Below are 56,271 nucleotides of genomic sequence, written 5' to 3'. Positions count from 1 at the left end.
AAGTGGCAGCCTGTCGCCGCAGGCCGCGCCGGGGAGGGCGCGGCCCGGGCCCGGTTCAATGCATCTCCTGAACCTGGACGATGCGTTCGGTGATTCCTTCGAGGCGGCGGGACAGCTGGTCCTCGTCCTCCGGCGCGATCTGGCCCTTGCGTTGGGCAAGCCGCAGGGCCGCTTGCGCCTCCTCCAGGCAATCGAGCGTGTGACGCACGTAGTCGTGTTGGGCCATGCCCCCATCCTCCTCTGCCGTTCTGCAACCAAAGCGAAACAGACCGGTACGGATGGGGTTCCACCTTCAGGCGGGGCCTATCCCGGCCGGACAGATCGGGTCAGAAATCCAGATCGGGTCAGAAATCCAGGTCGGCGTAATGGCGGGGCGGCGGGCAGCCGGGGATGCTGTCGGTCAGCAGGCCGCGGAAGCTGGGGCGCGACTTGATGCGGGCGTACCAGTCCTTGGCTTCCGGCACCTTATCCCACGGTACGTTGTCCACGTAATCGACGCAGGACAGCGCCGCCGCCGCCGCGATGTCGGCCACCGTGAAGCTGGAGCCGGCCAGCCACGGGCGCCGTTCCGACAGGAAGGCGATGTATTCCATATGGTACTGGATGTTCGCCAGACCGGCGCGGATCGCCGGGGCGTAGGGGTGGCCCTGGCCGGACAACCGCTTGATCAGCTTCTCGCCGACCAGATTCTCGGTCACCTCGCGGTCGAAGGTCCGGGTGAACCAGTCGACGATCCGGCGCACCTCGGCGCGGGCCGCCACCTCCCGCGGCATCAGGGCCACGTCGGGGTAGGCCTCCTCCAGATACTCCAGCACAGGCAGCCCGCCGGCCACGACGGTTCCGTCCTCCTCCACCAGCACCGGCGGCTCGCCGGCGGGGTTCAGCATCAGGAAATCCTCGCGCCGTTCCCACGGCTTCTCGATGACCGTGTCGAAGGGAAGACCCTTCTCGGCCAGCATCACCCGCGCGACGCGGGACAAGGGATGGAGGGGGTGGTGATGGAGTGTCCGCATGCCGGGCCGGACTGTAGCGTATGGGGAGCGTGGAAAACAGTCTGCGCTTTGGCCTGTGATGCCGCTCCTTCGGCTTATGGATTAACCGTGCCGGGAGGGTGTCAAAGGGCGGATTTGCGGTAGACCACCAGGGGTTCCGCATCCCCTCCGGTTTCGGCGGCGGGAACCGGGGTCCAGCCGTTGTGCTCGTAGAAGGCGCGGGCCGCCGCGTTGCGTGAGGCGCAGGCCAATTCCGCCGAGCCGCGCAGCAGGGTCAGCGCCTCGCGCAGCAGGGCGCTGCCGATGCCCCGCCCGCGCCACAGCGGGTCGATGAACAGGGTGTGGATGAAGCGCTCGCTGGCATCGACGGAGACGAAGCCGACGACCAGCCGGGGCGTCGCCCAGGCGCCCGCTCCGGCACCGTCCAGTTCGGCCACCAGCACCTCTTCCCCGTCCACGCAGTCGTAATAGTCGTCCAGGCCGAACCGGTCCTCGGGTTGCCAGGAAAAGGCGGCGCGGCGCCCGTGCAGGAAGATGTCGGCGCAGCGCGGCCCGTCGGCCGTCGTGGCGAAGCGAATGTTGATGCGCAAGCCGTCCTCTGCCGGCATGACGCCCTCCCGTGTGGTTGCGGATGCCCCCAGGCGGTCCTAACAACCCATTCCGCACCAGATTATTCCCAACCAGATTATTCCAAGAACCGGTGCCATGAAAAGGACGCCCGTGCGGCGGCGGGCGTGAAAAACGGCGGCCCGGTTACCCCGGACCGCCGTTCGCGTATGCACAATCGACCTGAGACTTAGTGCTTGGGTCTTACTCCGCCGAGATGGCCTTCGGCAGATGGACCGGAACTTCCAGGCGGTTGAGCATTTCCTTCGGAACGACTTGCCAGAACTTGGTCACCTCACGCGCCCAATCGTTGAGGATCTCGGCGGCGAAGCGGCTCTGCGTCTCCGTCACATGCTCTTCGATCAGGTGCTTGAGCTGGCTCTCGTAATGGCCGACCTCGATGCGCTGGAAGATCACGCTCTCGTCGTTGATGTACAGCGGCAGGCTGTCGTCCAGGTCGTAGACATAGGCCATGCCGCCCGTCATGCCGGCGGCGAAGTTGTCGCCGACGCGGCCGAGGATGACCGCCGTGCCGCCCGTCATGTATTCGCAGCCGTTGGAGCCGCAGCCTTCGACCACCACGGTGGCGCCGGAGTTGCGGACGGCGAACCGCTCGCCGGCCTGGCCCGCGGCGAACAGCTTGCCCGCCGTAGCACCATAGAGAACCGTGTTGCCGATGATCGTGTTCTTGTTGGTCTCCAGCGGGCTGGAGGTCGTCGGGCGGACGACGATGGTGCCGCCCGACAGGCCCTTGCCGACATAGTCGTTGGCGTCGCCCATGACCTCCAGCTTGATGCCCTGCACCGCGAAGGCGCCGAGCGACTGGCCGGCGGTGCCGCGCAGACGGATGGTGATGTGGCCGGGCTGCAGCCCGAACATCCCGAACTTGCGGGTCACCATCGAGGACAGCCGCGTGCCGATGGCGCGCTGCGTGTTGCGGGCGTTGTAGGCGAGCTGCATCTTCTCGCCCTCCTCGAACAGCGGACGGGCGTCGGCGACGATGCGGGCGTCCAGCGTGTCCGGCACCTCGTTGCGGCCCTGCAGCGTGCAGTAGCGGGCGTTCTCGCCGGGATCGACCTGGGCCAGCAGCGGGTTCAGGTCGAGATCGTCGAGATGCTCGGCGCCGCGGCTGACCTGATGGAGCAGGTCGGTGCGGCCGATCACCTCGTTCAGCGAGCGGAAGCCCAGGCCGGCCAGGATCTCACGGACCTCTTCCGCCAGGAAGGTGAAGAGGTTGACGACCTTCTCCGGCGTGCCGACGAACTTCTGGCGCAGCTTGTCGTCCTGCACGCAGACGCCGACCGGGCAGGTGTTGCTGTGGCACTGGCGGACCATGATGCAGCCCATGGCGATCAGGCTGGCCGTGCCGATGCCGAACTCCTCCGCGCCCAGCATGGCGGCGATCACGATGTCGCGGCCCGTCTTCAGGCCGCCGTCGGTGCGCAGCCGCACGCGGTGGCGCAGGCGGTTCAGCGTCAGGACCTGATGGACCTCCGACAGGCCCATCTCCCAGGGCAGGCCGGCGAACTTGATCGAGGTCTGCGGGCTGGCGCCCGTGCCGCCGCTGTTGCCGGAGATCAGGATGATGTCGGCGTTGGCCTTGGCGACGCCCGCGGCAATCGTTCCGATGCCGGAACGGCTGACCAGCTTCACCGTCACTTTCGCATCCGGATTGATCTGCTTCAGGTCATAGATGAGCTGGGCGAGATCCTCGATCGAGTAGATGTCGTGGTGCGGCGGCGGGCTGATGAGCATCACGCCCGGCGTCGAGTGACGCAGCCGCGCGATCATCTCGGTCACCTTGAAGCCGGGGAGCTGGCCGCCCTCGCCGGGCTTGGCGCCCTGGGCGACCTTGATCTCCAGCTCGCGGCACTGGTTCAGGTACTCGGCGGTGACGCCGAAGCGGCCCGAGGCCACCTGCTTGATGGCGCTGTTCCAGTTGTCGCCGTTCTTGTCCGGACGGAAGCGCGCCGGGTCCTCGCCGCCCTCGCCGCTGTCGGACTTGGCGCCGATGCGGTTCATGGCGACGTTCAGCGTGCCGTGGGCCTCGGGCGACAGGGCGCCCATGGACATGCCGGGGGTGATGAAGCGCTTGCGGATCGCGGTGATGCTCTCCACCTCGTCCACCGGCACCGGGGCCTTGGTGGAGCGCAGCTCCAGCAGGTCGCGGAGCTGCATCGGCGGACGCTTGTTCACCTGCTCGCTGTACTTCTTGAAGGTGGTGTAGCTGTCGTTGGTCACCGCCTGCTGCAGCGTGTGGATCACGCCGCCTTCCCAGCCGTGGCGGTCGCCCGACTTGCGGAAGCGGTAGAAGCCGCCGACCGGCAGGGCCACGACCTCCTCGTTGTAGGCGGTGGCGTGCTGCTCCAGCACCTTCTTCTGGATGCCGTTCAGGCCGATGCCGGAGATGCGGCTGACCATCGCCGGGAAATGCTCGGCGACCAGCGCGCGCGACAGGCCGATGGCCTCGAAGTTGCCGCCGCCGCGGTAGCTGCTGATGACCGAGATGCCCATCTTGGACATGATCTTCAGCAGGCCGTCGTCGATGGCCTTCTTGTAGTTGGCCATGCCCTTTTCCAGCGGCATGGAACCGAACAGGCCGCGGCGGTGACGCTCGGCGATGGCCTCCTGGGCGAGGTAGGCGTTGACCGTGGTGGCGCCGACGCCGATCAGAACGGCGAAGTAGTGGGTGTCCAGCCCCTCCGCCGTGCGCACGTTCAGCGAGGTGAAGGTGCGCAGGTTGGAGCGGATCAGGTGCGTGTGCACCGCACCGGTGGCGAGGATCGCCGGGATGGCGGCGCGCGCCGGGCCCATCGCCTCGTCGGTCAGGATGACGTGGGTGGCGCCGCCGCGAACGGCGTCCTCCGTCTCCTGGCGGATGCGGCGCAGCGCGTCGCGCAGGGCCTCCGGACCGCCGTCGACCGGGAAGGTCGCGTCGATCTCGGCCGCCGTGTCGCCCATGTAGTCGCGCATGGCGCGGAACTCGGCGGTCGTCAGGACCGGCGATTCGAGCTGCAGCAGGCGGGTCTGCGTCTCGTCCTCGTCCAGGATGTTGCCGAGGTTGCCGAGCCGCGTCTTCAGGCTCATCACCCGGCGCTCACGGAGCGAGTCGATGGGCGGGTTGGTGACCTGCGAGAAGTTCTGGCGGAAGAAGTGGTGCAGGCCGCGGTACTTGTCGGACAGCACGGCGATGGGGCTGTCATCGCCCATCGAGCCGATGGCCTCCTTCCCGTCCTCCACCATCGGATGCAGGATCAGCTCCATGTCTTCCATGGTCAGGCCGAAGGCCTGCTGGCGGCGGCGCAGCTCGGCCTTGTCCATGTCCGACGGCTCGCCCTTCAGCGAGGCGGTCTTGACCAGCTCGTCCAGGTGGGTGGTGTTCTGCACCCACTTGTCCCACGGCTTCAGCGTGGCGAGATGGTCCTTCAGCTCGCGGTCGCGGTAGAGCTTGCCGGACTGGAGGTCGACGGCGATCATCTCGCCCGGGCCGAGGCGGCCCTTCTCGATGACCTGGGTCTCGTCGATCTTCACCATGCCCGTCTCGGACCCGCCGATGATCAGGCCGTCGGTGGTGATCGTGTAGCGCATCGGGCGCAGGCCGTTGCGGTCCATGCCGCCGACGACCCAGCGGCCGTCGGTCATGGCCAGCGCGGCCGGGCCGTCCCACGGCTCCATGACGGAGTTGCAGTACTGGATCAGCGCCTTGTGGTTGTCCGGCGTGGTCTGCGAGCTGGTCAGCGCCTGCGGCACCAGCATCATCTTGACCATCGGGGCCGTGCGGCCGGCGCGGACCATCACCTCGAACACGGTGTCGAGCGAGCCGGAGTCCGACAGGCCGACGCCGATCACCGGCTTCAGGTCCTGCATGTGGGTGCCGAAGGCCGGATGCTCCATCCGGGTCTCGTGCGCCTTCATCCAGTTGACGTTGCCCTTGACCGTGTTGATCTCGCCGTTGTGGGCGAGCATGCGGAAGGGCTGGGCCAGCGGCCAGGTCGGGAAGGTGTTGGTCGAATAGCGCTGGTGGTAGATGGCGAAGTCGGACTCGAACCGCTCGTCCAGCAGGTCCGGGTAGAAGGTGGTCAGCTGCTCCGCCAGGAACATGCCCTTGTAGATGATCGAGCGGGCGGACAGCGAGCAGATGTAGAAGTCGTTGATCTGCTCACCCTTCACCGCCTTCTCGATGCGGCGACGGATGATGTAGAGGTCCAGCTCGAACTGCTCGTCGGACACGCCCTTGTTGTTGCCGACGATGATCTGCTCGATCTCCGGACGGGTGGCGTTGGCCTTCTCGCCGATGATGTCGACGTTGATCGGCACCTGGCGCCAGCCATAGATGTAGTAGCCGAAGGCCAGGATCTCGGTCTCGACGATGCAGCGGCAGGCTTCCTGCGCGTCCAGGCTGATGCGCGGCAGGAAGACCTGGCCGACGGCCAGCTTGTTGTCCGGCGCGCGGTGGCCGATGACCTTCACATGGTCCTTGAAGAACTTCTGCGGCACGGCGACGTGGATGCCGGCACCGTCGCCCGTCTTGCCGTCGGCGTCCACGGCGCCGCGGTGCCAGACGGCCTTCAGCGCCTCGATGCCTTTCTCGACCACCGAGCGGCGGGGCTTGCCGTCGATCGCGGCGATGAAGCCGACGCCGCAGGCGTCGTGCTCATCCTCCGGGTTGTAGGCGTTGGCAGTGGTCAGCGCCGCGGCGTTGGCGCGGAAGTCGGCGACGAACTGCTCACCCTGGTTCAACTCGGTGGTCATCGGTGGACCCTTTCAATCAGTCTGTTCGGAAAGGGGACTTCGCCCCTTCACCCCCGCCAAGGGCCGAAATGGACCCCTGGAACCCGCGGAATTATGGATTGCTTGGCTTATTCAGCCCGCTGTCCGGCGGCGGCTTATTCAGCCGCCACGGCAACCGGTGCCTCGGCCTTCGCCTTGGCGTAGGCGTGGATGCCCTCGGCCGCGTCGCGGCCGTCGCGGATGGCCCACACCACCAGCGAGGCGCCGCGCACGATATCACCGGCGGCGAAGACTCCGTCCATGTTGGTCATCTTGGTGCGATGATCGACCAGCAGCGTGCCCCAGCGGGTCACCTTCAGTTCCGGCTCGTCGAAGGCGTTCGGCAGGTCCTCGGGCTCGAAGCCGAGCGCCTTGATGACCAGATCAGCCTGGACGGTGAACTCCGACCCCTCGATCACCTGCGGGGTCTGGCGGCCGGTGGCGTCGGCGACACCCAGATGGATGCGCACGGCGCGCACGCCGGTCACCACCGTATCGCCGGTGAAGCCTTCGGGGGCGGCCTGCCAGATGAACTCCACGCCCTCTTCCTCGGCGTGGGCGACCTCGCGCTGCGAGCCCGGCATGTTCTTGCGGTCGCGGCGGTACAGACACTTGACCGACGTGGCGCCCTGGCGGATGGCCGTGCGCACGCAGTCCATGGCGGTGTCGCCGCCGCCCAGCACCACCACATGCTTGCCCGCGGCGTTCAGGGAGCCGTTCTCGTACGCCTCCACCGTGTCGCCCAGGCTGACCTTGTTGGAGGTGGTCAGATAGTCCAACGCCGCCACGATGTTGCCCAGGCCCGAGCCCGGCGCCTTGATGTCGCGCGCCTTGTAGACGCCCGTGGCGACCAGCACGGCGACGTGCTTGCGGCGCAGCTCCGGCAGGGAGGCGTCGCGGCCGACCTCGAAGTTCGGGTGGTAGATCACCCCGGCGTCGGCCAGCAGCTTCACGCGGCGCTCGACCACCGACTTCTCCAGCTTGAAGCCGGGGATGCCGTAGACCAGCAGGCCGCCCATGCGGTCGTAGCGGTCGTAGACGTGCACCTCGTAGCCCTTGGCGCGCAGTTCCTCGGCGGCGGCGAGGCCGGCGGGACCGGCGCCGATGACGCCGACCGACAGGCCCAGCTCGCGCGACGGCGTGCGCGGCTTCACCCAGCCCTGATCCCAGGCGGTGTCGTTGATGTACTTCTCCACCGACCCGATGGTGACGGCGCCGTGGGTGGACTGCTCGATGACGCAGTTGCCTTCGCACAGGCGGTCCTGCGGGCAGATGCGGCCGCAGATCTCCGGGAAGTTGTTGGTGGCCTGGGAGACCTCGTACGCCTCCTCCAGCCGGCCTTCGGAGGTCAGCTTCAACCAGTCGGGGATGTTGTTGGAGACCGGGCAGTGCACCTGGCAGAAGGGAACGCCGCACTGCGAGCAGCGGTTGGCCTGCTCGTTGGCGCGCTCGTCGGAGAAGCGGGCGTAGATCTCGGCGAAATCCTGGCGGCGCTCCGCGGCCGGGCGTTTGTCGGGCATCCGCTGCGCGGTGTGCACGAAGCCCAACATCCTCTGGTTCGCCATAACGCCTGCTCCTTCTTCCCGTGTCCCGTGCATGGGGACGGCGCCGGCGGCCGGGCGACCCTTTTTGTGCCGGTGGGGCATGGCGAGGGGCGTGGCCGCAGTGAAAACGAAAGCCCGCGGTCACGCGGTCTGAACGTCATATACCGCAAGAGAAGGCGTCGCGCGAGCATATTTTCGCCGTTAGGGCAGCATGGCTGACCAAACTGTGACTCGGTGTCGCGGATGCCTCCGGGAAGAGCCGGAGTGCCTGAAAAACAAGCAAGAATATTAGGTCCGATCCGGGACTATAGCCCAATTCGGGGTATCGCCCCATGGGTCGTCGCCTTCGCCATGTTGCGCTGCTATAAGCCGGGCATTGCCCCCTGCAATCTTGTCAGAGGCCCCGCGCCGCATGTTGATCGACCAATATCTGGACGCCGCTCTGCTCGGCCTGATCGAAGGGCTGACCGAATTTCTGCCGGTTTCGTCCACCGGCCACCTGATCATTTTCGACACCCTGCTGGGCTTCGAAGGCCCGCCGGGCAAGGTGTTCGAGGTGGTGATCCAGCTCGGTGCGATCCTGGCGATCTGCACGGTCTATTTCGCCCGGCTGTGGAAGGTGGTCACCGGATTGAAGGACGATCCGGGCGCCCGCCACTTCGCGATGGCGGTGATCCTGGCCTTCCTGCCGGCGATGGTGCTGGGGGCGGCGCTGCACGGCGTCATCAAGGCGGTGCTGTTCAACCCGACGGTGGTCAGCATCGCGCTGATCCTGGGCGGCGTGGCGATCCTGATGGCGGAGCGGCTGGTGCCCGCCCCGCGCTACCACCAGATCGAACGCTTTCCGGCGCCGCTCGCGCTGAAGATCGGCTTGTGCCAGTGCCTGGCGCTGGTGCCAGGCGTGTCGCGCTCGGGTGCTACGATCCTCGGCTCGCTGCTGATGGGGGTGGACCGGCGGACCGCCGCGGAATTCTCCTTCTTCCTGGCGATCCCGACCATGGCCGGCGCCACGGTCTACGATCTCTACAAGAACTGGAGCCTGATGAACGTCGACTCCGCGCTGCTGATCGGGGTCGGCTTCGTCACCGCCTTCATCGCGGCGGCGCTGGTGGTCAAGGTGCTGGTGGACTTCGTCGGGCGCTACGGCTTCGCGCCCTTCGCCTGGTACCGCATCGCCATCGGGTCGGGGATGCTGGCGTTTCTTTACCTGTAAGCAGCGGGCCTCCCGCGCGCCTCAGCCCCGTTGGGCGACGGCGCGCGAGGAGGCCGCGGCGATGACCAGAGCCAGTGCGGCGACCAGGGCGAAGGAAAAGCCCACCGTGCTGGCCTCCGCCACGAAGCCGAGCAGGGCCGGACCGGTCAGCACGCCGGCGTAACCGAGGGTCGCGACCGCCGCGATGGCCTGACCGGCTTCCCCCTCCGCCTTGGCGCCGGCGGCGCTGAACAGCACCGGCACCACATTCGACAGGCCGAGCCCGGTCAGCCCGAACCCGGCGACCGCCACCACCGGCCCGCCGCCGGTCAGCGCAACCGCCAGCCCGGCGAAGGCCAACACAGCTCCCGCCCGGACCAGCACCGGCCCGCCGAACCGCTGGCGCAGCCGGTCGCCGCAGAAGCGGCCCACCGCCATAGCGCCGGAAAAGACGGCGAAGCCCAGCGCCGCGATCGACGCTGCACCCCCCAGATCCTCGCGCAGATAGACGGCGCTCCAGTCCAGGATCGCGCCCTCGCTCATAAAAGCGAGGAAGGTCAGCGCCCCCAGCAGCAGCGTGCCGCGGTCGGGCAAGGCGAGGCCCGACGGTTCCGCCTGCTGATCGGCGCTTCCGGGCAGAAAGCGGCGGTGCAGCGCAAAGAACAGGAGCAGCAGCGCCGCGGCGAGGATGGAGGCTTGGACCGGGGGCGGCAGGACTTGCAGTAGCAGGCCGCCCACCCCGGCGCCGAACAGGCCGCCCAGGCTCCACATGCCGTGCAGCGACGACATGATGGGCCGCCCGAGATGGCGTTCCACCAAGGCGCCGTGGGCGTTCATCGCCACGTCCATGGTGCCGCCTGCCGCCCCGAACAGGAACAGCACCGCGCACAGCGACAGCAGGTCCGGCATCAGCGCCGGCAGCGGCAGGATCAGGGCGAAGAACAGGGCGGTGATCCGGATCACCGGCGCGCTGCCGACGCGGCCGAGCAGCGGGCCGCTGCCGACCATCGCGGTCAGCGCCCCGGCGGCGAGGCAGAGCAGGGCGACGCCGAGCACGCCGGGGCTAAGGTCCAGGTGGTCCTTGATCGCCGGGATCTGGGTGGCCCAGACGCCGAAGACGGAGCCGTTGACGAAGAAGGCCGTCAGGGAGGCCAGCCGGGCGCCTGGGGCGCGGTCGGCGAATTCCCGTATGGTGAAATCCTGCGTTGCCGTCTGCATGACTCCCCGCGCCCCTTCCGTCAATCCGATGAGGGGGCCAGATGCGGCAGGCAGGCGCGGGAATCAAGGCCGCGCGCCGCAGGGCACCCTTGCGCGGCTCTTCCGTACGGGATGGCAAGCCCGCGAAACGGCGAAAGCCCCGGCGGCGGGCCGGGGCTTTCCTTGTCGATGGCGCGGGGCCGTGACGGTCAGTGCGCGCCGGAATGATTTCCAGCGTCGCGCGGCGTCGTGTTGGAGCGGCCGCCGACGATGAAGCGCGACAGGTAGGTCGGCAGGACCACCTCGCAGCTCGACAGGTTGGCGATGCCCAACTCCTTGAAGCCCGGCGCGCCGGCGGCGGCGACGTTGTCGGTCCGCAGCATCTCCACCTGATCGCGGGTCAGCGGCGGGGCGACGATCGGCGGGACCTTCTCCAGCAGGCCACCCAGCGTCTCCGCCACGCTCCAGGGAACCGGGACGAGGAAGCGCTTGCGGCGGATCTCCCGCAGCATGAGCTGCATCAGCTCCTTGAAGCTGTAGACGCGCGGCCCGCCCAGCTCGAAGGTCCGGCCGGCGGCCGAATCCAGCGTCACGGCGGCGGCGATGGCGTCGGCCAGATCACCGACATAGACCGGCTGGAACTTCGTCGCCCCGCCGATCAGCGGCAGCGCCGGGGAAACCTGCGCCATGGCGGCGAACTTGTTGAAGAAGCCGTCCTCCGGCCCGAAGACGATGCTCGGGCGGATGATGGTGGCGCCGGGGAAGGCCTGCATCACCGCCTGCTCGCCCGCCGCCTTGGACTTGGCGTAGGCCGAGGCCGACTTGGCGTCGGCGCCGATGGCCGAGATGTGGACGAGGCGGCGCACGCCGCTGGCCTTGGCGATGCGGGCGATGCGCGCCGGGGCGTCGACATGCACGGTCTGGAAATTCCAGGCCCCGCGCTCGTAGAGCGTGCCGATCAGGTTGATGACGGTGTCCGCGCCCTGGATGGCCCGCGCGACCGACTGGTCGTCCTTCACGTCGGCGGCCATCGGCACGATCTGGCCGACCGAGCCGGCGGTCTTCAGGAAGTTGGCCTGGTTCGGATGGCGCGACACCACGCGCACGATGGCGCCGGTCTTGGCGAGGCGGCGAATGAGATGGCGGCCGACGAATCCCGAACCGCCGAACACCGTGACCACTTCAGAGCGATAGGACATCGACCTTCTCCCGTGCCGTTGGGCCCGCAAATTCTTCCCTGCCGGGCCGCCCGCCAGCGGGGCGGGGCGACCGGATCGGGGGTTGCTTATATAGAAACCTCCCGGAAGAGGCTAGGGCCTGCCGCGCCGCCCGCGGCCCATTTCGCGCCCGGCAGAGCTTTCGGCGCGACCGTGAAAAAAAGCTGTTGACGGGTCTCCGCCAGACGGCTACATAAGCGGCCCACACCGAGCCCAGGTGGCGGAATTGGTAGACGCGCAGGTTTCAGGTACCTGTGGCAGAAATGTCGTGGAAGTTCGAGTCTTCTCCTGGGCACCATATCTACCCGGCTGCGCCGCATGCTACGGACCTCCCCCAGCGGGACGGACAGGTAGCAGAGCGGCGTTCGTCGTTTCTGGGGTCCGTGGCCGGGGGCCGTCCTACTGAGCGGGAAGCCACCCAATGCCCATCGACCTCCATGACGGCGACCTGCCGGACGGTCTCGACCTGAAGTCCCTCGCCCGCGGCGGCGCCGTCGCCATCGACACCGAGACCATGGGGCTGAACCCCCACCGCGACCGGCTGTGCCTGGTCCAGCTCTCCCCCGGCGACGGCACGGTCCATCTGGTCCAGTTCCGCAAGGGCCAGTACGAGGCGCCCAATCTGAAGCGCCTGCTCGCCGACCCCGAGGTCACCAAGCTGTTCCACTTCGCCCGTTTCGACGTGGCGGTGATGCGCGCCTATCTCGGCGTCGCCTGCCAGCCGGTCTATTGCACCAAGGTGGCGTCCAAGCTGGTCCGCACCTTCACCGACCGGCATGGCCTGAAGGATCTGGTGAAGGACCTGCTGGGGGTGGAGCTGTCCAAGCAGCAGCAGTCCTCCGACTGGGGCGCCGCGGAACTGACCCCGGAGCAGATGAAATACGCCGCCTCCGACGTGCTGCACCTGCACGACCTCAAGGAGAAGCTCGACGTCATGCTGGCGCGCGAGGGGCGGACCCATCTCGCCAAGGCCTGCTTCGATTTCCTGCCGGCCCGCGGCGAACTGGATCTCGGAGGCTGGGAGCAGCCGGACATCCTGTCGCATTGAGGGCTGCCGCATTGAGGGCCGGCGCCGGGACAGGAGCTCCGGTGGAATAGGTCAAGCCCTCCGGACGTTGATTTGACCGGACGCGCGCGGGTGGGCATACTGCCCGCGCGGCGGCTGGCCCGTTGTCGCGGATACGCGCGCTGCCAGTCGGAGTACCCGTTTTCGGCCCCATGTGCCAATCAGAAGAGGCAAGCACCGCCTTGACGAGCCTGACCGCATCCAGCCTGGCATCCAGCCTGATCGATCGCCCGGCCGACTGCCCGTCTGACGCCGCGGCCGACCGCGACATCGCGAGCGCCCGGCGCGTCCTGCGGATGGAGGCCGAGGCCCTGACCGCATTGGCGGACGGGCTGGACGGCGCCTTCGCGCGCGCGCTGGACCGGCTGGCCGGGATAACCGGGCGCGTCGTTGTCTCCGGCATGGGCAAATCCGGCCATGTGGCGCGCAAGATCGCCGCGACCCTGGCCTCCACCGGCACGCCGGCCTTCTTCGTCCATCCGGGCGAGGCGAGTCACGGCGACCTCGGCATGATCGCCCGGCAGGACGCGGTCATCGCCCTGTCCAACTCCGGCGAGACGCACGAGCTGTCGGACATCGTCGCCTACACCCGCCGCTTCGACATCCCGCTGATCGGCATCACCCGGCGCGCCGGCTCTTCCCTGGCCGAGCAGGCGGACGTGGCGCTGGTGCTGCCGCCGGCCCCGGAGGCCTGCCCGCTGGGTCTGGCCCCGACCACGTCGAGCACGATGATGCTGGCGCTGGGCGACGCCCTGGCGGTGGCGCTGCTGGAGCGGCGCGGCTTCACGGCGGCGGATTTCAAGCAGTTCCATCCCGGCGGCCAGCTTGGCCGGGCGCTGCTGAAGGTGACCGACGTGATGCACAAGGGCGAGGATATGCCCCTGTGCGCCTTGGATACGCCGCTTTCCACCGTCATATTCGAGATGACGGCCAAGCGGCTGGGCTGCGTCGGCGTGGTGGACGCTACGGGCGCGCTCGCCGGAGTGATCACGGACGGCGACCTCCGCCGCCATCTGACACCCGAGCTGTGGGCGGAGCGCGCCGACAGCATCATGTCGCCGCGGCCCAAGACCATCCGCCCCAAGGCGCTGGTCGAAGAGGCGCTGCGGGAAATGAACGCGAAGCAGATCACCAGCCTGTTCGTGGTGGAGGCGGACCGGCCGCTCGGTGTTGTGCACATTCACGATTGCCTGCGCGCCGGGGCGGCGTGACGGGCAGCCGGAGGACGGTTGACGCCATGGACAGCGACCTGAAGGATCGGACGGTGAAAACGGAGGATCGGCGCGCCAATGCGCCTTCCCTCGCCGCGCAACTCATGGCCATGCCGGGGGCGCCGCAAGGGGCGGCGCCGGACGGCGAGGCGGCCAAGCGCGTCCACCGGCGCCGGGATATCCGCCCGGTCAGCCGGGTCTACAGCCGCTTCGTCACCGGGATGAAGTTCGCGCTTCCGGCGCTGGCGCTGGCGGTGATGGCGCTGATCGCCGTCTGGCCGTCGCTGACCGAGTTGCCGACCCTGCGCATCTCCGCCGACAAGGGCCAGCTTGAGATGATCAAGCCGCGCTACATCGCGGTGGACGAGGAAAACCAGCCCTTCTCGCTGGTGGCCGCCAAGGCCGACCGCATCGCCGATCAGCCGGACATCGTCCTGCTCGACCAGCCGGAGGCGGAGATGACCCAGACCGATGGCACCTGGGTGACCATCCGTTCCGACAAGGGCTGGTACAATCAGGTCACCGGCATCCTGCAGATGCGGGGCCATGTCCGCGTCATGCGCGACGACGGCAACGAGTTCACCACCGAGGAAGCGGAATCCGACATCCGCAAGGGCACCGCCTGGGGCGATGTCCATGTCGTGGGCCAGGGGCCGCAGGGCGTCATCAACGCCGAGGGTTTCCGCCTGTCCGACCGTGGCAAGACGATGGTGTTCCTGAACCAGTCCAAGGCCGACGTCCAGGCCGCCGAAAGCCCGGGAGGAAAGACGCGTTGAGTGCAGCCACCTTTGCGGCCCCGCTGTTGGCCGTGTTCCTCCTGGTGTCGGGGGCCTCCGTCCCGGCGGCCCAGGGGCTGCCCGGCCTCGGCGGCGGCCCCAACCCGGTCGAGGTCAACGCCGATCAAGCCATCGAATGGCATCAGGACGTGCGCGCCTACGTGGCGCGCGGCAACGCCTCGGCCAAGCGCACCGACAGCACCGTCTACGCCGACGTGCTGACCGCCTACTACCGCGAGGTGCCCGGCAAGGGGAACGAGGTGTTCCAGCTTCTCGCCGAAGGCAACGTGCGCATCGTCAGCCCGACCCAGGAGGTCTTCGGCGAGCGCGGCGTTTACGACGTGGACAAGCAGGTGGCGGTGGTCACGGGACGCAACCTCAAGCTGGTCACCCGCACCGACATCGTGACGGCGCGCGACACGCTGGAATATTACGAGGCGAAGAACCTGACGGTGGCCCGTGGCGACGCCGTGGCCGTGCGCATCGCCAACGGCGACCGGCTGCGCGCCGACATTCTGATCGGCCAGCTCAAGAAGATGCCGGACGGCTCGACCCAGATGGAGCGCATCGACGGCGCCGGCAGCGTGGTGGTGACCACCGCGACCGACGTGGCGCTGTCCGACAAGCTGGTCTATTCGGTGGCCGACGAGACGGCGGTGCTGCTGGGCAACGTCAAGATCACCCGCAACGACAACCAGCTCAATGGCGACGCCGCCGAGATGAACATGAAGACCAAGGTCAACCGGGTGATCGCCGGCCCCGCCACCGGCGGGCGGGTGATGGGCCTTCTGATCCCCGGCCAGGAGCCGGGCGCCCCCGGTGGCAAGCCCACCGCCCAGTCGGGTGGCACGCCCGCCGCCCAACCGGGCGGAACGCCCGCCGCGAAGCCCTGACCGACCCGGCAGCGAATCAATGGCCATGGACATCGAAGACCGGGACCTCGGCGGTCCGACCCTTTCCGCCCCGAACGCGTCGGGTCACCCGGCGGACCACCCCGCCACCGACGTGCGCCCGACCGAAGGGCTGGTGGCCCTGCATCTGGGCAAGGCCTACAAGAAGCGCCCGGTCGTCCGCGACGTGACCGTGACGGTCCAGCGCGGCGAGGCGGTCGGCCTGCTCGGCCCCAACGGGGCGGGCAAGACGACTTGCTTCTACATGATCACCGGGCTGATCGCCGCCGATTCCGGCACCATTCTGCTGGATGGGCAGGACATCACGGCGCTGCCCATGTACCGGCGGGCGCGGCTGGGCATCGGCTATCTGCCGCAGGAGGCGTCGATCTTCCGCGGCATGTCGGTGGAGAACAACATCCGCTCCGTGCTGGAGGTCGTGGAGCCCAACCGCGACACGCGCGAGCAGATGCTGGACGAGCTGCTGGCGGAGTTCTCGATCACCCACCTGCGCCGCGCCCCGGCGCTGGCGCTGTCGGGCGGCGAGCGGCGGCGCGTCGAGATCGCCCGCGCGCTGGCCTCCCAGCCGCACTTCATCCTGCTCGACGAGCCGCTGGCCGGCATCGACCCGATCGCGGTGAACGACATCCGCGAGCTGGTCAGCCACCTGCGCGACCGCGGCATCGGCGTGCTCATCACCGACCACAACGTGCGTGAAACGCTCGACCTCGTCGATCGGGCATACATCTTGCACGATGGTGTGGTACTAATGGAGGGAGAACCGGCCGAGATCGTGGCGCACGAGGACGTGCGCCGGGTCTACCTCGGGGACCGGTTCAGCCTCTAGTGCGGTTTCCCTGCCCATGGCGCTCAGCCAACGCCTCGATCTTCGTCAGTCCCAGTCCCTGGTGATGACTCCGCAGCTGCAGCAGGCCATCAAGCTGCTGCAGCTGTCGAACATCGAACTGTCGGATTTCGTGGATCGGGAGATCGAGCAGAACCCTTTGCTGGAGCGCGACGGCGGTCCCGGCGAGGGCGGCGGCGAATCCGGGGGCGACGGTGCCGGTGACGGCGGGGGCGAGCCCGGAGCGGTGGACCTTGCCGCGCCGGAGGAGCGCCAGCCGCCGATGACCGACGGGCGCACCCGCGACACGGTGGAGATGACGTCGTCGGAGACGATGGGGTCGGCCTCCGACGCGCCGCTCGACACCGATTTCGAGAATGTCTATTCCGACGACCGTTTCTCCGACGGGACGGACGGCTCCAGCGACGTCTACGGCTCCTGGCAGGAGCGCGGCGGCCGCGGCGGCTTCGAGGACGACGAGTCCAACCTGGAAGCCACGCTGACCGGCCAGAAGAGCCTGCGCGACCATCTGACCGAGCAGTTGAAGATCGACCTGCCGGACCTCGGCGACCAGCTCATCGGTCTGGCGCTGATCGACATGCTGGACGAGGCCGGCTGGATCACCGGGCTGGAGGTCGAGAGCCTCGCGGGGCAGCTCGGCTGCGCGCCGGAGCGGGTGGAACGGGTGCTCGCCGCCTGCCAGCGCTTCGACCCGCCGGGCATCTTCGCGCGGTCGTTGAAGGAATGTCTGGCGATCCAGCTGCGCGAGAAGAACCGCTTCGACCCGGCGATGGAGGCCCTGCTCGACCATCTGGAGCTGCTGGCGGCGCGCAACCTGCCGGCGCTGATGAAGGTCTGCGGCGTGGACGCCGAGGACGTCGCCGACATGGTGGCGGAGATCCGCAAGCTGAACCCCAAGCCGGCGCTCAGCTTCGACCACACGCCGGCCCAGCTCGTCACCCCCGACATCCTGATGCGCGCCAACCCGGGCGGCGGCTGGCTGATCGACCTGAACCCGGACACGTTGCCGCGGGTGCTGGTCAACCACCGTTATTTCGCGCGCATCTCCGGCACCGCCCGCAACAAGGCGGACAAGGAATACATCACCGAGCGCTTCCAATCGGCCAACTGGCTGGTCAAGTCGCTGCACCAGCGCGCCACCACGATTTTGAAGGTGGCCAGCGAGATCATCCGGCAGCAGGACGCCTTTTTCATCCACGGCGTCTCGCATTTGAAGCCGCTGATCCTGCGCGACATCGCCGAGGCGATCGGCATGCACGAGAGCACGGTCAGCCGTGTCACAACCAACAAGTTCATGGCGACGCCGCGCGGCGTGTTCGAGCTGAAATATTTCTTCACCTCCGCCATCCAGGGGGCCGACGGGCAGGCCGCCCACTCGGCGGAGGCCGTGCGCTACCGCATCAAGGCGATGATCGACGCCGAGAAGCCGGACGACGTGTTGTCGGACGATAAAATCGTCGAAATCCTTCGTGGTGAAGGGATCGACATTGCGCGCCGGACGGTCGCGAAGTATCGTGAAGCGATGCGCATTCCGTCATCGGTGCAGCGACGCCGTGCCAAGATGTCACGCATGTAACCGGGCCGGGAGGGGGTCGTCCTTGATTGACAGCCCATACCGCCGTCACTATGGTCCCCGTCCGCACGTGGCGGCCTTCCGTCGTCCTATGTCTATCGCGGACCAGATTGGAAACATCCCAAAATGCAACTGACCGTCAAAGGCAAGCAGCTTGACGTTGGCGACGCTCTGCGCACCCACGTCGCGGACAGCCTGAACACCATCGTCGGCAAGTATTTCAACAAGCCGATCGAGGCCAACGTCGTCCTGACGCGCGAAGCGCATCTGTTCAAGGCCGACATTCAGGTCCATGTCGGTCGTGGGATCGTCCTTCAGAGTGCGTCCGACGCCACCGAGCCGTATCCCGCCTTCGACACCGCGTGCGAGAAGCTGGCCAAGCGCCTGCGCCGCTACAAGCGCCGCCTGCGCGACCACCACAGCGTCGAAGCCCCCGCGCAGGAAGCCTTCCCGGCCCGCTACCAGATCCTGGAAGCGGAGAAGGACGAGGCCCATGTGGAGAGCGAAGAGGCCGCTGCCGAAGAGGCGCAGCCCATCGTGATCGCCGAGATGGAAACCAACATCGCGACCCTGGCGGTCAGCGAGGCGGTGATGCGCATGGAACTCGCCGACGCTCCGGCCCTGATGTTCCGCAACGGCGCCCATGGCCGCCTGAACCTGGTCTACCGCCGCGCCGATGGCAACATCGGTTGGGTGGACCCGGCGGAGAAGGCCGGCGCCTGAGTCCGGTTTCCGTTCCAACCACACCCAAAGCGTCATGCTCGATCTCATCACGCCGCACGCCATTCTTCCGAACCTGAAGGCCGGCAGCAAAAAGCAGGCCCTGCAGGACTTGGCGCGCAAGGCGTCCGAGCTGACCGGCCAGCACGAACGGGCGATCTTCGACGTCCTTCTGGAGCGCGAGCGGTTGGGCACAACCGGCGTGGGGCATGGCATCGCCATCCCGCACGGCAAGCTGCCCAACCTCGACCGCGTCCACGGCGTCTTCGCCCGGCTGGAGCGGCCCATCGACTTCGATGCGATCGATGAGCAGCCGGTCGATCTGATTTTCCTGCTGTTGGCTCCGGACCATGCCGGCGCCGACCATCTGAAGGCGTTGGCCCGCGTGTCACGCCTGCTGCGCGACCAGTCCATGTGCGAGAAGCTGCGCGGTTCGGACTCGGCGGACGCGATCTACGCGCTGCTGACCCAGCACGAAGCCAGCCACGCCGCATAAGACGCGTTTCCTGCGAACACAAAAAAACGGGAGAGCCATGGGCTCTCCCGTTTTTTTGTTGTGCGGCTCGCGATGTCATCGCCTCTTCAGCCAGCACCCGCGCCATCACCGGCGACGCGTACGTATGTACGCCCGTACGCGCCGCCGGTGCTCTGTACGTTCAGGCCCGCTCCGCCCAGCCCATGTAATTCACGTCGAGATCACGCGGGTTCAGCCGGAACTCGTCGGACAGCGGGTTGTAGGTGATGCCGGTCAGGTCGCGGATCGCCAGCCCCTCGGCGCGCACGGCGGCGGCCAGTTCGCCGGGGCGCAGGAACTGGCGCCAGTTGTGGGTGCCGCGGGGCAGCCAGCGCAGGATGTACTCCGCCCCGACGATGGCCAGCGCGAAGGATTTCGGCGTGCGGTTCAGCGTCGCCAGGAACAGCGCGCCGCCCGGCGCCGTCAGCGCCGCGCAGGACTTCACGAACAGCGGCACGTCGGCGACATGCTCGATCACCTCCATCGCCAGGACGGCGTCGAAGCGCTCGCCGCTGGCCGCCAGCGCCTCGGCGGTGGTGGCGCGGTAGTCGACGGGGGTGCCGGTTTCCGCGGCGTGGGCGGCGGCGGTGCGGATGTTGCGCTCCGCCGCGTCCACGCCGACCACGGTGGCGCCCATGCGGGCGACGGGCTCCGCCAGCAGGCCGCCGCCGCAGCCGATGTCGACGATGCGCAGGCCCTTCAGCGGCTCCGTCGCCAGCGGGTCGCGGCCGAAGCGGCGGCACAGCGTGTCGCGGATGTAGGCCAGCCGCAGCGGGTTCAGCCGGTGCAGGGGCCGGAACTTGCCGGTGGGGTCCCACCATTCCGCGGCGATGGCCGAAAAGCGGGCGATGTCCTGGGGGTCGACAGTGCCTGCGGTGCCTGCGGTTCCGGCGGTCGCGGTCATGAAAGAAATCCCGTATGCTTGGATTGCGAGAACAATTGCGGGGCGAACTTGCCTCGCTGTGAGCGACAGAGTATGGATACGCCGCCCCGCGCCGGCAACGGTAGAGCGGGGGCGCGGACTGCCGGCTTATGTGCCGGCCCAGACATGGTGTGAGGTATGGCGCGGATCGTCCTCAAGTTCGGCGGCACGTCGGTCGGCGACATCGACCGCATCAAGAACGTGGCCCGAAAGGTCGAGCAGGAAGTCAAGGCGGGGCATCAGGTCGCCGTCGTCGTGTCGGCGATGTCCGGCGTGACCAACCAGCTCGTGAAATACTGCAACGACATCGACAAGCTGCACGACGCGCGCGAGTACGACGCCATCGTCGCTTCGGGCGAGCAGGTGACCTCCGGTCTCCTCGCCATCGCGCTGCAGTCGCTCGGCATCCAGGCGCGGTCCTGGCTCGGCTGGCAGATTCCCATCTACAGCGACGAGACGCACGGCAAGGCGCGCATCGTGTCCATCGACACGGCGGAGCTGGACAAGCGGATGAACACCGGCGAGGTCGCCGTGATCGCCGGTTTCCAGGGCGTGACCGAGAGCGGGCGCATCACCACGCTGGGCCGCGGCGGCTCCGACACCTCGGCGGTCGCCTTGGCGGCGGCGCTGAAGGCCGACCGCTGCGACATCTACACCGATGTGGACGGCGTCTACACCACCGACCCGCGAATCGTCACCAAGGCGCGCAAGCTCTCCAAGATCACCTACGAGGAGATGCTGGAGCTGGCGTCGCAGGGGGCGAAGGTCCTGCAGACCCGCTCGGTCGAGATGGCGATGAACCACCGCGTGCGCGTGCAGGTTCTGTCGAGCTTCGAGGAGGCCGCCGGCAGCGCGCTTCCCGGTACCCTTGTTGTTGACGAGGACGAGATCGTGGAAAAGGAAGTTGTGAGCGGCATCGCCTACAGCCGCGACGAGGCGAAGATCACCCTCATCGGCGTCGCCGACCGTCCGGGCGTGGCGGCCAGCATCTTCGGTCCGCTGACCGACGCCGCCGTCAATGTCGACATGATCGTCCAGAACGTGTCGGAAGACGGCAAGTCCACCGACATGACCTTCACGGTCGGCAAGGCCGACATCGCCCGCGCCGTCAAGGTGCTGGAGGACGCCCAGGCCGAGCTGAACTACAAGCGCATCGTTTCCGACGCCAACGTGGTGAAGGTGTCGGTGATCGGTGTCGGCATGCGCAGCCACGCCGGCGTCGCGCAGCGCATGTTCAAGGCGCTGGCCGACAAGGGCATCAACATCCAGGTCATCTCCACCTCCGAGATCAAGATCTCCGTCCTGATCGCCGAGGAGTATGCGGAGCTGGCGCTGCGCGCGCTGCACACCGCCTACGGGCTGGACGCGGCCTGAGCCGGGTGAAGGGGGAGGGGCGGCGATGACCGACGCCAAGTCCGACGCGGTCGCCGGCGCCCGACTCGATGGGTTGTGGGCGCGCGGCTGCGCCTTCCTCGGCACGCGCACCGCCATCATGGGCGGTGCGATGAGCTGGGTGTCGGAGCGTCACCTCGTCTCCGCCATCTCCAACGCCGGGGGCTTCGGCGTTCTGGCCTGCGGCTCAATGCCGCCGGACCTGCTGGCGGCGGAAATCGCCGCCACGCGGACGCTGACCGCGAAGCCCTTCGGCGTCAACCTCATCAACATGCACCCGGACCTCGATCGTCTGATCGACGTCTGCCGGGAGCTGGCGGTGAGCCATGTGGTGATCGCCGGGGGCTTCCCCAGCGGCGCCACCATCAAGCGGATCAAGGACGGCGGCGCCCGCGCCATGGCTTTCGCCCCGACGCTGGTCAGCGGCCGGCGGATGGTCAAGATCGGCATCGACGCGCTGGTGATCGAGGGCACGGAGGCCGGCGGCCACATCGGCCCCGTCTCCACCACCGTCCTGGCGCAGGAGATCCTGCCCGACCTGCGCGAGGTCCCGGTCTTCGTGGCCGGCGGCATCGGGCGCGGCGAGGCCATCCTGTCCTATCTGGAGCAGGGGGCGGCGGGCGTGCAGATCGGCACCCGCTTCGTCTGCGCCACCGAATCCATCGCGCACCCGCGCTTCAAGCAGGTCTTCATCAAGGCCTCGGCGCGCGACGCCCAGGCGTCGGTGCAGATCGACCCGCGTTTCCCGGTGATCCCGGTGCGGGCGCTGACCAACGCCGGGTCCAAGCGCTTCATGGAGCTTCAACGCGAGGTCATCGCCCGCGTGGACCGCGGCGAGACGACGCGCGACGCCGGCATCCTGGAGATCGAGCATTTCTGGGCCGGCGCGCTGCGCCGCGCGGTGATCGACGGTGACGTGGAGAGCGGGTCGCTGATGGCCGGGCAGAGCGTCGGGCTGGTCACGCGCGAGCAGCCGGTGGCCGAGATCATCGGCGACCTGATCGTCCAGGCCGAAGCGGCGCTGGCCGCGCGCTGGCCATCGTCCTCGGACCGATCGCCCGAAGAAGGCGAGCCGCCGGTCATCGGTCAATCGGCCGCCGGTCAATCGGCGATCCTGGGGGCGGCGTGAGATGAATGGCGTCGTGGGCGACATCCCCGCCGGTTCGCCGGGCTTCGACGGCGCCGCCTCGCGCCGTCTGCTGGCGCGGCTGCGCGACGTCATGGCGGGCTCCGGCTCCGGCCAGGAGCGGCTGGACAAGATCGTCACCCTGATCGGCATGGAGATGGGGGCGGACGTCTGCTCCTGCTACGTCATGCGGGCGGGCGAGGTGCTGGAGCTGTTCTCCACGCTCGGCCTGAACCAGGACGCCGTGCACAACACCCGCCTGCGCGTGGGCGAGGGCATCGTCGGCGACATCGCCGGCCACGCGCGGCCCATCGCGCTGGACAACGCGCCGTCGCACCCCAGCTTCGCCTACCGCCCGGAAACGGGGGAGGACCCGTTCCTGTCGCTGGCCGGCGTGCCGATCCTGCGCGGCGGCAAGGTCCGCGGCGTCCTGGTCATCCAGCACAAGGACCGCCGCCGCTACACCGAGGTCGAGGTCGAGACGCTCCAGACCATCGCCATGGTGGTGGCCGAGCTGGTCGCCCAGGGCGAGCTGGTCAACCCGCAGGAGGTCGCCTCCACCGGCGACCCGGCGCTGCTGCCGGCGCGCCTGTCGGGCACCTCGCTGGCCAGCGGCCTGGCGATGGGGCTTGCGGTGATCCACCGCCCGCAGCTGACCATCCGCCAGATGGTCTCCGAGGACGCCGAGAGCGAGCTGGCGCGGCTGAACGCCGCCATCGCCACCATGCACAGCGCCATCGACGACCTGCTGAACGCGGCGGCGCTGGCGGGCTTGAGCGAACCCAAGGACATCCTGGAAACCTACCGCATGTTCGCGGAGGACCGCGGGTGGCTGTCGCGCATCCGCGAGGCGATCCGCATGGGCCTGACGGCGGAAGGTGCCGTGCAGCAGGTGCAGAACGACACCCGCGCCCGCATGAGCCACCTGACGGACCCCTACATCCGCGAACGTCTGCTCGACCTGGAGGACCTGACCAACCGGCTGCTCCAGCACCTCGCCGGGCGCAAGTCGGAGGCCGACGGCGGCACCCTGCCGGAGGACATCGTCCTGGTCGCGCGGTCGATGGGGCCGGCGGAGCTTCTCGACTACGACCAGCGCCGCCTGCGCGGCGTGATCCTGGAGGAGGGCTCGCCGTCCAGCCACGTCTGCATCGTGGCCCGCGCGCTGAACATCCCGGTGGTGCAGGCGCCCGACGCGCTGAACCGGATCGAGCCGCTGGACCCGGTGATCGTCGACGGCGACCACGGGCAGGCCTTCGTCCGCCCGGCCGAGGACATCCAGATGGCCTTCGCCGAGGCCGTGGCCCTGCGCGCCCGCAAGGAGCAGATGTACGAGGCGATCCGCGCGCTGCCCTCGTTGACGCGGGACGGCGTGCCGATCTCCATCCAGCTCAACTGCGGCCTGCTGATCGACCTGCCGCACCTGAAGGCCAGCGGGGCGGAGGGGATCGGCCTCTACCGCACCGAAATCCCCTTCATGGTGCGCTCGACCTACCCGGACGTCCACGCGCAGACCGACCTCTATTCGCGCATCCTCGACCAGACCGACGACAAGCCGGTGGTCTTCCGCACGCTCGACGTCGGCGGCGACAAGATGCTGCCCTACATCGCGGCCAGCGAAGGCGAGGAGAATCCGGCGCTCGGCTGGCGGGCCATCCGCATCGGGCTGGACCACCCGTCGCTGCTGCGCCAGCAGCTGCGCGCCCTGCTGCGGGCGTCCGCCGGGCGCCCGCTGTCGGTGATGTTCCCGATGATCGCCGAGGTGGCGGAGTTCGACGCCGCCCGCCGCCTGCTCGACCTTGAGATCAACCGGCTGAAGGTTCAGGGCGGCGAGCCGCCCAGCCGCGTGCGCGTCGGCACGATGATCGAGGTGCCGGCGCTGCTCTGGCAATTGCCCGCCCTGCTGCCGCGGGTGGATTTCCTGTCGGTCGGCTCCAACGACCTGACCCAGTACATCTTCGCCAGCGACCGCGGCAACCCGCGCACCTCCGGGCGCTACGACCCGCTGTCGCCGGCCATGCTCAGCCTGCTGCGGCGGCTGGTCGAGGCCTGCGGCGACGCCAACGTCCCGGTCAGCATTTGCGGCGAGATGGCCGGCCGGCCGCTCGACGCCATGGCGCTGATCGGCATCGGATTCCGCACCCTGTCGATGTCCCCGCCCTCGGTCGGGCCGGTGAAGACGATGCTGCGCTCGCTCGACGTGGCGGTGCTGCGCCAATACATGAACGGGCTCTACCTGCGCGGCGACCACAGCCTGCGCGACAAGCTGCGCAGTTTCGCCAAGGACCACGGCGTCATCATCTGAGGCCACGCCCGAACTGGCGCCCAAGGCCGCTTCGTCCACCCTGGAACCACATCCGGTGCCGACGTTCGCCACGGCGGCGTTTTGTTACAGCGGTTCGGGCGAAGGGCGTATACAAGATGGCAGGATCACGGTCATTCCCGGTTGCGCCGACCCCTCGGCTGGCGTACCCATGCCGGGGGTGCGACCATAAGTCATCCGAGGCGACGGTACGGTTGAGATGATGGGCAAGCGCAAGGTTTTCGGCTCCTACGACCCCGCGCAGGACGGCCCGGCGCAGTCCGGCCCCAGCGTGTCCGACACCCTGCGCGAGACGCGCGAGAGCCTCGGCTACGACCTGCGCGAGGTGGCGACGATGCTGCGCATCCGTTACCCCTACCTGCAGGCCATCGAGGCGGGCCGGTTCGAGGACCTGCCGGGCACCACCTACGCCGCCGGCTTCCTGCGCTCCTACGCGGAATGCCTGGGGCTCGACCCGGACACCATCCTCACCCGCTACAAGGACGAGGCGGCGGGCCGCACGCGCAGCCAGCAGCTCTATTTCCCGACCCCGGTGCCGGAAGGCCGCATCCCCGGCGGCACGGTTCTGCTCGGCACGATGGTGCTGGCGGGCATCGTCTATGGCGGCTGGTACTATCTGTCGGCGACCGACCGTTCGATGGTCGATCTGGTCCCGACCCTGCCCGACCGGCTGGTCTCGCTGCTCGACACGCTGCCCTTCAACGCCAGCCAGAATGGTGGCGGGCAAACCGCGTCGGTTCCGGGTCCCGCCGAATCGCCCGCCGCCCCGGCGTCCGTCCCGACCGTGATGGCGGAGGCTCCGCCCGCTCCCGTGTCCGCTCCGCCCGCGGCCGGTGGCGCGTCCACGGCGGTGCCCGCCCCTTCGGCACCAACTCCGGCCGTTCCGACCCCGACCGTCCAGGCGCCGACCGCACAGGCTCCGGCGGCTCCAGCGAAGCCCGCCCCGGCCCCTGCGGCGGTGGTCGCCCAGCCGGCGCCGGCCGCGCCCGCCAAGCCAACCGCTCCCACGGCGGCTCCCGCTCCGGCCGCCGCGCCGTCGGCCGCCCCTTCGGCCATGGTGAACGTCCCGCCGCCCCCGGCGGAAGACGACGAGTCCGAGGGGGCCGCGCAGGAACCGACTCCGCTCACGTCCGCCGCCCCGACCATCGCCAGCCTGCCGCCCGCCGCCCCGGCCGCGCCTCCGCCCGCCGCCGATGGGGCGCTGCCCTCGAAGGTCTACGGCACGCAGAACGCGGCCTCGCGCATCCAGCTCCGCGCCACGCAGGACAGCTGGATTCAGGTGCGCGACAACAGCGGCGAGATCATCTTCACCCGCGTGCTGAAGCCGGGCGACGTCTACCGCGTTCCCGACCGCTCGGGCATCCGCGTCCGCACCGGCAACGCCGGCGGGCTCATCGTCGTCACCGACGGGGTGGACGGCGCGCCGATGGGGGCGGTCGGGCAGGTGCTGCGCGACGTGTCGCTGGACCAGCACGCCCCGACCCTGCGCGGCGCCGCTCCTGCCCATTAGGACGGGTCATCCACGGCTTTTTCCCTTGAATCCGGCGCGGCGGACCGCACTTCAGGCGTGACGCCGGCTGCGCTATAAGACGCGCCGGACCCGATTCATGCCCCGAGGCCACAGCCCATGAGCAGCGTGCGCGCCTACCGCCAGATCCTTCGCCGCAAGTCCCGCCAGATCCGGGTGGGCAACGTGCTCGTCGGCGGCGACGCGCCGATCTCGGTTCAGACGATGACCAACACGCCGACCGCCGACGTGGCGGCCACGGTGGCGCAGATCCAGGCGGCGGAGCGGGTGGGCGCCGACATCGTGCGCGTCTCCTGCCCCGACCAGGAATCGGCGCTGGCGCTGAAGCAGATCGTGCCGCAGGTCTCGGTGCCGATCGTCGCGGACATCCATTTCCACTACAAGCGCGCCATCGAGGCGGCGCAGAGCGGGGCGGCCTGTCTGCGCATCAACCCCGGCAACATCGGCTCGGCGGAGCGGGTGCGTGAGGTCGTGAAGGCGGCCAAGGACTACGGCTGCTCCATGCGCATCGGCGTCAACGCCGGCTCGCTGGAGCAGGACCTGCTGGAGAAGTACGGCGAGCCCTGCCCGGAGGCGCTGGTCGAGAGCGCCCTTAACCACGCCAGGATCCTGGAGGACCATGACTTCACCGAGTTCAAGATCTCGGTGAAGGCGTCCGACGTGTTCCTCGCCGTCGCCGCCTACCAGGGGCTGGCCGAGGCCTGCGACTACCCGCTGCACATCGGCATCACCGAGGCCGGCGGCCTGCGCGCCGGGACGGTGAAATCGTCCATCGGGCTCGGCATGCTGCTGTGGTCGGGCATTGGCGACACCATCCGCGTGTCTCTGTCGGCCGAGCCGGCCGAGGAGGTCCAGGTCGGCTATGAGATGCTGAAGTCGCTGGGCCTGCGGCGGCGCGGCGTCACGGTCATTTCCTGCCCGAGCTGCGCGCGGCAGAACTTCAACGTCATCAAGACGGTGGAGACGCTGGAGGCGCGGCTGGCCCACATCACCACGCCGCTGACCCTGTCGGTCATCGGCTGCGTGGTCAACGGCCCCGGCGAGGCGCGGGAGACCGACATCGGCCTGACCGGCGGCGGCAACAACACCCACCAAGTCTATCTGTCCGGCGTCACCGATCACCGGCTGAAGGACCAGAACATCGTTGACCACCTCGTCGGGCTGGTCGAGAAGAAGGCCGCCGAGATCGAGGCCGCCAAGGCGGCGGAAAAGGCGGCGGAAAAGGCCGCCGAGTGACGGAGCGGCGCGGGCGGACAATTTGAACTAGGGACGCTCCGTGCCATCCGTGCTTAAATCCGCGGCAACCGTACCATCCTTGTCGGCCGTGCCGCGGCCTGGGCCAGAGTCAGAGTGACCGCTTCCTACTTCGTCATCGGCGCCAGCCACCGGTCCTGCTCCGGCGCGATCCGCGACCGTCTGACGACGGAGGAGGCGGAGGTGCCGGCGATGCTGGAGCGGCTGAGCGCCGCCGGCATCGCCCAGGCGATGTGGCTCAGCACCTGCGACCGGGTCGAGGTCCAGGCGGTGCACGAGCGTCCGAACGAGGCGGCGCTGGCCATCGCCGGGATCATGGCGGAGCGGGTGGGTCTGATCGAGACCGACCTTGCCGGGCAGCTCTACACCCTGACCGGCCCGGCGGCGGTGCGCCACGTCTTCGCCGTCGCCTGCTCGCTCGACAGCCAGATCGTCGGTGAACCGCACATCCTGGGGCAGGTCAAGGCCGCCCACCGCCACGCCGCCGCCGCCGGCCTGTCCGGGCCGGAACTGGAGGGGCTTCTCCAGGCCGCCTATGGCGCCGCCAAGCGGGTGCGCCGCGAGACGCCGATCGCCGAGGGCGCCACCTCGCTGGTCGCCGCGGCGGTCCAGGTGGCGCGCGACCTGCACGGCGACCTGAGGCGCTGCACCGGCCTGCTGATGGGGCTGGGCGACATGGGCGCCCTGGTGCTGGAGGGGCTGCGCGAGGCGGGACTGGGCCGGCTGATCGTCGCCGCCCCGGTGGACCGCCGGGCCGAAGCGGCGGCGCGGCGGATGGACAGCCACTTCGCGCCCTGGGCCGATCTCGATTCGGCGCTGACCAGCGCGGATATCGTGGTGACCGCGGCGGGTCTGGGGCGCTATATCCTTTCCGCGCCGCAGTTGGGGGCGGCGTTGAAGCGCCGCCGCCGGCGACCGGTGTTCGTGGTGGACGCGGCGATCCCCGCCGACGTCGATCCGGACGTCGCCGGGCTGGACGAGGCCTTCGTCTACGACCTCGCCGATCTGGAGCGCGTGGCGCTGCAGGGACGGGTGGGGCGCGAGGCGGCGACCCAGGCGGCCTGGACCATCGTGGACGACGCCCTGGCGGCCTTCGCCCGCCACCGGGCCGAGCGCGCCGCGGTGCCCGCCGTGGCGGCGCTGCGGACGCATTTCGAGACGGAGCGGCGGCGCCTGCTGGACGAACAGCGGGGGCTGGACGCGGCGTCGGCGACTCGGCTGCTGGTCAACCGGCTGCTGCACGGTCCGTCGGAGGCGCTGCGCGCCATGGCGGCGGACCCGGACGGGGCCGGGATGGCGGAGCGGGCGGCGGCGGAACGGCTGCTGTTCCGGTTGTTCCGGCTGGCCGAGGACGAGCCTGCCGGCACCGGATTAAGCGCCGGAGGCGATTTGGATAAGGACGAGCGACGTGAGCCTGGACGAGAAGTTCAATAGGGTCGTGGCCCGCCATGACGAGCTGCGGGACGCGATGGCGGCGGGGACGGTGGACCCGGCGGACTTCGCCCGGCTGTCGAAGGAATACGCCGACCTGACCCCGGTGGCCGAGGCTATCGCGGAGCTGAAGAAGGCCAAGGCGGAGGCCGCCGACCTCGCCGGCATGATCGCCGACCCGGCGGGCGACGCCGACATGAAGGCGCTGGCCGAGGAGGAGTTCGCCGATCTCACCCGCCGCATCCCCGCCCTGGAGCGCCGGGTGCAGATTTCCCTGCTGCCCAAGGACGAGGCGGACGAGAAGAACGCCATCCTGGAGGTGCGCGCCGGCACCGGCGGCGACGAGGCGGCCCTGTTCGCCGCCGAGCTGTTCGAGATGTACCGCCGCTACGCCGGGCTCCAGGGCTGGCGCTTCGAGACGATGGAGGTCAGCGAGACCGGCATCGGCGGCTACAAGGAGGCCATCGCCAACATCACCGGCCGCAATGTCTTCGCCCGGCTGAAGTTCGAATCGGGCGTCCACCGCGTGCAGCGCGTCCCGGCGACCGAGACGCAGGGGCGCATCCACACCTCCGCGGCGACCGTCGCGGTTCTGCCCGAGGCGGAGGAGGTGGACATCCACATCGACGAGAAGGACCTGCGCATCGACGTGTTCCGCTCCAGCGGTCCCGGCGGCCAGTCGGTGAACACGACGGACAGCGCGGTGCGCATCACCCACCTGCCGACCGGCCTCGTCGTCAGCCAGCAGGACGAGAAGAGCCAGCACAAAAACAAGGCCAAGGCCCTGAAGGTGCTGCGCGCCCGCCTCTACGAGCGGGAGCGCGCCGAGAAGGACAAGGTCCGCGCCGCCGACCGCAAGAGCCAGGTGGGCTCCGGCGACCGCTCGGAGCGCATCCGCACCTACAACTTCCCGCAAGGGCGGGTGACCGACCACCGCATCAACCTGACGCTCTACAAGATCGAGAAGGTGATGGCGGGGGAGGCGCTGGATGAACTGATCGACGCGCTGACGGCGGAAGACGAGGCGGCGCGGCTGTCGGAACTGCAATAGGGCGGTTTCGTCAATCTCCTTGTGGGAGTTTCGGCCCGCCGATGGCGGCGAGGATCGTCGCCGCCACGCCCTCCGGGTTGTTCAGCACGTCGTTGTTCCAGAGGCGCAGGATTCGCCAGCCATGGTGCCGCAAATGCTCGTCCCGGGCGGAGTCGTAAGCGGAGTCGGCGTGCTGACCGCCATCGACTTCGACAACCAGCTTGGCTTGGATGCAGGCGAAATCGGCGATGTAGGGGGGAATGGGGTGCTGACGGCGAAATTTCCATCCGCTGAGCTGTTCGCTGCGCAATTGGCGCCAGAGCGTCCGTTCGGCGTCGGTGGGCTGAGTGCGCAGGTCACGAGCGCGGTATTTCAGCTTGGAGTTTCGCATAGGCGCTCGTGTGGCAACACGGGCCCCCACCCTAACCCCCCCCCGCTGCGCAGGGGAGGGAACAGGACGTCGCACCGATCGCCCTCCCCTGCGCAGCGGGGGAGGGAGGGGACCCATGCAGAGCATGGGGAGGGTGGGGGCAATTCATGACCATCACGCTTCACCAACTCCGCCGCACCGCCGAGGCCCGCCTGCGCGAGGCCGGGGTGGACACGCCCGACCTCGACGCGCGCCTGCTCGTCGAGCATGCGCTGGGCCTCACCCGCCACGACCTGTTCACCCGGGCCAACGATCCCGTTCCCGAACCCGACGCGGCTCACCTCCTCGCCCTGGTCGAGCGGCGGGCGGCGCGGGAGCCGGTGGGGCGCATCCTCGGCCATCGCGAGTTCTGGACGATCGACCTCGCCCTCAACCCCGACACCCTCGAACCCCGGCCGGATACCGAGACGCTGGTCGAGGCGGTGCTGAAGGCCCTGCCGGACCGCAATGCCCCGCTGCGGCTGCTCGACCTCGGCACCGGGACCGGCTGCATCCTGCTGGCCCTGCTGGCGGAACTGCCCAACGCCAGCGGCCTCGGCGTCGATCTCAGCCCCGGCGCGGTGGCCGCCGCCACCGAGAACGCGGTGCGCAATGGCTTGGCGGAGCGGGTGCGCTTCCAGACCGGCAACTGGGGCGCCGGGCTGGACGAGCGGTTCGACGTCGTCGTCTCCAACCCGCCCTATATCCCCAGCGCCGACATCGCCGCGCTCGATCCGGAGGTGCGGGAGCACGACCCGCTGCGCGCGCTGGACGGCGGCGCCGACGGACTGGACGCCTACCGGATCATCGTCGCGCAGACGCCGGACCTGCTCCAGCCGGGCGGCTTGGCCGGGCTGGAGGTCGGGCAGGGGCAGGCGGCGGACGTGACGGGGCTGCTGGCCGCCGCCGGGCTGGAACCGGCGGGCGTCTTCCGGGATCTGGGCGGCGTGGAACGCTGCGTCCTGGGGCGGAAGCGCGCGTGATTTCGCCCCATCCCCCCAAAAAAAAGGTTGGATTGACGCGCGGTCCCCAGTAGGGTGCAAGGACGACGATGGCCCGGGGACGATCATCCCAGGGCGTACCCATGGCCTCCGGAAACCCCGCGCGGTTGGGCGGACGTCCGAGAAGGCAGACCGGTTGATCGGCTGGGCGCGTCGATTTGATCCCTGCGACCCACCCGCGGTTGGTTCCGCGGCGGGCCCGGCGACCGGATGGTCAGCCAGGGCGTTCGCGGGATTGCACTTCTCTTACATGGGGCCATAAGAGCCAAATGAGACAAGGACCGAACTCCAGGCGCTCGCGCGGTCGTAGCAACGGCGGCGGTGGTGGCGGAGGTGGCGGCGGCGGCGGCGGTGGCAACCGCCGGCAGAACGTTCCGCTGCGTCACCAGACCTTCGACAGCAATGGTCCGGACGTGCGCATCCGCGGCAACGCGTGGCAGGTCCATGAAAAGTATCTGGCGCTGGCCCGCGACGCCTCCTCGTCCGGCGACCGCGTCCAGGCGGAAAATTATCTTCAGCATGCGGAGCACTATTTCCGCATCATCAACCAGATCCAGGAATCCGAGAATCGCCAGCGCGGCAACGCCGGCACCGCGGGCCTCGGCCCGCAGCCCAGCATGGGCGGTTTGACGGAGGATGAGGATGGCGGCGAGATGGGCGACGAGTCCGAGGCCGCCGCCGACGAACGCACTCCGATGAGCGCCTGATACGGAATGGCCGACGCCTGTCAGTCCTGAGGCCGGGGAGTTCCGGTCTCAGGGCCGGCGGGTTTCAGATTTGGCCGGCTTCAGGTTTGGCGAGTTCGTCAGGACGGCAGGTCGTCGGCCAGCGCCACCGGATCGCCCACCGCGATCCGGCCCCCATGCACCACCCGGGCATAGACGCCGCACTGCGTATGGTCGTACCCGCGCTCCAGAATGGGGAGCGTGTTGAGGTCACGCGCGCCGGTCGCCGGATTGACCTCACTGGAGGGCCGGCAGTCCTTGTGGTCGCAGATGCGCAGGGTGACCTCGCCGATGGTCAGCAGCGCGCCGATCCACTGGCGTTCCACCCACGGCTCCAGCCCGTCGATCATCAGATTGGCGCGGAAGCGCCGCGGATCGACCGGCTGCTTGGCCACCCGCTCCTCCAGATCGCGCACGCTGGCGAGATTGAGGATGGAGACCGCGGCCTCTTCCCGGTCGGTGAAGGAAAAGCCGCCGCCCTGCGCCGGGTTCCTGGCCTCGGCCAGCTTGGGCAGGCCGGGGGCCGCCCCCGCCAGATAGGCGGCGAAGAACTGCTCCACCAGCATCCGGCCCATCGGCTGGTCCAGACGCCCGCGCGACACCTGCTTGCCGCCGCGCCGGATGATCAGCGACTGGGTGGCCTCGTCGAACTCGGAATCGAGCAGCGCCAGCTTCTCGTTCCGGTCGAGCGTGAAGAAATCCTCGTTCGGGCGCCAGCCCTCGATATCCGGGGTCAGGGCGGCCGGGCCGTGCAGCAGGCCGAAGCGCCGGTCAAAGGGGATGGGTTGGCCGGTGACGAGGTCAACGGCGGGAAGATCCTGGCCGCTCAGCCCCTTCACGGGGTAGCGGCGTATGGTGGCGACGGTCGCGGGCATTGCATCGCACAATGGTGGGACCGGTTTGCTTCTGTCAACCGTCGCAATCGAAAACCGTCACCAGCGCTCGGCCAAAGGCTCCCGACCCTGGAACTCGGCGATTCGCCGCCGCGTGGCGGGGGAGGTGTCCTCCGGCAACCGGTCCAGCGGGAAGAATCGCGCCTCCAGGATCTCCACGCCGTCGGCCCGGAGCGTTCCCGACCAGCCGCGCGCGACGAAGACCGCCACATGGTCGCTCGCGCCGTGCCGGAAGCGGGCGTAGACGCCGAAGGGCTGCGGGCCGCTCTCCACCGTCAACCCGACCTCCTCCCGCACCTCGCGGCGCATGGCCTCCACCAGGGACTCCCCTTTTCCGACTCCGCCGCCCGGAAAATGCCAGCCGCCGACGTAGCTGTGGCGGATCAGCAGGACCGAGGCCGCGCCGCCCCCTTCGGCGCCCGAGTCGTCCAGGATGATCCCCCGCACCCCCATGGTCAGCGGACGCGCCACCCAGTGCCACATGTTGCGGCCGTGCCAGGCCAGCCGCATCAGGGGGGTGGTCAGGGCGGGCCGCAGAGCCTTGGGCGAAGGGTCGCGCGGGGTGCTGGTGGGCGTGGCCGTCATGAAGGCGGGAGTCCGTGGCTTTGGACGAAAACCCTAGCCTTTTCCGGCGGGCCGCGGAAAGCCACCCTTTCGGCGCGGGTCCGACAAAAGCAATAACCACGCGTACCGGGGGGTCTTGCATACGGATGGGCCTCTCCCACATCTACGGCGACGCATGCATCCTTGCGGATCGCACTGGTAACGTGGATCGGACTGACCGGGCTGCCTCGCGGACGGTCGGCGATGAAGGGAGCACATCATGGACTTCGAAAAATACACCGAGCGCAGCCGTGGCTTCGTGCAGGCGGCGCAGACCCTGGCCCTGCGGCGCGGCCACCAGCGGCTGACGCCGGAACATCTGCTGAAGACCCTTCTGGACGACAAGGAAGGCCTGGCCGCCAACCTGATCCGTGCGGCCGGCGGCGATCCCGCCCTGGCGCTGTCGGGCGTGGACGCCGAGCTGGACAAGCAGCCCAAGGTGGAGGGCGCCGGGGCCGGGCAGGTGTATCTGACGCCGGAACTGTCCCGCGTGTTCGAGCAGGCCGAGACGGTTGCCAAGAAGGCCGGCGACAGCTACGTCACGGCGGAGCGCATCCTGCTGGCGCTCGCCATGGCCGACGGCACGCCGTCCGCCGCGGTTCTGAAGCGCGCGGGCGTCACCCCGCAGGCGCTGAACACCGCGATCAACGAGGTGCGCAAGGGCCGCACCGCCGACACCGCCAGCGCCGAGCAGGGCTACGACGCGCTGAAGAAATACGCCCGCGACCTGACCGAGTCGGCGCGCGAGGGCAAGCTCGACCCGGTCATCGGGCGCGACGAGGAGATCCGCCGCACCATCCAGGTGCTGGCGCGGCGCACCAAGAACAACCCCGTCCTGATCGGCGAGCCGGGCGTCGGCAAGACCGCCATCGTCGAGGGCCTCGCCCAGCGCATCGTCAAGGGCGACGTGCCGGAAGGGCTGAAGAACAAGAAGCTGCTGTCGCTCGACCTCGCCGGCATGGTGGCCGGCGCCAAATACCGCGGCGAGTTCGAAGAGCGGCTGAAGGCCGTGCTCCAGGAGATCCAGGCGGCGGCGGGCGAGATCATCGTCTTCATCGACGAGCTGCACACGCTGGTCGGCGCCGGCAAGGCGGACGGCGCGATGGACGCCTCCAACATGCTGAAGCCGGCGCTGGCGCGCGGCGAGCTGCATTGCGTCGGCGCCACCACGCTGGACGAATACCGCAAGCACATCGAGAAGGACGCGGCGCTGGCCCGGCGCTTCCAGCCCGTCTTCGTGCCGGAGCCGACGGTGGAGGACACCATCTCCATCCTGCGTGGCCTGAAGGAGCGCTACGAGGTGCACCACGGCGTGCGCATCACCGACGCGGCCATCGTGTCGGCGGCGACCCTGTCGAACCGCTACATCACCGACCGCTTCCTGCCCGACAAGGCCATCGACCTGATCGACGAGGCGGCGAGCCGCCTGCGTATGGCGGTGGACAGCAAGCCGGAGAACATCGACGAACTGGATCGCCGCATCATCCAGCTCAAGATCGAGCGGGAGGCGCTGAAGCGCGAATCCGACGACGCCTCGCGCGCCCGGCTCGCCAATCTGGAAGGCGAGCTGGCCGACCTGGAGCAGGAATCCGCCGAGCTGACCGCCAAGTGGCAGGCCGAGAAGGACCAGCTCCAGGGCGCCCAGAAGATCAAGGAGGACCTGGAGAAGGCCCGCACCGAGCTGGAGCAGGCCCAGCGCGACGGCAACTGGGGCCGGGCCGGCGAGCTGGCCTACGGCGTCATCCCCGATCTGGAGAAGCGTCTGAAGGAGGCGGAGGCCCACGCCGCCAACCGCATGCTGAACGAGGAGGTGCGCGACAGCGACATCGCCGCCGTGGTCAGCCGCTGGACCGGCGTGCCGGTGGACAAGATGCTGGCCGGCGAGCGGGAGAAGCTGCTGGCGATGGAAACCCGCCTGAAGACCCGCGTGATCGGTCAGGACGAGGCCATCGTGGCGGTCTCCAACGCCGTGCGCCGCGCCCGTGCCGGCCTGCAGGACCCCAACCGGCCGATCGGCTCCTTCCTGTTCCTCGGCCCGACCGGCGTCGGCAAGACCGAGCTGACCAAGGCGCTGGCCGAATTCCTGTTCGACGACGAGACGGCCATGGTCCGGCTCGACATGTCGGAATACATGGAGAAGCACTCGGTCGCCCGCATGATCGGCGCCCCTCCGGGCTATGTCGGCTATGAGGAGGGCGGGGCGCTGACCGAGGCGGTGCGCCGCCGGCCCTATCAGGTCGTGCTGTTCGACGAGGTGGAGAAGGCCCATCCCGACGTCTTCAACGTGCTGCTCCAGGTGCTCGACGACGGGCGCCTGACCGATGGGCAGGGGCGGACGGTGGACTTCCGCAATGTGGTCATCATCATGACCTCGAACCTCGGCTCCGAGGTGCTGGCGGCCCAGCCGGAAGGCCAGGACAGCGGCGCCGTGCGCGACGAGGTGATGGAGGTGGTGCGCGCCCACTTCCGGCCGGAGTTCCTGAACCGGCTGGATGAGATCCTGCTGTTCCACCGCCTGGACCGCAGCCACATGGGCGGGATCGTGACGATCCAGCTCGGCCGGCTGGTCCGCATGCTGGCCGACCGCGACATCACGCTGGAGGTGGACGGGGCGGCGACGCAGTGGCTGGCCGAGGCCGGCTACGACCCGGTCTACGGCGCGCGTCCGCTGAAGCGGGTGATCCAGCGGGAGCTTCAGAACCCGCTGGCCACCATGATCCTGGAAGGCCGCGTTGCCGACGGCCAGACGGTCAAGGTGGGGGCGGAAGGCGGTGAGCTGACCATCAACGGCCTGCCCGTCTCCGCCCAGGTGCGCAGCGCGGCGACCCAGCCGGTGACGACGGTTCACTAATGGCGGTGCATTGTTGATGCGGGGATGATGCGGGCGAGGGGCCTTTCGCGAGGCCCCTCGCCGGTCAGGTCACCACGAATTCCCGCGCGACCGCGGCGAAGTGGCAGGCGGCCGCCACGATGACCAGCGCGTGCCAGACCGGGATGTTGTAGGGCAGGCGGTCGAGCGTGTGGATGAAGGCGCCGACCGTGTAGACAATCCCGCCCACCGCCAGCAGAAGCAGCGTCACCGGGGACAGCGACCGCCACAGCGGTTCGGCCACCGACAGGATGGCCCAGCCGAGCCCGAGATAAAGCACGAAGCCAAGCCGTTCGTACCGCCACGAGGCGAACAGCTTCAGCGCCACCCCGCCCAGCGCCACCACCCACACCCCGATCCCCAGCGCGAGCCCGGCGGCGCCGTCCAGCCGGTTCAGGGTGAAGGGGGTGTAGCTGCCGGCGATCATCACATAGATCATCGCGTGGTCAAGCCGCCGCAGCACGGCCTTGCGCCGGCCCGGCGGGGACATGTTGTAGGCGGCCGACGCGCTCAGCATGCCGACCAGCCCGGCGCCGTAGGCCGCCAGCGACACCATCTCGGTCGCGGAGGCGTGGCCCGCCGTCACGGCCAACAGCCAGGACGCGCCGATCAGGCCGGCGATCACGCCGATGGCGTGGATGACCGCGTCCGCCGCACGCTCCCCCGCCGTGTGGACGGGAAACTCGAAGCAGGAATCGGGTTTCATGGGACCAGCCTGCCGGAAAGGCGGGCGGATGGAAAGCTCTCCCCCGGCACTCCACCCCATCGGAATCGTTAACCCCGCAGGGTTGGGTGGGGCGAATGGACTTGTCTCCCGGACAATAAAAGGCGGGCAGGCCGGGCGTCGCAGCGCTATGGTCCGCAGCCCGACGCGGTTCCACGGACCGGTTCGACAACACGTTTCAGAACGATCATGACCAGACGATCCAGCTTCGCCGCCGGCGCCCGCGATACCCTGCCGATGGTCATCGGCGCGGCACCCTTCGGGGTGATCTTCGGCACGCTGGTGGCCGCCGGGCCGCTGGCGGCGTGGCAGGGGCAGCTCATGTCCCTGTCGGTCTATGCGGGGTCCAGCCAGTTCATCGCGCTGGGTCTGGTGGCCGGGCACGCCGGGCTGGCGGTGATCTGGCTGACCACCCTGATCGTGAACCTGCGCCATGCCCTCTACGCCGCCACGCTGCTGCCGCACGTCGCCCATCTGCCGGCGCGCTGGCGCTGGACGCTGGGCTTCTTCCTGACGGACGAGACCTTCGCGGTGATGGCCGGCTATTACGCCCGGCACCCGCGGGCGCCGCTCGGGCACTGGTACTTCCTGGGCTCCTGCCTGTCGATGTACGCGAACTGGCAGGTCTGGACCCTGGTCGGCCTGCTGTTCGGAGCGGCCTTCCCGCAGCTCCAGTCGCTGGGGCTCGACTTCGCGATGGTCGCCACCTTCATCGCCATCGTCGTGCCGCAGCTCGCCAACCTGCCCAACTTTGCGGCGGCGGTGGCGGCGGGTGCCGTGGCCTATCTGGGGCAGGATGTGCCCTACAAGCTGGGGCTGATGGCCGCCGTGGTGGCCGGCGTCGCCGTCGGGATGGCCCTGCAGCGCTGGCGCTCCGGCGGGCTGGAGGCCGGACGGCGGGGGGAGGAAGCGGCATGACCGGGACCGTCCTGACCAACACCATCATGATCCTGGGCATGGCGGCGGTGACCGTCTTCGTGAAGGCGGCGCTGTTCGTGCTGGGCGACCGGGTGGTCTTCCCGCCGCTGCTGAAGCAGGCGCTGGGCTTCGTCCCGGTCACGGTGCTGACCGCCATCATCGTGCCGATGATCCTGTCGCCGAACGGCGAGGGGCTGGAGCTCACCTGGAGGAACCCGCAGCTCGTCGGCGCGCTGGCCGCCGTGCTGGTCTGCGTGGTGACGGGCAAGCAGCTTCTCACCATCGCCGTGGCGCTGGGCGTCTTCTTCGCTTGGCAGTTGGGCGTTCTCGCCTAGGAGTTTGGCGTAAGGGCCGGCGCCACTTTCCTGCCACAAACAGTGCATAGCCGTTCTGCCGCGGCGCGGTGGCGCGGGTGGGGGCGCATCCTGTATGGTCGCCCGATCGAAAGGGCTACCCAACCGAGTCCGTGATGACCAGACGCCTGCGCCTCGTTCCCGTCTCCCTCGCCGTGGCCTGCGCGGTGATGCTGACCGCCTGCCAGACGGGCGAGCGGACCAACCGCGCCCCCGTGGTGCAAGGGACCGCCAGCGTGTCCCCGGCCGGGCTCGACACCGTCTCCGGCGAGTGGGAAACCGACAAGACCACCGCACTGCGCTCGCAGCCGAGCAACGGCGCGCCCATCGTCGCCACCTTCCCGCCCGGCCAGCCTCTGAAGGTTCTGGGCCGCGCCCGCGGCACCGACTGGGTGGCGGTGCAGGCGGTCGGGTCCACCGCCTATGTGCGGATGCATCTGCTTCGCCTGCGCGGCAGCGCGCCCATCCAGGCCGCCCGCGGCACGACGACCACCGTCGCCAAGCCGGAGGACAACACCGGTCCCTCGATCAAGGCCGCGCCGCGCCGCAAGATCGAGGCGACGCCGATTTCGAACTGAGACGGGGGGCTTGCCCCCACCCCGGCCCTCCCCCGCTGTCGCAGGGGAGGGAGATTTCTGCGAAGCGGCGGCAGTCCCCTCCCCTGCGACAGCGGGGGAGGGTTAGGGTGGGGGCAAGGCCGCCCCACCTCTCAAAATTCCTTCCAGTCGTCGTCCTCGCTGACGTTGCGCCTGAGCGCGGCGCCCGACACCGCGCGAGCCGACGGCTTGGCCGCGGCGCGGGTCGGACGCACCACCGGCGCCACATGCCGCGGAGCCGCAGCGGTGGTCGCAACCGCGACCGGCACGGCGACCGGCATGGCGCGGGGGTCCAGCTTGAAGAAGCCGATCAGCCCCTTCAGGTCGTTGGCCTGACCGGCCATGGCCTGCGCCGCGGCGGTGGTTTCCTCGACGAGCGCGGCGTTCTTCTGGGTCATCTCGTCCATCTGCGAGACGGTGGCGTTGATCTCGTCGAGCGCCGCCGCCTGCTCGCTCGACGCCGAGGCCATCTCGGCGATCAGCCCGGCGACCTGCTGGACGCCCGACACGATGCCCTCCAGCGCGTCGCCGGCCTTCTTGACCAGTTCCACCCCGTCCTTCACCTGGGCGTTGCTGTCCAGAATCAGGCCCTTGATCTCCTTGGACGCCTGGGCGGAGCGCTGGGCAAGGTTGCGCACCTCCTGGGCCACCACCGCGAAGCCGCGCCCGGCGTCGCCGGCCCGCGCCGCTTCGACCGCCGCGTTCAGCGCCAGCAGGTTGGTCTGGAAGGCGATCTCGTCGATCACCCCGATGATGTCGGTGATCTTGCGGCTCGACGCCTCGATGCGCTTCATCGCGTCGATGGCCGAGTCCGCCACCGTCCCGCCGGACTCCGCGGCGGTGCGGGCGTCGGCGGCCATGCCGTTGGCGCGCTGGGCGTTGTCGGCGTTGGAGCGCACGGTCGCCCCCAGCTCCTCCATGCTCGCCGCCGTCTCCTCCAGCGAGGAGGCCTGCTGCTCCGTCCGCTCCGCGAGGTCGGAGGAACCGATGGAGACCTCGCCGGCCGCCGAGGCGATGGTGTCCGCCGACTGGGTGATCTGGCCGACGATCTCCGACAGCTTGGCGGAGGTGGCGTTGACGTCGGTCTTCAGCGTCTGGAAAGCGCCTTCATAGTCACGCTCCACCCGCTTGTTGAGGTCGCCCTGGGCGAGCGCGCTGAGCACCGCGCCGAGGTCGGCGATGACTGCCTCGACCGTGTCGGTCAGGCGGTTGATGCCCGCCGACATGGTCTTGTAGAAGCCGTCCTTGCCGGTTAGGTCGAGGCGGCGCGACAGGTCGCCCTTCGACACGCCGTCGATCAGCGCGGCGATCTCCTCGCCGATCGCCGTCTCGCGGGCGCGCTGCGCCTCGTCGGCGCGGCGCTCGGCCTCCAGGCGCTCGCGCTCGGCTTCGTCCATCGCCTTCTTCTGGATGGCGTTGTCCTTGAACACCTGAACCGCCTGGGCCATCTGCCCGATCTCGTCGCCGCGGTCGAGGCCGGGAACGGCGACGTCCAGCTTGTCGGCGGCGAGGTCGTGCATGGTCGCGCTCATCGCCCGCACCGCGCCCATCTGGCGGCGGACCAGGAAGAAGCTGACCAGGCCGAAGGCCAGCGTGACCAGCGGCGCCACCACCAGGATGGTGCGCTCCACCTCGTCCACCACCCTCAGCACGTCGGCCCGCTTCAGCCCCACGAACAGCACGCCGACCACCGAGCCGGAGGCGTCGAGCAGCGGGTCGTAGGAGGTGAAGTAACGCTCGCCCAGGATGTCGGCCTCGCCGCGGTAGGGCTTGCGCTGCGTGATGACGCTGTCGAAGACCGGCCCGGCGCCCAGCTTCGTGCCGTTGGCCCGGCTGCCGTCGGGGTTCTGCACGGTGGTGGCGACGCGGGTGTCGCCGCGGAACACCGTGGCCGCCCCGCCGGTCAGCTCGCGGATCTGGTCGACCATGCGGGTGTCGCCGTCGATCCGCACCGATCCGACGTAAAGCGCGCCGTCGCGCAGGCTGTAGTCGGCGCCGTTCTGCTTCAGCAGCATGTGGGCCAGCGCCATGCTGCGCTCCCGCTGCTCCCGCGCGGAGGCGGCGCTGCGGTCGCTCAGCACTTGGCTGGAGGCCAGCGTCAGCACGATGGCCAGGATGAACAGCCCCAGCACGTTCAGCAGGGACAGTTTGGCGGTCAGGGAGAGGTTTTTCAGCACGTTCGGCCCTATGCGGCAATCGCTCCGCAGCCCTCGCCGTCGGAGATAGACAATAAGTCTAATACGGTTTTATCCATTCGTCCGCGTGCAATTTTTCGGAGATCGATTCCCGTAATCCGTGTGGAAACGTCCCGGCTGGGCGCCATGCAGCCGGCGCACGGCCCGTCTTCCTTGGTTGGCGTCGCATGTGGCCCTAGGTTAGGGCAGCCGCTTTTGGCAACCGACCCCTTTCCCGGACCTGTCCATGCGCCGCCGCACCAGCAACCCCAGCCCGGCCCCGTCCTATGCGGAGGCCGCGTCCAGCACCGGCGACATGGCGGCGCTGCGCTCGCTCGTCCCCTATCTGTGGCCGCATGATTCATTCGAGACGAAGCTGCGCGTGGTGGTGGCGCTGATTCTGCTGGTCGGCGCCAAGGTGGCGAACGTCTGGGTGCCGCTCTTCTACAAGCGGGCGGTGGACGCCCTGTCGCCGGGCGACGCCGGGGCGCTGGTGACGATCCCGCTGGGGCTGATCGTCGCCTACGGTCTGGCGCGCGTGATGTCACTGGTCTTCGCCGAGCTGCGCGACGCGGTGTTCGCCAACGTCGCCCAGCGCACCATCCGCAAGGTCGCCCTGTCGGTCTTCCAGCATCTGCACGCCCTGTCGCTGCGCTTCCATCTGGAGCGGCAGACCGGCGGCCTGACCCGCTCGCTGGAGCGCGGCACCCGCGCCATCGAGACGCTGCTGCGCTACGCCCTGTTCTCCATCGTGCCGACGCTGGTCGAGATCACGTTGGTTTGCGTGATTCTGTGGCGGATGTTCGACGGCTGGTTCGCGCTGGCGACCTTCGTCACGGTGGGCAGCTACATCGCCTACACCTTCTTCGTGTCGGAATGGCGCATCCAGTTCCGCCGCGCCATGAACGAGACCGACAACAAGGCCAACACCAAGGCGGTGGACAGCCTGCTGAACTACGAGACCGTCAAGTATTTCGGCAACGAGGGGCACGAGGCCCGGCGCTACGACCAGGCGCTGGCCTCCTACGAGCAGGCGGCGGTGAAGAGCCAGCGCAGCCTGTCGCTGCTGAACATCGGCCAGTCGGCGATCATCTCGCTGGGGCTGGCGGTGGTCATGGGCATGGCGGCGCGCGGCATCGTCAACGGCACGATGACGCTGGGCGACTTCGTGCTGGTGAACACCTACCTGCTGCAGCTCTACCAGCCGCTGAACTTCTTCGGGGTGGTCTACCGCGAGATCAAGCAGGCCCTGATCGACGTGGAGTCGATGGTGACGCTGCTGTCGGTGGACCGCGAGGTCGCCGACCGGCCGGGCGCTCCCCCGCTGGCCATCACCGGGGGCGAGCTGCGCTTCGACGGGGTGGAGTTCGGCTACGACCCGCGGCGGCCGATCCTCAAGGGGGTGAGCTTCACCGTGCCCGCCGGGCGGACGGTGGCCATCGTCGGCCCGTCCGGGGCGGGCAAGTCGACCATTGGCCGGCTGCTGTTCCGCTTCTACGACGTGTCGGGCGGGGGCATCCTGATCGACGGGCAGGACATCCGGGAGGTGACCCAGCAATCGCTGCGCGGCGCCATCGGCATCGTCCCGCAGGATACGGTGCTGTTCAACGACACGGTATACTACAACATCGCCTACGGCCGCCCCGGCGCCAGCCCGGCGGAGGTCGAGCAGGCGGCGCGCCTGGCCCACATCCACAACTTCATCATGGCGCTGCCCGACGGCTACGAGACCACGGTGGGGGAGCGCGGGCTGAAGCTGTCCGGCGGCGAGAAGCAGCGTGTCGCCATCGCCCGCACCATCCTGAAGAACCCGGCGATCCTGCTGTTCGACGAGGCGACCTCGGCGCTCGACACCCACACCGAGCGGGAGATCCAGGCCAACCTGCGCGAGGTCAGCCGCGGCCGCACCACGCTGGTCATCGCGCACCGCCTGTCCACCGTGATCGACGCCGACGAGATCCTGGTGATGGAGGCCGGGCGTGTGATCGAACGGGGACGCCACATGGAACTGCTGTCGCGTGGCGGCGCCTATGCCGCATTGTGGGCGCGGCAGCAGGAATCCTCCCAGGGGCCGGAACCGGTTCCGGAAGTCCTCGCCCCCACTTAACCTCATCATCACGACGGAGCATCCCTTTGGGACCGGTACGGCAGGCGCTGCGCGAGGCGACCCGCGACATTCATGAACGTCTGGACCGCGCGGCGGTCCTGCGCCCGCTGACCAGCCCGTCCATCACGGCGGACGAGTACCGCGACGCCCTGATCGCCCTGCACGGCTTCAACGCCCCCATCGAACGGGCGCTGGGCGAGGGGGCCGAGCGGCTGGACCTGCTGCGCGCCGATCTGGCCGATCTGGGGGTGGACGCGGACTCATTGCCGGTGGCCGGGTCGCTGCCGGCGCTGGACGGCTTGCCGGCGCGGCTGGCGGCGCGCTACGTGCTCGACGGCTCCGCCCATGGCGGGCGGGCGATGCTGCCCAACGTCACCCGCGCGCTGGGCTTCGACGCCACGCGGGGGGCGCGCTTCCTGGCGTCGGCCGGGATCGACATGGCCGGCCGGTGGAAGGCGCTGCTCGCCCGGCTGGAAAGCGATCTGGACACGCCCGAGTCGGCGCAGGCCGCCTGCGCCACGGCGGTCGCCCTGTTTGCCGCGCTGGAGGTCTGGCTGGACGGGCTGGCCGCGAAGGGGGCGTAACGCTTATAGGGGCCGGCGGATCGACGCAGCGGATCGACGCAGTGGATCAACGTGGGGCTTCACCGCGCCCGCCGCGCCCGCTAGGGTCCTGCCATGACGACCGCTCCCGCCCCCGCCCTCACCACCCCCGCTGCGCTCGCCGACGCGGTGCTGCGGGGTGACCGCCGCGCGCTCGCCCGCGCCATCACCCTGATCGAATCGACCCGGCGCGACCACCGCGCCCAGGCCGACGCCCTGCTGGAGACGCTGCTGCCCCACACCGGCAACTCGGTGCGGGTGGGCATTTCCGGCGTGCCGGGGGTGGGCAAGTCCACCTTCATCGAGGCGTTTGGGCAGCACGTCATCGCGCGCGGGCACAAGGTGGCGGTTCTGGCCATCGACCCGTCGTCGCAGCGCACCGGCGGTTCCATCCTGGGCGACAAGACCCGCATGGTGGACCTGTCGCGCGAACCGAACGCCTTTATCCGCCCGTCGCCCGCCGGCGCCACGCTGGGCGGCGTGGCCCGCCGCACGCGTGAGGCCATGCTGATCTGCGAGGCCGCGGGCTTCGACGTGATCGTGGTGGAGACGGTGGGCGTCGGCCAGTCGGAGACGGCGGTGGCCGACATGGTCGACCTGTTCATGCTGCTGCTGCTGCCCGCCGGGGGCGACGAGCTTCAAGGCATCAAGAAGGGCATCGTGGAGCTGGCCGACCTCGTGGTCGTCAACAAGGCGGATGGCGACCTCGCCAACACGGCGCGGCATACCGTCGCGGACTACCGCCATGCCCTGACCCTGTTGCGCCACGGCGACTGGCGCGTGCCGGTGCTGAGCTGCTCGGCCATCACCAGGGCCGGCATCGATTCGGTGTGGGACACCATCGGGGAGCACAAGGCGATCACCGAGGCGTCCGGAGTCCGCGCCACGCGCCGCGCCGAGCAGGCCCGCGCCTGGCTGTGGAGCGAGATCCGCGAGACGCTGGTGGACGCCTTCAAGGCGCATCCGGCCGTGCGCGCCGACCTGTCGGCGCTGGAGTCCCGCGTGACCGGCGGCGCCATCACCCCCACCGCCGCTGCACGCGTTTTGCTTGAAAAGTTCCTCGGGCGCGCGGTGGAGTAGGTCCTTTCGGGTATGCTGCACCGCAACATTTCCGTTGCGCGGCGATTCTCCCGTGCATAAGGTGGCCTGGGCGGGAAAGGAGCGCCTCCGTGGCGCTTGGGCGAGAGGTTTGCCCGCAGTCTCCTGGGGTATGAGCCGGAGTTGACTTGTCCGACACCGCCTCCGCGTCGAGTCGTCAACGGGAGACCTTAAGGACATGGCCGCCAACTTTCTGGATCTTTTCGAGCGCTTCAATCCCCTGACCAATGGGCCTCTCGCCCTGTCCCCGCTGGGCAAGGCGAACGCCGAGACCTACGCCGCCCGCGGCACGCGCGTCGCCGGCGTGATGCAGGACGGCTGCCGTCGCCTGCTCGACGGCGTCACCGCCGGCATCGGCGAGTCGACCCACCTCGCCGGCGAATTCGCCAAGGTGCGCAGCCCGGCGGACCTCGTCGCCGTGCAGCGCGAATGGGCGACCGTCGCCCAGGCCCGCGTCGTCAACCAGATGCAGACCGTCCTGGACGTCTCCTCCAAGATCGCCGCCGAGCTGGGCGTCAGCCCGGTGGCCCTGACTCCGGCCGCCCCGGCTCCGAAGGCTGCTCCGGTCGCCGTGCCGGCTCCCGCTCCGAAGGCTGAGGCCCCGAAGGTCGAAGCGCCCAAGGCTGAAGAGAAGAAGGCCGAGGTGAAGGTGGAGCCGGCTCCCACCCCTGCGCCGAAGAAGGCTCCGGCGGCCCGCAAGGCCGCTCCGGCCAAGGCCGCCGCTCCGAAGGTCGAGGCGCCCAAGGCTGAAGAGAAGAAGGCCGAGGCGCCCGCTGCGAAGGCGGAGCCGGTGAAGGCCGAAACGCCGAAGGTCGAGGCGGCTCCCGCCCCGGCGCCCAAGGCGGAAGCCCCGAAGGCCGAGGTGAAGGCGGACGTGAAGGCTGCCCCGAAGGTCGAGGAAAAGAAGGCGGACGTGAAGGTCGAAGCCCCCAAGGCCGAGGCCGCCAAGGCGGACGCGCCGAAGCCGGAAGCGCCCAAGGCCGCCCCGAAGGCTGAGGAGAAGAAGGCCGCCGCTCCCGCGGCCGAGTGATTCCACCGGATCGCGGTCCCCGCCGGCCCGGGGACCGTCGATCGGCGCGCGCCCGTCTCTTCCTTCCTTGACGGGCGCGCGCTTGTTCGACTATAACGCCGCCTCCTTCGGGCGGTATGCTGCCCGGGACCGGGTTTCATTTGCTAAAATAAAGGATCACTCCGATGGCACGTCGGTGCTCCGTGACCGGCAAGGGCACGCAGTTTGGCAACAACGTCAGCCACGCCAACAACAAGACCCGCCGCCGTTTCCAGCCGAACCTGCAGGAAACCGCGCTGCTGAGCGACGCTCTGGGTCAGATGGTGCGCCTGCGTATCTCCACCAACGCGATCCGTTCGATCGAGCACAAGGGCGGCCTCGACGCCTTCCTGCTCGACGCGAAGGACGACGTCCTCAGCCTGGAAGCGCGCCGCCTGAAGCGCCGCATCGCCAAGGCCCAGGACAAGCAGCAGGCCGTCGCGGCCTGAGGCTGACCGCCTGGAGGCGCCGGAGCGCGTCCAGGCGATTCTGGTGATGTCACCGCGGGGCGGCAAACTCCGCGGCTGGACGCTGAGCCCCACACCAGGACGACTCCGACTCTCGGTTGCACCGAACCCCGGTTGAGAGTGCCGCGCGCATCGCCGAAAGGCTTTGCGCGCGTTTTGTCGTTTCCGGACAACGAGTCTAGAACGACCGCTGCACGCCCAGCAGCAAGCGGTAGCGCGGCGAATCGGGGCCGAACCCGACGCCGACACCGGCACCCACGGCGAGGTCTTCGCCGACGAGATGCCGGACGCCGGCCTCCACGAAATTGTCGGCCTTGCCGCGTTCCTGCGATTGCTCGCGCACCACGTCGAAGGCCACGGCGGTGGCGGGGCCGACCGGGGCGTTCATTCCGGCGGCCATGATGAAGCGGTTGTCGCGCTCGCCCGGCTCCGGATCGAACAGATGCCGCCAGGACAGGTTGGCGTGCAGGCGCGGCGCGCCGGCGGCGGTGCCGAGCGGCTGGGTCAGGCGCCCGGTGATCCCGGCCTCGGTCGTCTTGCTCCCCGACCCGTAGGGGATGGTGACCAGCGGCTCCACCGACAGGCCCAGCCGTCCCTGCGACGGTTCGCGGATGTTGTATTCGGCGGACAGCGCGACGTTGCCCTGCTGCGCGTCGTCGGCGTTGCCGACGCGGTAGCCGGGGTTGACCTTCAGCGCCAGCCCGTCGGCGACTCCGACTTGGAGTTCCGGGTCGAAGGACAGGCGGTTGCGCCCGCCGTCCCCCTTCAGCCGCTCGAAGAAGGCGCGGACCTTCACGTCGACGCTGCCCTTCTCGATGGCGGCGGCGTCCTCGACGGTGATCGGCAGCTCCGACGACAGCGCCATGCGCTTGTCGTCCTGCGCGCGGGCGGCCCCGACGGCAAAAAATCCGGCGGCGAGCAGCCCGGCGGCGAGGGTGAGGCCCGCGAGGGCGGCGTGGCGCATGTCTGCTTTCCCGAACCGGTGGCGTTTGCCGAACAACAGCCGGGCGGGACGAACGGGCCGCGGCGGGGAGGGGGTTACTCCACCGAGTCGGGGTCTTCGGCGTCCACCACCCGCCGGGCGATGTCGTAGGCGAAGCCGGCGCGGCCCAGCGCCGCCAGATCCTTGTCGCGGAACTCCGCGCGCTTGTCGGGCAGGCGGTAGGGGCCGAGCCGGCGGCGGCGGGCCAGCGCCAGGGCGGCGGTCAGGTTCAGGTCGCCCTCCACCTCCTCGTCCAGCGACTCCAGCGCGCGGTCGGCCTCGTCGCGGCCGATGCCCTTGGCGGACAGCTTCTCGCGGATGGCGCGGGTCGAGGTGCCGCGGCGGTGCAGGCTGGCCGCCCGCATCTCCGCGTAGGCCGTGTCGTTGAGCAGGCCGCTGCGCAGGTAGCGGGCGATCAGGTCCTCGACCCAGCGCGCGCCCTCCGCCGGGTCGGTGCCGTGGGCCTGGGCGGAGCGGTCGACCTTGCGCATCAGCACGCGGCGCAGGCTGGCCGAGGAGCTGGCGAAGCGCTGGAGATAGTGCAGGGCCGCGTTCTCCAGATACTGGGCGGTGACGCGGCGCGGCGGCTTGCGGGCCGGCGGCTGGTCGCGGGTCATGGCTGTCTCCCGTCCGGGGGCGGTTGCCGGAACGGGCGGCGCGCCCTAAAGTCCGGTCCAATCCTGTGAATCGTGGTGCGATGACTCATCCTCTCCCTCCCATGCCCCGCCAGGTCGGCGCCGTCAACTGGGTCGGCCTGTGGACCCTCTACGCGCGCGAGGTGCGCCGGTTCCTGAAGGTGCACCAGCAGACCGTTTGGGCGCCCGTGGTCACCACCCTGCTGTTCTACGCCGTCTTCGCGCTGGCGCTGGGCGGTGCGGTGCGGATGATCGGGACGGTGCCCTATCTGGAGTTCCTGGCGCCCGGCCTGATCATGATGGCGATGGCCCAGAACGCCTTCGCCAACACCTCCTCCTCCGTGGTGATCGCGAAGGTCCAAGGCAACATCGTCGACATCCTGATGCCGCCAATGGCCCCACTGGAGCTGGCCTTCGGCTTCGTCATGGGCGGCGTGACGCGCGGCCTGCTGGTCGGGCTGGTGACCGGTCTGGCGATCTGGGCCTTCGTCCCGGTGCGCATCGCCCATCCGGAGTTCGTGATCTTCCACGCCCTGATGGCCTCGATGCTGCTGTCGCTGCTCGGGCTGGTCGGCGGCATCTGGTCGGAGAAGTTCGACAACATCGCGGCGGTCACCAACTTCGTGGTGACGCCGCTGTCCTTCCTGTCCGGCACCTTCTATTCGGTGGAGACGCTGCCGCCGGTGTTCTGGTGGATCGCCCACTTCGACCCGTTCTTCTACATGATCGACGGCTTCCGCTACGGCTTCATCGGGCGGTCGGACGGCACGCTGGGGATCGGGATTCTCGTGATGCTGGCGGTCAACGGCGGCCTGTGGTGGCTGGCCTGGCGCATGCTGAAGACGGGCTACAAGCTGAAGGCGTAAATCCGCCGGAATTCGGCCGAATTCAGCCGGTCGGCGTAGCCAATCCGTTGACAGGCTGAAGTGACATCTTGATATTCGACGGTTCCCGGCGGGCGAGGGTGTCCGCCGGGCTTTCCTCATTCGGAGGTTTTCGCTGTGATTCCGGTCGTCATGCCCACATATGCCCGCGCCGACATCGTGTTCGAGCGGGGCGAAGGTCCGTATCTGTACGCGACCGACGGGCGACGATTCCTCGACTTCGCCGCCGGTGTGGCGGTGAACGTCCTCGGCCACGCGAATCCCTATCTGGTCGAGGCGCTGACCGCCCAGGCGCACAAGCTCTGGCACACCTCCAACCTGTTCCGGGTCGCCGGGCAGGAGAGCCTCGCCAAGCGGCTGACCGAGGCCACCTTCGCCGACACCGTGTTCTTCACGAACTCGGGCGCCGAGGCGTGGGAGTGCGGCGCCAAGCTGATCCGCAAATACCATTACGAGAAGGGCGACAAGGCCCGCACCCGCATCATCACCTTCGAGCAGGCCTTCCACGGCCGCACGCTGGCCGCGGTGTCGGCGGCGCAGCAGGAGAAGCTGATTAAGGGCTTCGGTCCTCTGCTCGACGGCTTCGACCTCGTGCCCTTCGGCGATCTGGAGGCGGTGCGCGCCGCCATCACCGACCGCACCGCGGCCATCTGCCTGGAGCCGATCCAGGGCGAGGGCGGCATCCGCGCCGGCTCGGTCGAGTTCCTGCGCGGCCTGCGCGACCTGTGCGACCAGCATGGGATGCTGCTGTTCCTGGACGAGATCCAGTGCGGCATGGGCCGCACCGGCAAGCTGTTCGCCCATGAATGGGCCGGCATCACGCCGGACGTCATGGCGGTGGCCAAGGGCATCGGCGGCGGCTTCCCGCTGGGCGCCTGCCTCGCCACCGAGAAAGCCGCGTCGGGCATGACCGCGGGCACCCACGGCTCGACCTACGGCGGCAACCCGCTGGCTACCGCGGTCGGCAACGCCGTGCTGGACAAGGTGCTGGAGCCCGGCTTCCTCGACCATGTGCAGCGCATCGGTGGCCTGCTCCAGGACCGTCTGGCCGGGCTGGTGGCCGAGAACCCGTCGGTCTTCAAGGGCGTGCGCGGCAAGGGGCTGATGCTCGGCCTCGCCTGCGGCCCGGCGGTCGGCGATGTGGTGGTGGCGCTGCGCGCCAACGGCCTGCTGTCCGTTCCGGCGGGCGACAACGTGGTCCGGCTGCTGCCGCCGCTGAACATCGGCGAGGCCGAGGTCGAGGAGGCCGTGGCCATCCTCGCCAAGACCGCCAAGGAGCTGGTGTGATGTCCGCCGTTCGTCATTTCCTCGACATCGACCGGCTGGACAAGGCGACCCTGCGCCAGATCCTTGCCATGGCCGCGACCATCAAGAAGGACATCCCGGCCTACCGCTCGCTGTTCGCGGGCCGCACGCTGGCGATGATCTTCGAGAAGCCGTCGACCCGCACCCGCGTCTCCTTCGAGGTCGGCATGCGCCAGCTCGGCGGCGACGTGGTGGTGCTGAAGCCCGACGACATGCAGCTCGGCCGCGGCGAGACCATCGGCGACACCGCCCGCGTGCTGTCCCGCTATGTGGACGCGGTGATGGTCCGCACCATGGGCGAGGAGCGCGTGCAGGAGCTGGCCGAGTTCGCCTCGGTGCCGATCATCAACGGCCTGACCGACCAGTCGCACCCCTGCCAGATCATGGCCGACGTGATGACCTTCGAGGAGCATCGCGGCCCCATCGAAGGGCGCACGGTGGCCTGGATCGGCGACGTGAACAACGTGGCGGTGAGCTGGGTCCATGTGGCGGTGCGCCTCGGCGTGGAAATCCGCCTCGGCTGCCCGGAGATCTACGGCCCGGCGCCGGAGCTGCTCGACTGGGTGAAGCGCGAGGGCGGGCGGATCACCGTCACCACCTCGCCGGAGGAGGCCGTGCGCGGCGCCGACTGCGTGGTCACCGACGCCTGGGCCTCGATGCACAACACCGACGTGGATGAGCGGGCGGCGGTCCTCGGTCCCTATCAGGTCAACGAGGCGCTGATGGATCTCGCCGCCCCCGACGCCCTGTTCATGCACTGCCTGCCCGCCCACCGCGGGGAGGAAGTGACCGACGGGGTGATCGACGGCCGGCACTCGGTCGTCTGGGACGAGGCGGAAAATCGCCTGCACGCCCAGAAGGCCATACTGGCATGGTGCCTCGGCGCCACTATTTAAGAGCACTTGGGGCTGAGGCCACTTGGGGCTGAGAGCCCTTGGAATTGGAGTCATGGCCCGGCGCCGCCCCCCGCGATGAGCGGGATGGCGGCGCCGGGCCATGGCCTGTCGTAACTTCGAGGACATCATGGACGATCCTTCCGTCCAACCGATCACCGACGATCTCGTTCTGCCTTTCCAGATCGAGGCGTCGCGCCTGCGCGGCCGCATGGTGAAGCTCGGCCCCGCGCTGGACGAAATCCTGACCCGCCACGCCTACCCGGAGCCGGTCGCCCGCTTCCTGGCCGAGACGATGACGCTCGCCATGCTGCTGTCCAGCATGCTGAAGTACGACGGCATCTTCACGCTCCAGACCAAGGGCGACGGGCCGGTCCGGCTGATGGTGGCGGACATCACCTCGGTCGGCGACATCCGCGCCTACGCCCAGTTCGACGAAGAGGCGCTGGCCAAGGCCGCCGACGACGTGGCCATCGCCCCGGCACCGGCCCTGCTCGGCAAGGGCCACATCGCCTTCACCGTGGACCAGGGGCCGAACACCGAGCGCTACCAGGGCATCGTCGAGCTGTACGGCAAGACGCTGGCCGACTGCGTGCAGCACTATTTCCGGCAGTCGGAGCAGATCGACACCGGGCTGACCGTGTCGGTGGACCAGGAGACCCTGCCGGACGGCAGCAAGGGCGCCTGGCGGGCCGGCGGCATCATGATCCAGCGCCTGCCGCAGGACGCCACGGAAAAGGTGCTCGGCTCCGGCGACGAGGACGCGTGGCGCCGCGCCATGGTCCTGCTGTCCAGCACCACCGGCGACGAGCTTCTGGACCCGGAACTGGCGGCCAGCGCCCTGCTGTTCCGCCTGTTCCACGAAGACGGCGTGCGGGTGTGGCAGCCCAAGGCCCTGCGCTTCGGCTGCCGCTGCTCGCGCGAGCGGGTGTCGGACATGCTGTCCAGCCTGCCGCGCGAGGAGGTGCAGGATCTGAAGATCGACGACGGGCGCGTCGAGGTGGTCTGCCAGTTCTGCTCCACCGCCTACCACTTCGACGACGCGGATCTCGACCGGGTCTACGGGACGGCGAAGTAAGGGGCTCCAGGTTCCGGATGCGCTTGGGAAACGGCGCGGCTATAGTGCCGCGCCGTTTTTCGTTCTATCGACGTCCTGTCCAACCGGAGCGATCATGCCCACCCGCCGTTTCGTTCTCGCCGCCGCTCTCGCCACCGTGGCCCTGACGGCCTGCCAGAGCACGCCGCCGCGTCCGGCGGCCCGGCCCATCGACTATTCCAACTTCGGCCCGATCGTCCTGAACGCGGGCGGCGTCGACGTGGTGGACGCCCACCGGCCGGCCGGCACCGCCGTCGACCAGCGCATCCCCCTGCCGCCCGCCGAGGCGGTGCGCCGCTGGGCCAACGAACGGCTCCAGGCCGCGGGCGGGCCGGGCCGCGTCCGCGTCACCATCCGCGACGCCAGCATCGTAGAGGTCCAGCTTCCCAAGACCGGCGGGGTGAAGGGCTACTTCACCAACGACCAGGCCCAGCGCTACGACGGCCGGATCGAGGTCGAGATCGGCGGCGAGTTGCCCGGCGAAACGACCTTCCGCGGCATGACCAAGGCGACGGTGACCCAGTCCACCACGGTGCCGGAGAACATCTCGGTGGCCGACCGCGAGGCGACCTTGCAGGACCTCGTCCGCCGCATGATGGATGATTTGAACGCCCGGCTGGACGCAGGCATCCGCAAGGATCTGGCGCCGATGGTGCGGCGGTAGGGTTCTGCGGGAGGGACCTGTTGCCCCCTCCCTAGCCCTCCCCCGCTCTCGGCGGACCAAAGGTCCGCCTGCCGCGTCAGCGCAAACCTCTGGTTTGCGCGAGAGCTTCGCAGGGGAGGGGACTTTACTCCCTCTCCTGCGTCAGCGGGGGAGGGAAGGGGCCCGCGGCGAAGCCGTGGGAAGGGTGGGGGCAACCACCACCAGCACCCCAAACGCAAAAAGGGCCGCCCCATTGGGCGGCCCTTTCCGTTCCGATCCGTCCGGAACCGCTTAGTAGCGGTAGTGGTCCGGCTTGAACGGGCCTTCGACCTTCACGCCGATGTACTCGGCCTGCTTGGCCGACAGCGTGGTCAGTTTGGCGCCGATCTTGTCCAGATGCAGGCGGGCGACCTTCTCGTCCAGGTGCTTCGGTAGGACGTAGACCTTGTTCTCGTAGCTGGCGGCGTTGGTCCACAGCTCGATCTGGGCCAGCACCTGGTTGGTGAAGCTGGCGCTCATCACGAAGCTCGGGTGGCCGGTGGCGCAGCCCAGGTTCACCAGGCGGCCCTGGGCCAGGACGATCAGGCGCTTGCCGTCGGGGAAGACGACCTCGTCGACCTGCGGCTTGACCTCTTCCCACTTGTAGTTGCGCAGAGCCTCGATCTGGATCTCGCTGTCGAAGTGGCCGATGTTGCAGACGATGGCGCGGTCCTTCATCTGGCGCATGTGGTCCAGCGTGATGACGTCCACGTTGCCGGTCGCGGTGACGAAGATGTCGCCCTGCGGGGCGGCCTCGTCCATGGTGACGACCTGATAGCCTTCCATGGCGGCCTGGAGCGCGGTGATCGGGTCGATCTCCGTCACCAGGACGCGCGCGCCCTGCGAGCGCAGCGAGGCGGCCGAGCCCTTGCCCACGTCGCCGTAGCCGGCGACCACGGCGACCTTGCCGGCCACCATCACGTCGGTGGCGCGCTTGATGCCGTCGACCAGCGACTCGCGGCAGCCGTAGAGGTTGTCGAACTTCGACTTGGTGACGCTGTCGTTCACGTTGATGGCCGGAACCTTCAGCGTGCCCTTCTTCATCATCTCATAGAGACGGTGGACGCCGGTGGTGGTCTCCTCCGACAGGCCGCGGACCTCGGCCAGCATCTCCGGATACTTGTCGTGCATGATCTGGGTGACGTCGCCGCCGTCGTCCAGGATCATGTTCGGCACCCAGCCGTCCGGGCCGCGCAGGGTCTGCTCGATGCACCACCAGAACTCCTCCTCCGTCTCGCCCTTCCAGGCGAAGACCGGGATGCCGGCGGCGGCGATGGCGGCGGCGGCCTGGTCCTGGGTCGAGAAGATGTTGCAGGACGACCAGCGGACGGTCGCGCCGAGAGCGGTCAGCGTCTCGATCAGCACGGCGGTCTGGATGGTCATGTGCAGGCAGCCGACGATGCGGGCGCCGGCCAGCGGCTTCGTCTCGCCGAACTCCGCGCGCAGCGCCATCAGGCCGGGCATCTCGGTCTCGGCGATGGTGATTTCCTTGCGGCCCCACTCGGCGAGGCTGATGTCCTTGACCTTGAAGTCGGTGAAGTTGGCGGGCGCGGCCATCGGGGGGTCTCCTGCGCGGCTGTTTGCGGTACAGCAATGAAAAGGGGCGGGCGCACCGGCCCGCTGTGGCGTTGGTGTAGCAGCGCATTCGGAACCCCGCAAGCATAAAGATATCTTTATGTTTATGGTGTGACCGCTTGGTCGTACCCGTTCCGGTCCGGCGGACCTTTTCCCCGGAGGCCGGCGTTCCCATAACCGGTCTGCGACGGACGGGAGGCATGGGGCGGGCGATGGCGCTGGCAGGATTGAGGACACCCGGCTTCTGGACGAGGCTCGGCCGGCACGAATTGAGGCTTCTCGTCGGCATGGCGGTCAGCGCCGGGCTGATCCTGGCCTTCGCCCTGCTGGCGGGCGAAGTGATCGAGGGCGAGACGGCGGCCTTCGACCGTGCTGTGCTGATGGCGTTGCGGGTGGCCGGCGATCCAACGACGCCGTTGGGGCCGCCCTGGCTTCACAACGCGGCCCGCGACATCACGGCGCTGGGCAGCATCACCGTGCTGTCGCTGATCACCGCGGTGACGGTGGGCTTCCTGCTGCTTCGGGGAAAGCGCGGGGCGTCGCTCCTGGTGCTGCTGTCGGTCGGCGGCGGCATGGCGATCAGCGGCCTGTTGAAGAACCAGATCGGGCGGGAGCGTCCGGACATCGTCCCCCACGGTGACATCGTCTTCACCGCCAGTTTCCCAAGCGGCCATTCGCTGCTGTCGGCGGTCGTTTTCCTGACGTTGGGCGCGATGCTGGCGCGCTTTGTCGAGGGGAGGCGGCAGAAGGCTTATGTGCTCGTCGTGGCGATGGCGGTGACCCTGCTGGTCGGGTTCAGCCGCATTTATCTGGGCGTCCATTGGCCGACCGACGTCCTGGCCGGCTGGTGCGTCGGGGCGGGCTGGGCGACGCTGTGCTGGCTCGTCGCCCTGTGGCTGCAAAGACGCGGTGCCGTCGAACCGGAGGGTGAAGCCGGACCGGTGCCGGATCGCACTTGACCCCGCCCGGCCTCAGCCGATATTTCGGGTGATCCCGCCGTTCAACCCACAGCATGTCGATGTCCGAAGGCGCACTAGACCGTGAAACCCTGCAAGCCGTCGGCGTGCTGAAGCGCGCCGTGGACGAGGCACGGGTGCCGGGTGTGCTGGAGTTCCGGCTGCTCTCCAGCGCGCTGGACCGCACGCTGGAAACGGAAGACCTGCATGAACTGAACGAGGCCAAGCGCGTTTACGAAACGCTGGACGGCGAATGCCGGACGATGGTCGTGGAGCGCGCCACCAGCCTCGCCCATGCCGAGGCCGCCGAACGGCGGGCGCCGCATGAGGAGGTGGAGGTCGACATGGTTCCCGTCGCCGCAGCGAAGCCGCAACCCCCGGCGTTGCCGCCCTTGGCGCCGTCAGCGGGCCCGCCGCCCGGCTTGCGCGGCGGCAGGACGATGCGTCCGGCCACCGGTTTCCTGGCGGCGTTGAACGGCGTGCGCTCCGCCGCGCGGAGCCAGCCGCCGGGCCAGAGGACGGAGGACGGGACGTTCG

Annotated in this window: 50 protein-coding genes and 1 tRNA gene (1 of these 51 only partly in view); 35 read left to right on the top strand and 16 right to left on the bottom strand. The window is 69.2% G+C overall.

Features of this window, described 5'->3' with window-relative positions; genetic code table 11:
* Positions 1-55 precede the first annotated feature (55 nt).
* From AMK58_RS30945 to AMK58_RS21130, 5 genes are all read right to left on the bottom strand, one after another.
* Positions 56-226 carry a hypothetical protein gene (locus AMK58_RS30945; protein ID WP_167555923.1) on the bottom strand — a complete coding sequence of 57 codons (171 nt, stop codon included), beginning with the start codon at positions 224-226 and terminating at the stop codon, positions 56-58.
* A gap of 118 nt (positions 227-344) precedes the next feature.
* Positions 345-1,013 (bottom strand): glutathione S-transferase family protein, encoded by a 669-nt coding sequence (locus tag AMK58_RS21145; protein ID WP_014198042.1) that lies wholly within the window; start codon positions 1,011-1,013, stop codon positions 345-347.
* A 101-nt stretch (positions 1,014-1,114) separates the two neighbouring features.
* Positions 1,115-1,600 carry a GNAT family N-acetyltransferase gene (locus AMK58_RS21140; RefSeq protein WP_035677951.1) on the bottom strand — a complete coding sequence of 162 codons (486 nt, stop codon included), beginning with the start codon at positions 1,598-1,600 and terminating at the stop codon, positions 1,115-1,117.
* 202 nt (positions 1,601-1,802) lie between these two features.
* Positions 1,803-6,350: a glutamate synthase large subunit gene (gltB, locus tag AMK58_RS21135; protein ID WP_035677953.1), complete on the bottom strand. Its 4,548-nt coding sequence runs from the start codon at positions 6,348-6,350 to the stop codon at positions 1,803-1,805.
* Between the two features lie 134 nt (positions 6,351-6,484).
* On the bottom strand, positions 6,485-7,933 hold the full coding sequence (locus tag AMK58_RS21130) for an NAD(P)-dependent oxidoreductase (RefSeq protein ID WP_035677957.1): 1,449 nt from the start codon (positions 7,931-7,933) through the stop codon (positions 6,485-6,487).
* A gap of 391 nt (positions 7,934-8,324) precedes the next feature.
* Between AMK58_RS21130 and AMK58_RS21125 the strand changes: the two genes are divergently transcribed.
* Entirely contained in the window at positions 8,325-9,125 is an 801-nt protein-coding gene (locus AMK58_RS21125; RefSeq protein WP_035677959.1) for an undecaprenyl-diphosphate phosphatase, read from the top strand.
* 21 nt (positions 9,126-9,146) lie between these two features.
* On the opposite strand, the gene AMK58_RS21120 is transcribed toward AMK58_RS21125, so the two are convergent.
* Both AMK58_RS21120 and AMK58_RS21115 read right to left on the bottom strand, forming a co-directional pair.
* Positions 9,147-10,322: an MFS transporter gene (locus tag AMK58_RS21120; RefSeq protein WP_051140556.1), complete on the bottom strand. Its 1,176-nt coding sequence runs from the start codon at positions 10,320-10,322 to the stop codon at positions 9,147-9,149.
* Between the two features lie 188 nt (positions 10,323-10,510).
* Positions 10,511-11,500, bottom strand: a complete 990-nt coding sequence (locus AMK58_RS21115; protein WP_035677962.1) for a complex I NDUFA9 subunit family protein — start codon at positions 11,498-11,500, stop codon at positions 10,511-10,513.
* 229 nt (positions 11,501-11,729) lie between these two features.
* Here AMK58_RS21115 and AMK58_RS21110 point away from each other — a divergent pair.
* The 9 genes from AMK58_RS21110 (at position 11,730) to ptsN (ending at position 19,115) form a co-directional block, all read left to right on the top strand.
* A tRNA-Leu gene (locus AMK58_RS21110) sits at positions 11,730-11,816 on the top strand.
* 123 nt (positions 11,817-11,939) lie between these two features.
* Entirely contained in the window at positions 11,940-12,566 is a 627-nt protein-coding gene (locus AMK58_RS21105; RefSeq protein ID WP_035677964.1) for a ribonuclease D, read from the top strand.
* A 200-nt stretch (positions 12,567-12,766) separates the two neighbouring features.
* A complete protein-coding gene (locus AMK58_RS21100) occupies positions 12,767-13,795 on the top strand; it encodes a KpsF/GutQ family sugar-phosphate isomerase (protein ID WP_104675436.1) in 1,029 nt (342 codons plus the stop codon).
* Between the two features lie 26 nt (positions 13,796-13,821).
* On the top strand, positions 13,822-14,571 hold the full coding sequence (lptC, locus tag AMK58_RS21095; RefSeq protein ID WP_035677966.1) for an LPS export ABC transporter periplasmic protein LptC: 750 nt from the start codon (positions 13,822-13,824) through the stop codon (positions 14,569-14,571).
* On the top strand, positions 14,568-15,464 hold the full coding sequence (locus AMK58_RS21090; protein WP_035677968.1) for an LptA/OstA family protein: 897 nt from the start codon (positions 14,568-14,570) through the stop codon (positions 15,462-15,464). Before lptC ends, AMK58_RS21090 begins: the two co-directional genes overlap by 4 nt.
* A gap of 19 nt (positions 15,465-15,483) precedes the next feature.
* Complete coding sequence (lptB, locus tag AMK58_RS21085; RefSeq protein WP_174436243.1) at positions 15,484-16,308, top strand: LPS export ABC transporter ATP-binding protein; 825 nt, start codon at positions 15,484-15,486, stop codon at positions 16,306-16,308.
* Positions 16,309-16,324: 16 nt separating this feature from the next.
* Positions 16,325-17,902: an RNA polymerase factor sigma-54 gene (gene rpoN, locus AMK58_RS21080; protein ID WP_035677972.1), complete on the top strand. Its 1,578-nt coding sequence runs from the start codon at positions 16,325-16,327 to the stop codon at positions 17,900-17,902.
* Between the two features lie 123 nt (positions 17,903-18,025).
* Positions 18,026-18,622 (top strand): ribosome hibernation-promoting factor, HPF/YfiA family, encoded by a 597-nt coding sequence (hpf, locus tag AMK58_RS21075; RefSeq protein WP_014198054.1) that lies wholly within the window; start codon positions 18,026-18,028, stop codon positions 18,620-18,622.
* Between the two features lie 34 nt (positions 18,623-18,656).
* Positions 18,657-19,115 carry a PTS IIA-like nitrogen regulatory protein PtsN gene (gene ptsN / locus AMK58_RS21070; RefSeq protein WP_014198055.1) on the top strand — a complete coding sequence of 153 codons (459 nt, stop codon included), beginning with the start codon at positions 18,657-18,659 and terminating at the stop codon, positions 19,113-19,115.
* A gap of 160 nt (positions 19,116-19,275) precedes the next feature.
* On the opposite strand, the gene ubiG is transcribed toward ptsN, so the two are convergent.
* Positions 19,276-20,037, bottom strand: a complete 762-nt coding sequence (gene ubiG, locus AMK58_RS21065) for a bifunctional 2-polyprenyl-6-hydroxyphenol methylase/3-demethylubiquinol 3-O-methyltransferase UbiG (protein WP_035677973.1) — start codon at positions 20,035-20,037, stop codon at positions 19,276-19,278.
* A gap of 156 nt (positions 20,038-20,193) precedes the next feature.
* On the opposite strand from ubiG, the gene AMK58_RS21060 reads away from it, so the two are divergent.
* The 7 genes from AMK58_RS21060 (at position 20,194) to prfA (ending at position 30,160) form a co-directional block, all read left to right on the top strand.
* A complete protein-coding gene (locus AMK58_RS21060) occupies positions 20,194-21,429 on the top strand; it encodes an aspartate kinase (RefSeq protein WP_035677976.1) in 1,236 nt (411 codons plus the stop codon).
* A gap of 25 nt (positions 21,430-21,454) precedes the next feature.
* Positions 21,455-22,576: an NAD(P)H-dependent flavin oxidoreductase gene (locus tag AMK58_RS21055; RefSeq protein ID WP_035677978.1), complete on the top strand. Its 1,122-nt coding sequence runs from the start codon at positions 21,455-21,457 to the stop codon at positions 22,574-22,576.
* Between the two features lies 1 nt (position 22,577).
* Positions 22,578-24,878 carry a phosphoenolpyruvate--protein phosphotransferase gene (gene ptsP, locus AMK58_RS21050; protein ID WP_035677981.1) on the top strand — a complete coding sequence of 767 codons (2,301 nt, stop codon included), beginning with the start codon at positions 22,578-22,580 and terminating at the stop codon, positions 24,876-24,878.
* 217 nt (positions 24,879-25,095) lie between these two features.
* Positions 25,096-26,406 (top strand): helix-turn-helix domain-containing protein, encoded by a 1,311-nt coding sequence (locus AMK58_RS21045; protein WP_236778256.1) that lies wholly within the window; start codon positions 25,096-25,098, stop codon positions 26,404-26,406.
* A 117-nt stretch (positions 26,407-26,523) separates the two neighbouring features.
* A complete protein-coding gene (gene ispG / locus AMK58_RS21040) occupies positions 26,524-27,660 on the top strand; it encodes a flavodoxin-dependent (E)-4-hydroxy-3-methylbut-2-enyl-diphosphate synthase (protein ID WP_035678001.1) in 1,137 nt (378 codons plus the stop codon).
* A gap of 114 nt (positions 27,661-27,774) precedes the next feature.
* Positions 27,775-29,112, top strand: a complete 1,338-nt coding sequence (gene hemA / locus AMK58_RS21035) for a glutamyl-tRNA reductase (protein WP_059399377.1) — start codon at positions 27,775-27,777, stop codon at positions 29,110-29,112.
* Entirely contained in the window at positions 29,087-30,160 is a 1,074-nt protein-coding gene (gene prfA, locus AMK58_RS21030; protein ID WP_059399376.1) for a peptide chain release factor 1, read from the top strand. The genes hemA and prfA overlap by 26 nt, the downstream gene beginning before the upstream one ends.
* A gap of 10 nt (positions 30,161-30,170) precedes the next feature.
* Here the strand turns inward: prfA and AMK58_RS21025 are convergent, their stop codons facing one another.
* A complete protein-coding gene (locus AMK58_RS21025) occupies positions 30,171-30,530 on the bottom strand; it encodes an endonuclease domain-containing protein (RefSeq protein ID WP_035673169.1) in 360 nt (119 codons plus the stop codon).
* Positions 30,531-30,676: 146 nt separating this feature from the next.
* On the opposite strand from AMK58_RS21025, the gene prmC reads away from it, so the two are divergent.
* Together prmC and AMK58_RS21015 are read left to right on the top strand one after the other, a co-directional pair.
* A complete protein-coding gene (gene prmC / locus AMK58_RS21020) occupies positions 30,677-31,531 on the top strand; it encodes a peptide chain release factor N(5)-glutamine methyltransferase (RefSeq protein WP_059399375.1) in 855 nt (284 codons plus the stop codon).
* A 287-nt stretch (positions 31,532-31,818) separates the two neighbouring features.
* On the top strand, positions 31,819-32,256 hold the full coding sequence (locus AMK58_RS21015; protein WP_035678028.1) for a DUF4167 domain-containing protein: 438 nt from the start codon (positions 31,819-31,821) through the stop codon (positions 32,254-32,256).
* Positions 32,257-32,354: 98 nt separating this feature from the next.
* Here AMK58_RS21015 and AMK58_RS21010 read toward each other — a convergent pair whose 3' ends face one another.
* Together AMK58_RS21010 and AMK58_RS21005 are read right to left on the bottom strand one after the other, a co-directional pair.
* Positions 32,355-33,149 carry an MOSC domain-containing protein gene (locus AMK58_RS21010; RefSeq protein ID WP_035678030.1) on the bottom strand — a complete coding sequence of 265 codons (795 nt, stop codon included), beginning with the start codon at positions 33,147-33,149 and terminating at the stop codon, positions 32,355-32,357.
* Positions 33,150-33,206: 57 nt separating this feature from the next.
* Positions 33,207-33,752 carry an NUDIX domain-containing protein gene (locus tag AMK58_RS21005; RefSeq protein ID WP_051140558.1) on the bottom strand — a complete coding sequence of 182 codons (546 nt, stop codon included), beginning with the start codon at positions 33,750-33,752 and terminating at the stop codon, positions 33,207-33,209.
* 238 nt (positions 33,753-33,990) lie between these two features.
* Between AMK58_RS21005 and clpB the strand changes: the two genes are divergently transcribed.
* The gene (gene clpB / locus AMK58_RS21000) at positions 33,991-36,621 is read left to right on the top strand and encodes an ATP-dependent chaperone ClpB (RefSeq protein ID WP_059399374.1); all 2,631 of its coding nucleotides are present in this window, start codon (positions 33,991-33,993) and stop codon (positions 36,619-36,621) included.
* A gap of 64 nt (positions 36,622-36,685) precedes the next feature.
* Here clpB and trhA read toward each other — a convergent pair whose 3' ends face one another.
* Positions 36,686-37,345, bottom strand: a complete 660-nt coding sequence (trhA, locus tag AMK58_RS20995) for a PAQR family membrane homeostasis protein TrhA (RefSeq protein ID WP_035678046.1) — start codon at positions 37,343-37,345, stop codon at positions 36,686-36,688.
* A 207-nt stretch (positions 37,346-37,552) separates the two neighbouring features.
* Here trhA and AMK58_RS20990 point away from each other — a divergent pair, with 207 nt between their 5' ends.
* The 3 genes from AMK58_RS20990 (at position 37,553) to AMK58_RS20980 (ending at position 39,212) form a co-directional block, all read left to right on the top strand.
* Positions 37,553-38,281 carry an AzlC family ABC transporter permease gene (locus AMK58_RS20990; RefSeq protein WP_035678049.1) on the top strand — a complete coding sequence of 243 codons (729 nt, stop codon included), beginning with the start codon at positions 37,553-37,555 and terminating at the stop codon, positions 38,279-38,281.
* Positions 38,278-38,616 (top strand): AzlD domain-containing protein, encoded by a 339-nt coding sequence (locus tag AMK58_RS20985; protein WP_035678050.1) that lies wholly within the window; start codon positions 38,278-38,280, stop codon positions 38,614-38,616. The genes AMK58_RS20990 and AMK58_RS20985 overlap by 4 nt, the downstream gene beginning before the upstream one ends.
* 134 nt (positions 38,617-38,750) lie before the next feature.
* On the top strand, positions 38,751-39,212 hold the full coding sequence (locus tag AMK58_RS20980) for an SH3 domain-containing protein (protein ID WP_059399373.1): 462 nt from the start codon (positions 38,751-38,753) through the stop codon (positions 39,210-39,212).
* A 131-nt stretch (positions 39,213-39,343) separates the two neighbouring features.
* Here AMK58_RS20980 and AMK58_RS20975 read toward each other — a convergent pair whose 3' ends face one another.
* Positions 39,344-41,407: a methyl-accepting chemotaxis protein gene (locus tag AMK58_RS20975; RefSeq protein WP_079285255.1), complete on the bottom strand. Its 2,064-nt coding sequence runs from the start codon at positions 41,405-41,407 to the stop codon at positions 39,344-39,346.
* Positions 41,408-41,651: 244 nt separating this feature from the next.
* On the opposite strand from AMK58_RS20975, the gene AMK58_RS20970 reads away from it, so the two are divergent.
* The 5 genes from AMK58_RS20970 to rpmB all read left to right on the top strand — a co-directional run bounded on the left by AMK58_RS20970 (position 41,652) and on the right by rpmB (position 46,708).
* Complete coding sequence (locus AMK58_RS20970) at positions 41,652-43,511, top strand: ABCB family ABC transporter ATP-binding protein/permease (protein ID WP_035678055.1); 1,860 nt, start codon at positions 41,652-41,654, stop codon at positions 43,509-43,511.
* 26 nt (positions 43,512-43,537) lie between these two features.
* Entirely contained in the window at positions 43,538-44,095 is a 558-nt protein-coding gene (locus tag AMK58_RS20965; protein WP_035678058.1) for a biliverdin-producing heme oxygenase, read from the top strand.
* 93 nt (positions 44,096-44,188) lie between these two features.
* The gene (meaB, locus tag AMK58_RS20960; RefSeq protein ID WP_035678061.1) at positions 44,189-45,193 is read left to right on the top strand and encodes a methylmalonyl Co-A mutase-associated GTPase MeaB; all 1,005 of its coding nucleotides are present in this window, start codon (positions 44,189-44,191) and stop codon (positions 45,191-45,193) included.
* 196 nt (positions 45,194-45,389) lie between these two features.
* On the top strand, positions 45,390-46,241 hold the full coding sequence (locus AMK58_RS20955) for a phasin family protein (protein WP_059399372.1): 852 nt from the start codon (positions 45,390-45,392) through the stop codon (positions 46,239-46,241).
* Between the two features lie 164 nt (positions 46,242-46,405).
* Entirely contained in the window at positions 46,406-46,708 is a 303-nt protein-coding gene (gene rpmB / locus AMK58_RS20950) for a 50S ribosomal protein L28 (protein WP_014198082.1), read from the top strand.
* Between the two features lie 196 nt (positions 46,709-46,904).
* On the opposite strand, the gene AMK58_RS20945 is transcribed toward rpmB, so the two are convergent.
* Positions 46,905-47,690 (bottom strand): hypothetical protein, encoded by a 786-nt coding sequence (locus tag AMK58_RS20945; RefSeq protein WP_051140562.1) that lies wholly within the window; start codon positions 47,688-47,690, stop codon positions 46,905-46,907.
* A 74-nt stretch (positions 47,691-47,764) separates the two neighbouring features.
* Positions 47,765-48,325 carry a regulatory protein RecX gene (locus AMK58_RS20940; protein ID WP_035678063.1) on the bottom strand — a complete coding sequence of 187 codons (561 nt, stop codon included), beginning with the start codon at positions 48,323-48,325 and terminating at the stop codon, positions 47,765-47,767.
* 80 nt (positions 48,326-48,405) lie between these two features.
* Here AMK58_RS20940 and AMK58_RS20935 point away from each other — a divergent pair, with 80 nt between their 5' ends.
* The 5 genes from AMK58_RS20935 (at position 48,406) to AMK58_RS20915 (ending at position 53,185) form a co-directional block, all read left to right on the top strand.
* Positions 48,406-49,209, top strand: coding sequence for an ABC transporter permease (locus AMK58_RS20935; protein ID WP_035678066.1), 804 nt, complete (start codon positions 48,406-48,408; stop codon positions 49,207-49,209).
* 150 nt (positions 49,210-49,359) lie between these two features.
* A complete protein-coding gene (locus tag AMK58_RS20930) occupies positions 49,360-50,514 on the top strand; it encodes an aspartate aminotransferase family protein (RefSeq protein WP_051140565.1) in 1,155 nt (384 codons plus the stop codon).
* On the top strand, positions 50,514-51,428 hold the full coding sequence (gene argF, locus AMK58_RS20925) for an ornithine carbamoyltransferase (protein ID WP_035678070.1): 915 nt from the start codon (positions 50,514-50,516) through the stop codon (positions 51,426-51,428). Before AMK58_RS20930 ends, argF begins: the two co-directional genes overlap by 1 nt.
* Before the next feature lie 127 nt (positions 51,429-51,555).
* Positions 51,556-52,503: an Hsp33 family molecular chaperone gene (locus tag AMK58_RS20920; protein WP_035678130.1), complete on the top strand. Its 948-nt coding sequence runs from the start codon at positions 51,556-51,558 to the stop codon at positions 52,501-52,503.
* A 94-nt stretch (positions 52,504-52,597) separates the two neighbouring features.
* The gene (locus AMK58_RS20915) at positions 52,598-53,185 is read left to right on the top strand and encodes a hypothetical protein (RefSeq protein WP_035678073.1); all 588 of its coding nucleotides are present in this window, start codon (positions 52,598-52,600) and stop codon (positions 53,183-53,185) included.
* 270 nt (positions 53,186-53,455) lie between these two features.
* Here the strand turns inward: AMK58_RS20915 and ahcY are convergent, their stop codons facing one another.
* Positions 53,456-54,760 (bottom strand): adenosylhomocysteinase, encoded by a 1,305-nt coding sequence (ahcY, locus tag AMK58_RS20910; RefSeq protein ID WP_035678075.1) that lies wholly within the window; start codon positions 54,758-54,760, stop codon positions 53,456-53,458.
* Between the two features lie 218 nt (positions 54,761-54,978).
* Here ahcY and AMK58_RS20905 point away from each other — a divergent pair, with 218 nt between their 5' ends.
* Positions 54,979-55,737: a phosphatase PAP2 family protein gene (locus AMK58_RS20905; RefSeq protein WP_079285593.1), complete on the top strand. Its 759-nt coding sequence runs from the start codon at positions 54,979-54,981 to the stop codon at positions 55,735-55,737.
* A 53-nt stretch (positions 55,738-55,790) separates the two neighbouring features.
* Positions 55,791-56,271 carry the 5' portion of a hypothetical protein gene (locus tag AMK58_RS20900; protein WP_051140563.1) on the top strand. Its footprint extends 110 nt past the window's final position, so the window shows 481 of its 591 coding nt (coding positions 1-481); its start codon is at positions 55,791-55,793; the stop codon falls past the right edge of the window.

The sequence above is a fragment of the Azospirillum brasilense genome, from assembly GCF_001315015.1.
GTDB classification, from domain to species: domain Bacteria; phylum Pseudomonadota; class Alphaproteobacteria; order Azospirillales; family Azospirillaceae; genus Azospirillum; species Azospirillum brasilense.
The sequence above is the reverse complement of the archived record's forward strand: the minus strand, read 5'-3'. Positions and strand labels throughout refer to the sequence as shown.

What these genes read in the sequence shown, in the direction of transcription:
- AMK58_RS30945 (WP_167555923.1), bottom strand. Translation starts at nt 226, where the DNA reads ATGGCCCAACACGACTACGTGCGTCACACGCTCGATTGCCTGGAGGAG.
- AMK58_RS21145 (WP_014198042.1), bottom strand. Translation starts at nt 1,013, where the DNA reads ATGCGGACACTCCATCACCACCCCCTCCATCCCTTGTCCCGCGTCGCG.
- AMK58_RS21140 (WP_035677951.1), bottom strand. Translation starts at nt 1,600, where the DNA reads ATGCCGGCAGAGGACGGCTTGCGCATCAACATTCGCTTCGCCACGACG.
- gltB (WP_035677953.1), bottom strand. Translation starts at nt 6,350, where the DNA reads ATGACCACCGAGTTGAACCAGGGTGAGCAGTTCGTCGCCGACTTCCGC.
- AMK58_RS21130 (WP_035677957.1), bottom strand. Translation starts at nt 7,933, where the DNA reads ATGGCGAACCAGAGGATGTTGGGCTTCGTGCACACCGCGCAGCGGATG.
- AMK58_RS21125 (WP_035677959.1), top strand. Translation starts at nt 8,325, where the DNA reads ATGTTGATCGACCAATATCTGGACGCCGCTCTGCTCGGCCTGATCGAA.
- AMK58_RS21120 (WP_051140556.1), bottom strand. Translation starts at nt 10,322, where the DNA reads ATGCAGACGGCAACGCAGGATTTCACCATACGGGAATTCGCCGACCGC.
- AMK58_RS21115 (WP_035677962.1), bottom strand. Translation starts at nt 11,500, where the DNA reads ATGTCCTATCGCTCTGAAGTGGTCACGGTGTTCGGCGGTTCGGGATTC.
- AMK58_RS21105 (WP_035677964.1), top strand. Translation starts at nt 11,940, where the DNA reads ATGCCCATCGACCTCCATGACGGCGACCTGCCGGACGGTCTCGACCTG.
- lptC (WP_035677966.1), top strand. Translation starts at nt 13,822, where the DNA reads ATGGACAGCGACCTGAAGGATCGGACGGTGAAAACGGAGGATCGGCGC.
- lptB (WP_174436243.1), top strand. Translation starts at nt 15,484, where the DNA reads ATGGCCATGGACATCGAAGACCGGGACCTCGGCGGTCCGACCCTTTCC.
- rpoN (WP_035677972.1), top strand. Translation starts at nt 16,325, where the DNA reads ATGGCGCTCAGCCAACGCCTCGATCTTCGTCAGTCCCAGTCCCTGGTG.
- hpf (WP_014198054.1), top strand. Translation starts at nt 18,026, where the DNA reads ATGCAACTGACCGTCAAAGGCAAGCAGCTTGACGTTGGCGACGCTCTG.
- ptsN (WP_014198055.1), top strand. Translation starts at nt 18,657, where the DNA reads ATGCTCGATCTCATCACGCCGCACGCCATTCTTCCGAACCTGAAGGCC.
- ubiG (WP_035677973.1), bottom strand. Translation starts at nt 20,037, where the DNA reads ATGACCGCGACCGCCGGAACCGCAGGCACCGCAGGCACTGTCGACCCC.
- AMK58_RS21060 (WP_035677976.1), top strand. Translation starts at nt 20,194, where the DNA reads ATGGCGCGGATCGTCCTCAAGTTCGGCGGCACGTCGGTCGGCGACATC.
- AMK58_RS21055 (WP_035677978.1), top strand. Translation starts at nt 21,455, where the DNA reads ATGACCGACGCCAAGTCCGACGCGGTCGCCGGCGCCCGACTCGATGGG.
- ptsP (WP_035677981.1), top strand. Translation starts at nt 22,578, where the DNA reads ATGAATGGCGTCGTGGGCGACATCCCCGCCGGTTCGCCGGGCTTCGAC.
- AMK58_RS21045 (WP_236778256.1), top strand. Translation starts at nt 25,096, where the DNA reads ATGATGGGCAAGCGCAAGGTTTTCGGCTCCTACGACCCCGCGCAGGAC.
- ispG (WP_035678001.1), top strand. Translation starts at nt 26,524, where the DNA reads ATGAGCAGCGTGCGCGCCTACCGCCAGATCCTTCGCCGCAAGTCCCGC.
- AMK58_RS21025 (WP_035673169.1), bottom strand. Translation starts at nt 30,530, where the DNA reads ATGCGAAACTCCAAGCTGAAATACCGCGCTCGTGACCTGCGCACTCAG.
- prmC (WP_059399375.1), top strand. Translation starts at nt 30,677, where the DNA reads ATGACCATCACGCTTCACCAACTCCGCCGCACCGCCGAGGCCCGCCTG.
- AMK58_RS21015 (WP_035678028.1), top strand. Translation starts at nt 31,819, where the DNA reads ATGAGACAAGGACCGAACTCCAGGCGCTCGCGCGGTCGTAGCAACGGC.
- AMK58_RS21010 (WP_035678030.1), bottom strand. Translation starts at nt 33,149, where the DNA reads ATGCCCGCGACCGTCGCCACCATACGCCGCTACCCCGTGAAGGGGCTG.
- AMK58_RS21005 (WP_051140558.1), bottom strand. Translation starts at nt 33,752, where the DNA reads ATGACGGCCACGCCCACCAGCACCCCGCGCGACCCTTCGCCCAAGGCT.
- clpB (WP_059399374.1), top strand. Translation starts at nt 33,991, where the DNA reads ATGGACTTCGAAAAATACACCGAGCGCAGCCGTGGCTTCGTGCAGGCG.
- trhA (WP_035678046.1), bottom strand. Translation starts at nt 37,345, where the DNA reads ATGAAACCCGATTCCTGCTTCGAGTTTCCCGTCCACACGGCGGGGGAG.
- AMK58_RS20990 (WP_035678049.1), top strand. Translation starts at nt 37,553, where the DNA reads ATGACCAGACGATCCAGCTTCGCCGCCGGCGCCCGCGATACCCTGCCG.
- AMK58_RS20985 (WP_035678050.1), top strand. Translation starts at nt 38,278, where the DNA reads ATGACCGGGACCGTCCTGACCAACACCATCATGATCCTGGGCATGGCG.
- AMK58_RS20980 (WP_059399373.1), top strand. Translation starts at nt 38,751, where the DNA reads ATGACCAGACGCCTGCGCCTCGTTCCCGTCTCCCTCGCCGTGGCCTGC.
- AMK58_RS20970 (WP_035678055.1), top strand. Translation starts at nt 41,652, where the DNA reads ATGCGCCGCCGCACCAGCAACCCCAGCCCGGCCCCGTCCTATGCGGAG.
- meaB (WP_035678061.1), top strand. Translation starts at nt 44,189, where the DNA reads ATGACGACCGCTCCCGCCCCCGCCCTCACCACCCCCGCTGCGCTCGCC.
- AMK58_RS20955 (WP_059399372.1), top strand. Translation starts at nt 45,390, where the DNA reads ATGGCCGCCAACTTTCTGGATCTTTTCGAGCGCTTCAATCCCCTGACC.
- rpmB (WP_014198082.1), top strand. Translation starts at nt 46,406, where the DNA reads ATGGCACGTCGGTGCTCCGTGACCGGCAAGGGCACGCAGTTTGGCAAC.
- AMK58_RS20945 (WP_051140562.1), bottom strand. Translation starts at nt 47,690, where the DNA reads ATGCGCCACGCCGCCCTCGCGGGCCTCACCCTCGCCGCCGGGCTGCTC.
- AMK58_RS20940 (WP_035678063.1), bottom strand. Translation starts at nt 48,325, where the DNA reads ATGACCCGCGACCAGCCGCCGGCCCGCAAGCCGCCGCGCCGCGTCACC.
- AMK58_RS20935 (WP_035678066.1), top strand. Translation starts at nt 48,406, where the DNA reads ATGACTCATCCTCTCCCTCCCATGCCCCGCCAGGTCGGCGCCGTCAAC.
- AMK58_RS20930 (WP_051140565.1), top strand. Translation starts at nt 49,360, where the DNA reads ATGCCCACATATGCCCGCGCCGACATCGTGTTCGAGCGGGGCGAAGGT.
- argF (WP_035678070.1), top strand. Translation starts at nt 50,514, where the DNA reads ATGTCCGCCGTTCGTCATTTCCTCGACATCGACCGGCTGGACAAGGCG.
- AMK58_RS20920 (WP_035678130.1), top strand. Translation starts at nt 51,556, where the DNA reads ATGGACGATCCTTCCGTCCAACCGATCACCGACGATCTCGTTCTGCCT.
- AMK58_RS20915 (WP_035678073.1), top strand. Translation starts at nt 52,598, where the DNA reads ATGCCCACCCGCCGTTTCGTTCTCGCCGCCGCTCTCGCCACCGTGGCC.
- ahcY (WP_035678075.1), bottom strand. Translation starts at nt 54,760, where the DNA reads ATGGCCGCGCCCGCCAACTTCACCGACTTCAAGGTCAAGGACATCAGC.
- AMK58_RS20905 (WP_079285593.1), top strand. Translation starts at nt 54,979, where the DNA reads ATGGGGCGGGCGATGGCGCTGGCAGGATTGAGGACACCCGGCTTCTGG.